Origin of the sequence: Methylophilus sp. 14 (assembly GCF_015354345.1) — a bacterium.
In the GTDB taxonomy this organism is placed as follows: Bacteria; Pseudomonadota; Gammaproteobacteria; order Burkholderiales; family Methylophilaceae; genus Methylophilus.
The window spans coordinates 915,966-973,636 of record NZ_JADKYS010000001.1; the positions used below are offsets into that span (position 1 = coordinate 915,966).

Below are 57,671 nucleotides of genomic sequence, written 5' to 3' on the forward strand. Positions count from 1 at the left end.
CAGTATCAAGCAGCGCCAGTTAGGTATGGATGTGCCGGTGTCATTGGGCATCCTGGCGGCCTTTATCATGAGCACGCTGGCGACCTTTGCGCCCGGTGGCTGGTGGGGCGAGGTGGTTTATTATGACTCGCTCACCATGTTTGTCAGTTTTCTGCTGATTGGTCGCTGGCTGGATGTCAAATTGCGCAACCGCACGGCCGGTGCTTTGGAAAACATGATGCGCCGTTTGCCACATGCGGTGCTGAAAAAAAACGACGCCGGTGAGTGGGTACAAATTGCCGCGACCAATATCAATGTGGGTGATGTGTTGTATGTGCGCCCGGGTGAAGTGTTTGCAGCAGATGGCCTGGTATTGGTTGGCAGCACTAGCGCCGACGAGTCTATGCTCACGGGTGAATCTGAGCCGGTGCTAAAGCCTACTGGCGCCAAAGTCATTGCCGGTGCCGGTAATTTAACCTCTGCCATTGAAATGCAGGTCGAGCAGGTCGGCGAGGGTACGCAATACCATGCGCTGGTTAACCTTATGGCTTCGGCCTCAACTGAAAAACCGGGCATCGCTTTGCTGGCAGATAAAGTCGCGCAACCTTTCTTGTGGGCAGTATTGCTGGCAGCTATCTACGCGGTTTTTTTCTGGTGGAGCACCGATCCTGCCAAAGCCATTATGTCGGCCGTCGCCGTGTTGGTAGTGACTTGCCCATGTGCGTTATCCCTGGCAACACCTGCCGCCATGCTGGCCAGCGCCGGTACGTTTGCCAAGGGCGGCGTGTTGATTCGTCGTTTGCAGGCGATTCAGGCGATGAGTGAAGTGGATACTATCGTGTTTGATAAAACCGGCACTTTGACCGAAAACTTGCAGCAAGTGACCTTGGCCGAAAGTCATGCGGAATGGGATAGGCAGTGGTTGCTGGACGTGATTGCCAGCATGAGTCGCGATTCTTTACATCCGGTGGCTCAGGCGTTACATGGCTTTGCTTTGCAGCATGATGCACAAGATCAATTGGTGGTGCAGGATTGGCAAGAGATTGTCGGCGGCGGTATGTCTGCTACATTTAATGCACCAAATGGAGCATTACTGCCAGTGAAGCTAGGCAATGCGGAATTTTGTGGCATAAGAGACGAAATCGAGAGTGAAGCACTGCGTCAGGTCTATGTCACAACAGGTGAAATCCTGCTGGCGAGACTGACTTTGTCCGAGCAGGTAAAACCACATGCCAAAGCGGCTATTTCACAATTAATTGCACATGGGCTTGATATTCAGCTGTTATCTGGTGATAGAATAGCGCCCGTTAAAAACCTTGCAGCGCAACTGGGAATAGCGCGCGCATTTGGGTTACAAAAAGCAGCAGATAAGCTGCAGCATGTAAAGTTGTTGCAACAACAGGGGCGGAAAGTATTAATGGTTGGTGATGGTTTGAATGACGGCCCTGTCATTGCAGCAGCGCATACTTCTATTGCAATGGGTTCCGGCGTCCCTTTGACGCAGGCACAGGCCGATATGGTGGTGTTGGGTAATGATATCGGTGTGCTGGTTTCGCTCATTTCGCATTGTCAAAAAACCATCCTCATCGTAAAACAGAATTTGTTGTGGGCTGCGTTGTATAACGCAGCTGGCGTACCATTAGCGATTATGGGCTTGTTGCCCGCCTGGCTGGCCGGGCTGGGGATGGCGGCCAGTTCGTTATTGGTGTTGCTCAATGCATTACGTTTGACCGACTGGGATAAGTCGGGCTGGCAGAAAGGTCAGGCATAGCGTTATGGAAATTGCATTTTTATTGATCCCGCTGGCAGTGTTGCTGGTGTTTGTGATTCTGGGTGGCCTATGGTGGGCAATCCAGACCGGGCAGTTTGAAGACCTGGAAGAAGAAGGTTCACGCATTCTTGAGCAGGACTAATGCTTTTGGGAATTTCTGAACGGGATTGATGTGTGTCAAATCAGATTTGTGACAATCTGAGATGATCGGGTTGAACAACTAAAATTTTTTAGAATTTTTTTAGTGTTGGGTGTTTGTTTTAATCATTGGGAGAAATCCATGCAAAATGCAACCGTGAAGGCTGCGACCTATAACGATACAGTGGTCCGCCAGTTCGCAATCATGGCAGTGGTTTGGGGAGTTGTGGGCACACTGATGGGCGTGATTATTGCGTCTCAGCTGGTGTGGCCGGAGCTTAACCTGGGCCTGCCGTTTACCTCTTTTGGCCGTTTACGACCACTGCATACCAATGCAGTGATTTTCGCATTTGGTGGCTGTGCTTTATTTGCTACCTCATACTATGTCGTGCAACGTACCTGCCAAACCCGTTTGTTTAGCGACAAACTGGCAAGTTTCACTTTCTGGGGCTGGCAAGCAGTGATTGTCGCCGCAGCCATCTCCTTGCCATTGGGTTATACCCAGGGTAAAGAGTACGGCGAACTGGAATGGCCAATTGATATCCTGATTGCGATCGTATGGATTTCTTATGCCATCGTGTTCTTCGGTACCATCGGTATCCGTAAGGTTAAGCATATCTATGTGGCTAACTGGTTTTACGGTGCGTTCATTCTGGCGGTGGCTTTGTTGCACATCGTTGAGAGTGCCGCGATTCCGGCTGGCTGGTTCAAGTCTTACTCTGCTTATGCGGGTGTGCAAGATGCGATGGTGCAGTGGTGGTATGGTCACAACGCGGTAGGTTTCTTCCTGACAGCGGGCTTCCTGGGCATGATGTACTACTTCGTGCCTAAACAAGCTGAGCGTCCAGTGTACTCTTACAGCCTGTCTATCGTGCACTTCTGGGCACTGATTTTCACTTACATGTGGGCGGGTCCGCACCACCTGCATTACACCGCTTTGCCTGACTGGACTCAGTCCCTGGGTATGGTGTTGTCCTTAATCCTGTTTGCACCAAGCTGGGGCGGTATGATCAACGGTATCATGACCTTGTCCGGCGCATGGCATAAACTGCGCACAGATCCTATCTTGCGCTTCCTGATTGTTTCATTGTCTTTCTACGGTATGAGTACCTTTGAAGGCCCGATGATGGCGATCAAGACTGTGAACGCTTTGTCTCACTACACTGACTGGACCGTGGGTCACGTGCACTCTGGTGCTCTGGGCTGGGTGGGTTTCATTTCCATTGGTTCCCTGTACTTCCTGATTCCACGCCTGTTTGGTCAAAAACAAATGTACAGCGTGAAAGCGATTGAAGTGCACTTCTGGATGGCCACCATAGGCGTGGTGTTATACATCGCTGCCTTGTGGATCTCTGGTGTGATGGAAGGCCTGATGTGGCGTGCCATGAACGCTGACGGTACATTGGCTTATACCTTCGTTGAGAGTGTGAAAGCCAAGTTCCCTTACTACTTCACACGTGCACTGGGTGGTTTCCTGTATATGAGTGGCTTAGTCATCATGTTGTGGAACACCTATAAAACAGCCACTAATGGCAAACCAGCAACGGTAGAAGTACCAGCTGTTGTTGCACACGCTTAAGGAGCTCACTATGGCAACGCATCAAAACAATAGTGGCAATCTGCACGAAAAGATTGAAACCAATAACTTCCTGCTGATCGTGCTGACCTTCATCACGATCTCCTTCGGCGGCCTGGTTGAAATCGTGCCTTTGTTTTTCCAGAAATCCCTGACTGAACCCATCCGTGGTTTGCAGCCATACACTGCATTGCAATTGGCTGGTCGTGACATTTATCTGCGTGAAGGTTGCTACAACTGCCACTCACAGATGATTCGTCCTTTCCATGCTGAAACCTTGCGTTATGGTCACTACTCTGTGGCAGGTGAGTATGTGTACGATCACCCGTTCCAATGGGGTAGTAAGCGCACAGGTCCTGACTTGCACCGTGTGGGCGGCAAATACAGTGACGACTGGCATCGTGTTCACTTGAACCAGCCACGTGACGTTGTGCCGGAATCCATCATGCCAGCATATCCATGGTTGAATGAAAACCTGGTGAATGACGAAACGATTGGTGACCATATGGTTGCGCTGCGTAAAGTAGGCGTGCCTTACACCGACGAGCAGATCAAGGCTGCTGGCGCAGAAATCAAGGGTAAAACCGAGATGGATGCACTGGTTTCATACCTGCAAGTGTTGGGTACACACCTCAAATAAGGAGACGCGCCATGGATATGATCAATGTATTACGCATCGTGTTTACAGTACTGAGTTTTGTGCTGTTTATCGCAATCCTGGTTTGGGCATGGCGCAATCGTCACTCCGCACAGTTCAAGGACGCGCAAAACCTGCCGTTCGATCAAGACTAATACTCTGTGCGGAAAGCTTAAGGAAAACATCATGAATGATTTTGTAAACGGATTTTGGCCGATCTGGATTTCGACCATTACCTTGGGTGGGATCGCTTTTTGTGTCGGTTTGCTGATTTTCGCAAGCCGCGTCAAAGTGCCGCTGGATAGCGACAATACCAATGGTCACGAGTGGGACGGCATTAAAGAAATGAACAATCCGCTGCCAATGTGGTGGGTGGGCTTGTTTATCATCACTGTAATTTTTGGCTTGGCTTATCTGTTTTTGTTCCCGGGTTTGGGCACTTACAACGGTAAATTTGGCTGGACAGAAGTGAAGCAGTACGAAGCCGAAGTGGCCAAGAACAACGAAAAAATTGCACCGCTGTATGCTAAATACGCTGCAATGCCAGTAGAAGAAGTCGCCAAGATTCCGGAAGCTCGCGATATTGGTAAGCGCATTTTCTTGAATAACTGTGCCGCTTGCCATGGTTCAGATGCCAAAGGTAGCCGTGGTTTCCCTAACCTGACAGACACTGACTGGTTATATGGTGGTGCGCCTGACACCATCAAATTGACCATCAACAATGGCCGTAACGGCATCATGCCTCCAATGGCTGCTGCAGTGGGTAATGAAGAAGATGTGAAAAACGTCGCTAACTACGTGTTGAGTCTGTCTGGCAGTATTCATGACTCAGGTCGTGCCAATGCCGGTAAGGACAAGTTTGTTGTCTGTGCCGCTTGCCACGGTGCAGAAGGCAAGGGTAACCAAATGATTGGTGCGCCTAATCTTTCTGACAATATCTGGTTGCATGGTCAGGGTGAAGCCGCGATTATCAAACGCATTCACGAAGGCAAAAATAATGTGATGCCTGCCTGGAAAGAAAAATTCACGCCTGAGCAAATTCACCTGCTGACAGCGTATGTTTGGGGTCTTTCCAACAAATAAGGTGTATGCAAAACACAATGAGCGATATTAAAGAAAGCGCTGTGAACAAAACCACCATTCCTGCACAGGAGGTGGTTTTTTCACTTTATAAATCTGAAGACAAAGTCTATGCCCGCAGCGTATCCGGTTTATATAACCGTTGGCGCTGGGTCATGGTTTGGGCGACGCAGTTGTTTTTCTACGGCGTGCCGTGGTTGCAGTGGGACGGCCGCCAGGCCATGCTGTTTGACCTTGAGGCCAAGCGCTTTTATATCTTCGGTCTGATTTTTCATCCGCAGGACCTGATTTATCTGTCTTTCCTGCTGATCGTTTCAGCCCTGGCGTTGTTCCTGTTTACAGCCGTGGCCGGGCGCTTATGGTGCGGCTATACCTGTCCGCAAACGGTGTACACCGAAATCTATATGTGGATGGAAACCAAGATCGAAGGTGACCGCATCGCCCGCATGCGCCTGGACGACAGTAAGTGGAATCTGAACAAAATCAGCCGTAAATCGCTCAAGCAGTTTGCCTGGATCACATTTGGTTTATGGACTGGTGTGACGTTTGTGGGCTACTTTTCACCCATCCGCGAGTTGGTGCCTGCCATTGTTGAGTGGCAATTAGGTGGTTGGGAAACCTTCTGGATCTGCTTCTATGGGTTTGCAACTTATGGTAACGCTGGCTATATGCGCGAGCAGGTGTGTAAATATATGTGCCCTTATGCGCGTTTTCAGAGCGCCATGTTTGACGGCGACACCATGACGGTGACTTACGATGAGGCACGCGGTGAACCACGTGGTTCACGCTCTAAAAAAGCGGGTGAAAACGCCAACGGTCTGGGTAGCTGCATAGACTGTAGTATTTGCGTGCAGGTCTGCCCGACTGGCATTGATATCCGTGATGGTTTGCAATATGAATGTATCGGCTGCGGTGCGTGTATTGATGCATGTGACGATGTCATGGACAAAATGGGCTATGCCAAGGGTCTGATCAAGTACACGACGCAAAATGGCCTGGAAAATCGCTGGAGCCGCCAGCAAATGTGGCGCCGCCTGTTGCGTCCGCGGGTGCTGGTTTACACCGCCATTTTGTCGGCTTTGACCATTGGCATGGTTGTCAGCCTGTATTTCAAACCTGACTTCAGGCTGGACGTGTTGCGTGATCGTGCGATGTTGGCACGCTATACCGATGCGGGCAAGATTGAGAACGTTTATAACCTCAAGCTTGAAAATGATACCGAATCCGCGCGCGATTACAGCTTGCAGGTGACGGGTCTGCCAGACTTGGATGTGCATATTTCAGACAACAATAACCAGCCATTCAAAGGGCTTAAACCTTTTGAAACGCGTAATGTCATTGTAGAACTGCAATTGCCGGACGGCGTCACCAGCGCCGGTTCGCACAAAATCTATTTTGAAATGACGGATGTTGAATCCAAAGACACGATAAAAGAGAAGTCAGTGTTTATCGTGCCCAGCAACTAAAACGTCAGTTATATGGAGTACATAGAATGAGTAATTCTCGAGCAGCGCTCAAGGTAGCGCCGTTGAAGGCGGAGCAAAAGTGGTACCAGAATGCCTATGTCTGGCTGATTATAGGCGGTCCTTCCCTGGTGGTTGTAGCGTCTTTTATCACCTTGTACCTGGCGATTACGCATCCGGATCCGGCCATTGACGACTATTACCGCAAGGGCATAGAAATCAATAAAACGCTGGATGCACAAGGCCATGATATGCAGGATGAGTCTATGGCGCCTGCCATTCAGGCACGCAATCACGCGCAAACTGGCCTCAAACCGGCTGAAGAGTAGTCCTTAAATCAAATCCATTTACATGAACATGCGCACGCGGAATCCATGCGTGCGCAATGTGGCAGCGTAGCTCTCCAATATTTTTTCTGAAGTCGCCTGGATACACCCTCGGCTATCTTGTTGGCTTGGCCTGGCAATCCCGTAAAGCAAGATACCGCTCATCTTTTGCTTCAAGGGCAGCAGTGCTTGCATATAACCAGGCAGTGTGGGGGTAGTCACGGTTTCCCCGTGTTGAGACCTGCTGAAAATGGCCGTTTGCACCCAGGTGGCGCACAGCGTGCAGCAAGTGTTCAGGCGTTGTATATGTAATACCAACGGCAAGTGCGTATCGTTGACCGCCAGCATTTCGTCATCATTGCCTGCATCCAGTTTAAACCACACTTCACCCTCAAGCGTGTGCAACTGCTTGAGCGCGTGCTGGATGTGCGCATGCTGCAGTTGGCTGCCATTGGTAATCAGCCGCAGCTTGGCCGGGCGGTCATCGGGTTTTCGCTGTTGTAGCAGGTGGGCAACCATGTCCAGGACTTCTGCAAACTGCGGTGACGTGGTTGGCTCGCCGTCACCGGCAAATGCAATATCCTGCACGTAATCGCGTAGCGTCAACGTGGTGTGGTGGATATGCAGGGTTAACCAATTGAGGCAGTCGGTGAGCTCCTGCTGCAGGCGGTGAGTGTCTATCGTTGGTGAGGGGCCGCGTTGCAGGCCGGGCACCTGGCAATATACGCAATGCCAGTTACAACAATGATTGGGGTGCAGGTTGATGCCGATAGAAAGGCCTTGCGCCCGGCGTGACCACACCGGGTAAATATATTGCCAGTGTCGCGTGGATGCATAAGCCGCCAGGGCGTCGAAAAGGGCAGAGCGCTCCATCAGACGTCAGTCCTTATGGCGACGAGGCCACTGTTTAACACGTGCTGGCGTTAAAGATGGCCTGCAGTTTTTCGTGATCCAGAATGCGGATGTTTTTCTGTTTGACTTCAATAATACCTTCGTCGCTAAACTTGGAGAAGGTGCGGCTCACGGTTTCCAGCTTCATGCCCAGATAACTGCCGATTTCTTCCCGTGTCATGCGTAAAATCAATTCGCTTTTCGAGTAGCCGCGGGCGTGCAAACGTTGCAGCAAGTTGAGCAGGAAAGCCGCCAGGCGTTCTTCGGCACGCATATTGGCCAGCAACATCATGACGCCATTCTCGCGCACAATCTCGCGACTCATGATTTTGTGCACATGGCGTTGCAGCATGGGGATTTCACGTGACAGGTCTTCAACGTGGTTAAACGGCATCACGCAGACTTCGGCATCTTCCAATGCAATCGCGTTGCAATTGTGCTTGTCACTGACAATACCATCCAGTCCCATGATCTCCCCGGCCATCTGGAAGCCGGTGACTTGTTCGCGGCCATCTTCAGACACCACACAGGTTTTAAAGAAGCCAGTGCGGATGGCATACAAAGTGGTAAACGGGTCGCCACTGCTGAACAGGTGACCACCTTGCTTCACTTTTTTGCGGGTGGCGACCATGCCATCCAATTTGCTCATTTCGTCCGTGCTTAAACCTATAGGCAGGCACAGCTCGCGCAGGTTGCAGTTAGAGCAGGCGACCTTGAAGCTGGATTCGGCTTGCATGGGGGAGGTCCTTGGCAGTCGTTGATCTTGCGACTGATTATACGCTTCATGCGCATTGATTTCATGTGTGGCGATTTCATCTGCTGCAATGGCATTTAACATGATGCTGTTTACTCTTCCCTATTATAGTGCGTTGCATTATGCACGCGTAGCGCATCGGACTATTTGATATGCATCAAGAAGTCATGGTTTGCTTTATGGCAAAGTGGCTGTCAATGACTTTGGGGACGCGATGTCTCACTTGTGCCGACAGGAAAGAATTTGCTAGATACCATGAAACAACCGTTGATGATTACTCAAGAGCACATCGAACGCTATGATGTTTCGGGGCCGCGTTACACCTCTTACCCCACGGCAGATCGCTTTGTCGAAGCGTTTGATGCAGCGGCCTATGTCAAGGCGGCAGAGCAGCGCAATATCAGCAACTGGACGCAACCGCTGTCTGTTTATGTGCATATCCCGTTTTGTGCCTCTCTGTGTTTTTATTGTGCCTGCAATAAAATTGTTACCAAGCGTTATGAGCAGGGCGCAATTTATCTCAATTACCTGCAACGCGAACTCAATCTGCACCTGCACAAATTTTCGCAGGCGCAGGCGGTGAACCAATTGCACCTGGGCGGCGGCACACCGACCTTTCTCAATGATGAAGAGTTAACCAGCCTGGTCGACATGCTGAAAAAGGCCTTTGTGTTTAACCAGGAGGGCGAATACTCCATCGAAATTGATCCTCGCACGGTCAACCAGCAGCGCTTGCAGCATTTGCGTACCCTGGGCTTTAACCGCCTGAGTTTTGGTGTGCAGGACTTTGACGCTGAGGTACAGCAGGCCGTGCATAGGGTGCAATCTTATGCACAAGTGGAAACGCTGATGCAACAGGCGCGCGAGATGGGATATCAGTCGATTAATGCTGATCTGATCTATGGCTTGCCCAAACAAACGCCAGCGACGTTTCGCGAGACGATTGCCAAAATCACCACCTTGCGCCCGGACCGCATTGCCCTCTATGGTTACGCACATTTGCCGTCACGGTTTAAACCGCAGCGTCGTATTCTGCAAGATGAGTTACCCAATGCGGTCGACAAGATTCAAATGCTGTCAGAAGCGATTCAGCAATTGATGCAGGCTGGCTATGTGTATATCGGTATGGATCACTTTGCCTTGCCTGAAGATTCTCTGGCGATTGCCAAGCAGCAGGGCAGGTTGCACCGTAACTTCCAGGGTTACAGCACCATGGCAGACCAGGACATCCTGGCGCTGGGCGTGTCTGCCATCGGCAAAATGGGCGCGACGTATAGCCAGAATGCCAAAACGCTGGAAGAGTATTACGACTTCCTCGACCAGGGCCAACTGCCGATTGTGCGTGGATTGGCACTCAGCCGTGATGACCTGATCCGGCGTGCGGTGATTATGGCCATCATGTGTCACGGTGAGCTCAGCTATGAGTCGATAGAGCTTTCCTATATGGTGAATTTCAGGGAATACTTTAAGTCAGAGATTCAACAATTGGTCGACAAACAGAAGCAAGGCCTGGTGGTGCTGGAAGACGACGGCCTGAAAGTGACTGAAATGGGCTGGTACTTTGTGCGCGCCATTGCCATGGTGTTTGACCGCTATTTGCAGCACGATGCCAACCGTGCAAGGTTCTCCAAAATCCTTTAAAATCCCGGCATGTTAGCCAGCTTACTCCTGACCGCCTTTGTCATGGGGCTGGCAGGCGGCCCGCATTGCATAGCCATGTGTGGTGCGGCTTGCGGCGCCATGCAGTCTTCAGTCACTACCACCAGCCAGTTTCGTTCGATTCCGTTACGCGTCATCAAAACCGTTCCCTGGAGTTTCTACCTGGGCCGCATGCTGGGTTACGGCATGCTGGGGGCGATCGCGGCAGAAACTTTGCGCGGCCTGGCCTGGTTATCTAATCAAAGCCATGTATTTCAACCATTGTGGACCTTCTCACACACCCTGATTTTTGCGTGGGGCGTGTTATTGCTGGTCACGGGGCAGCAACCGCAATGGGCCGTGCAGCGCGCGCAACAAGTCTGGGCATGGATTAAACAGCGTACCGAACACGCCAAACTAGGGTTTTTACTCACAGGCATGATCTGGGCCTTGTTGCCATGTGGATTACTCTATTCGGCCGTGATGCTTGCCTCATTGCAATCGCAATGGTTACAAGGCGCACTGGTGATGATGGCTTTTGCCTGTGGCTCTGCCACCGTGCTGGCACTTGCACCTTTGATCTGGCGCGCCAGCCAGCAATCCATGCCGAGCTGGTTTAAAGAGTCTACCGGCATGCGCCTGAGCGGCGTGTTGCTTATCGCCCTCAGCGTGGTCGCGTTGTGGATGGACGTCATGCATCACGACAAGTTGTGGTGCCAATTGCTTTAAGCGTTGCTTTTATTGCCTGTATTCTGTAACTTCCAATTGTTAAATTAATTTAACAGTTGGAGGCCTCATGCTCGTGGCAGCGCGGTACATACTGTGTATTTTTCTCTTGTTGCTGGTTGTGCATAGCCATGCGCAAGCCCCTGCCATTTTGCTGGCGCAGATTTACCATGATGATATCCAGGTGCAGGACTACCTGGTCAGTGAAAAGCTCGATGGTATTCGCGCGGTCTGGGATGGCCAGCAATTCACCAGTCGGCAAGGTCATCCCATCCATGCACCCGCCTGGTTTAGCCAGGACTTTCCCCAGCGGCCATTAGATGGCGAGTTATGGATAGGTCGTGGCCAATTTGAGCAACTATCCTCCACCGTCAGGCAAACGCAGCCAAATGACGCCGCCTGGCGACAAGTCGCTTATTATGTATTTGAGTTGCCTGATGCTGCTGGCGATTTCTTACAGCGAGCGCAGCAAATTGTGCAAATCGTCCAGCAAGCACACAGTCCTTATCTCAAAAGCCTGCCGCAGTTCCGTGTTAAAGATCGACAAGTGCTTAAAAGAACGCTGGATCATATTGTAGCTCAACGTGGCGAAGGCCTGATGCTGCATCGTGCCGATGCGCCATACCTCACCGGCCGCAGCCATGTCTTGCTCAAACTCAAGCCGCAACTGGATGCAGAGGCCACAGTGATTGCCCATGTGCCCGGCAAAGGCAAATACCAAGGTAAAATGGGCGCATTGCTGGTAGAAACCCCGGCAGGTATCCAATTTAAACTGGGCACCGGATTCAGCGACGCCGAGCGTGCGCATCCACCGCCCATCGGCTGCCAGGTGACTTATACTTACCGTGATGTGACCAAAACGGGTAAACCCAAATTTGCCAGTTTTTTGCGCATCCGCCCGCCGGAATAGATAAAGGAAAACATATGAAGTGGTTCGCAGGACTCTTAAGTTGCTGGATAGCAGCCAACGCCTACGCGCTGGATTTAAGCGGTGTGTACGCTTGTACGGGCGACGATGCGCACGAAGGCAAATATACCGGCACAGTGACTATGAAATTGCGTCCTGAGCATAGCAAAGGCGCAGATGCCAGCTACGACTTCCAGCTCGAAGTGCCTGATTATGGTGTCTACAAAGGCCACGCAGCAGCACATGGCATGCACGCCGCCATGCATTTTGCCTTGCCAGCAGAGGATGGCGAATATGGTGGCAAAACGCATGATTATGGCACTGGCATTGCTGAGTTCAAGAAAAATGCCAAAGGGCAATTAAGTTTCAGGAAGTTTTATTTTGAACCTGGGTTTAAGGGTGGGAATACTGGGGTGGAGGAGTGTGTTAGAAAGTAATTTTTTCACTGCGCGCATGCAATATTGCAAGTGGTTTGCAGCACCTCGATGTGGTTGCTATCCAGGCTGGTGAGAATGCAATAAAAGGTTGTTCTTTGATTGATTGTCGTAGAGTGGTGACGGATTCTTCGCCGGTGGTTTGCCTGTTTTGTGTGTTACGGCGACACTCGTCATTCCGGCGTAGGCCGGAATCCAGGCAGGATGGGATTTCTCGCAACTGATTATTTGTTGGACGGTTGCTTTTCGCTTTTTCAGCGAGTTACTTTTCTTTGCTTGCCCAAAGTAGTCGTAGGGTGGGCATGAATGCCCACGCGTTAGTGGTTGTTTGTCAGGTTGCTTTTCGCCTTTTTGGCGACCATTCTTTCTTATGCTTGTCCATAAGAAAGAAGGCAAAGAACAAGACACCCCAGCTTCCGCTTGTTCCCTGCGCTACTCAGATTGTCGGGCGGCCATCGAAACTCAACCTGGCAGCTCACACAAAGCGTGAGCTGCTGCGGGATTCGGACAGCCGATGGCCGAGTACTCCCGCCAACCCTGCGTTGCTCGGCGCGGCAGATGGGGACCCCGAACACCTACTGAGCGCAACGGTTGGTGATTTTAAGAAATGAATCTGGTTTTTTAACCGTTCCAACTTTCACGCTGCTACTTAAATGAGAAGAATCCCATTCCATCACGCTGAGTAGCGGAGACGAAGTGGGGGTAGTCGGCCATCGTCTGTTCGAGTTCCGCGGTGGCTTGCGTCTTTTGCAAGCCGCTAGGGCGAGTTTCGATGGACGCCCACTTTGTTGATAACTAAGACTTCGTAGAGGTCTGTTACGACGTAGGCTAACTCGCGCAGCGATGTTAAGCGTAGCGGCCGTAGCCAACAACGCAAGGGAGCCGAAGGCCGTGATGGCTGGGTGTCGTCCTCTTTGGTTACTTGTCTTAAGGACAAGCACCAGAAAGTGACTCGCCTAAAGGCGAAAAAGCAGCCTATCAAACAAGAGAAACTTAAGTTATATGTAAGCTCTGAGAATGCATGTCATTTCGCCTGCCATGTTAAAATCTCCACCCTATGACCGCCGTCTCTCCAATCCAACTCATCACCCAGCTCGAAAAACAACTTTCCCAGTGCATGCTGGCTGACCGCTTTCCGCTTAAGCGTCGCTTGCAGCAGCTTAAAGAGGCGTTAAAGCAGAACAAACCTGTCGATAAAACCCTGGTGGAGATTGCACATAAAGTGCAGGCTTCGCAGCAGCGTTTGCAAGCGCGGTTGGCGGCATTACCCAAGCCGGAATATCCGCAGGAATTGCCAGTGAGTGGCAAGAAAGACGAGATTGCCGCGGCGATTGCCAAGCATCAGGTGGTGATTGTGTGTGGTGAAACCGGCTCAGGTAAAACCACGCAGTTGCCTAAAATTTGCTTAGAACTCGGTCGCGGTGTGAGTGGCTTGATTGGTCATACGCAGCCGCGCCGGATTGCGGCGCGCTCAGTCGCTTCTCGTATTGCGCAGGAGTTGAATAGCCCGCTGGGTGAAGCGGTGGGTTACAAGGTGCGCTTTAATGATAAGTTGTCCGAGAGTAGCTATGTCAAGCTGATGACAGATGGCATTTTGCTGGCGGAGACGCAGAGCGATAAGTTTCTCAATGGCTATGACACTATCATTATCGATGAGGCGCATGAGCGCAGCCTGAATATCGACTTTTTGCTGGGCTATCTCAAACAGTTATTACCCAAGCGGCCGGATTTGAAAATCATCGTCACCTCTGCGACGATTGATGCGGATCGATTCTCTAACCATTTCAATGGTGCGCCGGTGATTGAAGTCTCTGGCCGCACATATCCTGTTGAAATTCGTTACCGACCGCTGGGCAATAAAACCACCATGGTGGCGGTGGAGGTGCCGGTGGATGACGGTCTGGACGATATAGACCGTTTTGCGCAGGACCTCATGGGCATCAAGCGCAAGCCGCCGCGTACCGAAACACGCTGGCTGGAAGAAGATGACGAAGAAGAGGTGATGGAAGACGCCATCCTCGACACGGCCGAGGATTTGTTGCGTTTAGGCGATGGCGATATTCTGGTGTTCTTGCCTGGTGAGCGTGAAATCCGTGATACGGCCGACCATTTACGTAAATATCAGGGCCGTTCGCCTAAGCTGAAGTCGATTGAGATTTTGCCGTTGTTTGCCCGGCTGAGCATTGAGGATCAGCAAAAGATTTTCCGCCCAGGCGGCCAGCGCCGCATTGTGTTGGCGACTAACGTGGCAGAGACGTCGCTGACGGTGCCAGGCATTAAGTATGTGATTGATGCAGGCTTGGCGCGTGTGAATCGCTACAGCCCGCGCGCCAAGGTCGAGCAGTTGCAGATTGAAAAAATCTCGCAAGCGGCTGCCAAGCAGCGGGCAGGGCGTTGTGGCCGGGTGTCTAACGGCATTTGCGTACGCTTGTACTCAGAAGAAGATTTTAACCAGCGTCCGGCGTTTACCGATCCTGAAATTTTGCGCAGCTCGCTGGCCAGTGTGATTTTGCGCATGGCCGATTTGCGACTGGGCGATGTGGCCGAGTTCCCGTTTATTGAGGCGCCTTCGTCACGCCTGATTAGCGATGGCTACCAGTTGCTGCAAGAGTTGGGCGCGGTGACCGAGCGCCGCGAAATCACCGAATTGGGTCGGCAAATGGCCCGTTTGCCGCTGGACCCACGCGTGGCGCGCATGATTATTGCGGCGAAAAAAGAAGGCTGTTTGCGCGAAATCCTTATTATCGCCAGTGTGCTCAGCATGCAGGACCCGCGCGAGCGGCCCATGGATAAACGCGAAGCGGCGGACAGCGCGCACGCCAAGTTCAAGGCGGATGACTCCGACTTTATGAGTTATCTCAAATTGTGGGAGTGGTACGAACAGGCGTTAAAAACCAAGAAATCCAACCGCGATTTGCTCAACCAGTGCCATCAAAACTTCCTGTCCTTTTTGCGCCTGAAGGAGTGGCGCGAGTTGCATGCGCAATTGCTGGATATGGTCGAGGAGATGGATTTTAAGCGCAGCGACAAAGAAGCCAGTTATGAGCAGGTGCATAGGGCTTTGCTGTCTGGTTTGCTGGGTAATATTGGCTTTAAAGACGGCGACAGCGAAACCTATGCTGGCGCGCGCGGCATTCGTTTTACTATCGCGCCGGGCTCAGCCCTGAAAAAAAATCGCCCTAAATGGGTGATGGCGGCCGAGCTGGTGGATACCACCAAGTTGTATGCGCGTGTCGTTGCAAGAATTGACCCAGACTGGATAGAGCCGATTGCCAATGAAGGTGGCAGCCGTGACCTGACGCAAAGCGACTATACCGACCCGCGCTGGGATAGAAAAACCGCGCAGGTGGTGGCCTGGGAGCGCGTGAGTTTGTATGGTCTGACCATTGTGCCCAAACGCCGTGTGCATTACGGGCCAATCAACCCGACCGAAGCACGCGAGATTTTTATCCGCGAAGCGCTGGCGAATATGGAGTTCGATACGCGCGCGCCATTTTTTGAAGCGAATCGCCGCTTGATCGCGGAAGTTGAGGCCTTGGAGCACAAGGCGCGTCGACAAGACGTGTTGGTGGATGAATACCAGTTATTTGTGTTTTACGACAAAGTGGTGCCGCCGATTGCCGAGCCTGGTCAGCAAACGCCTTACCGCATTTATAATGGCGCCGCGTTTGAAAAATGGCGCCAGGATGCAGAAAGAATCAATCCGAAAGTGCTGCATCTGACGCGCGAGTCGCTGATGCGTCACGGTGCCAGCGCCATTACCGAGGTACAGTTTCCTGAGCAAATGACCATCGATGGCGAGACAGTGCCGCTCAAATACCGTTTCGAGCCTGGTCATGTGCTGGATGGCGTGACGGCGACGATTCCGTTAGCTTTGCTGAACCAGTTGGATGCCACGGTAACCGAGTGGCTGGTGCCTGGCATGGTGCGTGACAAGGTGACCGCGCTGATTAAAGCCTTGCCTAAAACTTTGCGCCGCGTCTGTGTGCCAGTGCCGGAGTTTGTGACGGGTTTTCTTGAGTGGGCGGAACAACAACCTGGCTCGTCATTCCCGCGCAGGCGGGAATCCAGTCAAGGTGATCACGTGGATGCTGGCCTGGATTCCCGCCTGCGCGGGAATGACGGGATGATTTTGATGTTGGCTGAGTTTATTAAGCACAAAACCGGCCTGAAATTAAATCCAGAAGAATTCGACCTGGCAGGCCTGGACCCGCATCACCTCATGAATTTTAGTGTAGTCGATGAAAAAGGTCGCGAATTGGGCATGGGCCGTGACTGGCACCTGCTCAAGAAGCAACTTGGCTCGGCTGCCCAGTTGACCTTTAGAACCGGATCACCGGGCATTGAGAAGTCTGGCCTCAAACAATGGGATTTTGGCGATTTGCCAGAAACGCTGACGTTTAGCAAAGATGGCCGCCAACTCACAGGTTACCCGGGGCTTGAAGACAATGGTGATAGCGTCGCTATCAAACTGTTTGATACGGCAGAAGTTGCGGCCGCTTCGCACCGCAAAGGCGTGTGTCGATTAATGCGTTTTGAGCTCAAAGAGCAAATCAAGCAGCTCGAAAAAGGCTTGCCTGGCTTTAACCAGTATGCCTTGTTATTGCGCGCCATCATGAACCCGGATCAACTGCGCGAAGACATGCTGCAAGCCATTGCCGACCGTGCGTTTATTGCCGAGGATGAGTTGCCACGTACCAATGCGGCTTTTATGCAGCTCAAGGCACGCGCCCGCACGCGCTTGCCTGCCGTCACCGAGGCCTTGACGCGACAGGCACAACTGATTGCCAATGAGTATCAAACGCTGGCGACACAGTTGCAAAAAATGACACCGGTGACGCAAAAAATCAAACGGGAATGTGAGCAGCAATTGCAAGGCATGCTTTATCACGGTTTTTTCAGCCAGACGCCATGGGAGCAATTACCGCATCTGCCGCGATACCTCAAGGCGATTAAAATGCGCATCGATAAATATCCAACCAGCATAGAGCGTGATGGCCGCCATGCACAAGCGCTGGCGCAGCTCGAGCAGCGTTGGCAACAAAAGGTAGAGCAGTTGCGTAAGGCGCATCTACCTGTAACCAACCCGTTACAAGACTTTACGTGGCAGTTGCAAGAGTTGCGTGTATCATTATTTGCGCAGGAATTAAGAACCCCTTATCCTGTCTCAATCAAACGTCTTGAAAAACTCTGGCTAGAAATACAATCGTGATGCGTAACATCCGCTCATTTGTGATTAATTCTGTTGATGCAGCCTTCTCCTTTTGAACCCTTTAGTACGCCAAACTGGCTAAAGCCCAAGCAACGCGACCGCGTGTTGCATATCCCGGCACGCCTGATGTGGGCGGTACTGCTATCGCTACTGTTTCATGCGATTCTGTTCTGGGGATTTTTACTCGACTTGCTCAAGCCGCTCGAAGAGCCCGCGCAAGAGCCGTTGAATATTGTGCTGGATCTCGGCGTACCTGCGCCGAAAACGCCTAAAGTGTCTCCACCGCCAGAAATGCCGCCGGAGCCACCCCCTCAGCCGCAACCTAGGCCGAAGCCACAACCTAAAGCTGAGCCAAAACTACCGAAAAAGGTCATTCAATCGCAACGGCCAGATAGCCCGTTTAAATTGCCCGAGCCTAAGCCGCAAAACCGGCCTGAGCCAACACCGCCTATGCCACCGCCACCGGTGGAAGATTTTTCCAACTTTATCAAGCGTAGGCAGTCGGATCGTAACTCAGATGAAATGGCTGCCAAGCAGATCAACGATGCCGCCGCTGCCGCTGAGCGTGGCCCGTCAGAAGACGAGCGCCGCACCAAAAACATCATGAACAACCTTAAGTTTGGCACTAACGGTTTGTTCCAGATTCGGCGCATGGACCCGTTTACTGCCACCTTCAGCTTTAAAGGCTGGGTCAATGACTACACCTCGGCCAATACGCAGTATTTCGATGTTGAAGCACGTAATGGCGAGGATATTCGCCTGGTGATGATGCGCCGTATGATTGCGATTATCCGCGAGCATTACAACGGTGATTTTGACTGGATATCCAACCGCTTGGGGCGCACGGTATCACTGTCTGCACGGCCTGCAGACAATGCGTTCCTTGAAGACTTCTTAATGAAGGAATTCTTCGGGCCCAATTATAAAAACCTGGATGTGTACGGGCGCTAGCCAGCGCGCAACGATGATGCCAGGCGACTTCGATCATCCGCTGTTGACGAAACGGCCACCTTGGCAAAGTTATTTAGTCCTGATGGCTAGCCTGGCCTTGGTTTCAGGCATGGGCGTGCATTATTTTGCTGCACTGGGTGTGGCTGTCATTACGCTGCTTTACCTGTTGTGTGTGCTGTGGGCGGCTTATTTCCTGCGTTTCTCTCACGCCTTGCTGACAGCGATCGTCGCTGTTTTACTCATCAATTACTTTTTTATCGAGCCGCGTTATACCTTTTGGATCGCCAGCCTGCAATCCTGGCTGATGTTATCGGTGTTTGCTGCGCTGGCCTTGATGGTGAGCCGTGCCATGCAGCAACTCAAGCAGCAGCGGCAGCAGGCGCAACAATCAGCGTTACAGTCACGTTTTTTCCAGTCATTGGCCGAGTTGCTGGCCATGCAAGCCAGTGTGGAGGACTTGTTGCAGGCTGCCTGCCAGCATGTGCAGGACGTGTTCGGTTGGCAGGTGAGCGTAGTGCAACTGTCCGATACCGGTGCATTAAGCTGTTTGGCGGGGGTGCCGATACCCGCACTGGAAGCCTCCAGTGTGCAATGGGCGCTGGATTATCAGCGCGCCATCGGGGCGGGCACTGCAGACTGGCCTGAACTGGATATTTGCCTGCTGCCGTTTGGCTTTCCACAACGTGAAGTGCTGGTGGTTGCTCGCCATGCCACGCCTGACCTGCATTTTTTACGTCTGCTGACGCATCAAATTGCACAGGCGGCGATAAAGCTACGCCAACAAATCGCCCTGGCTGAGGCCGCACGCGATGCCAGTGAAGCCAATTTCAAAAAGACACTGCTCACCGCGTTATCACACGATATGCGTACACCGCTCACCGCCATCCTCGGCGCAGTCAATGTGCTGGCAGATACACAGATTGCGCTGGCGCCAGCGCAGTCCGCACAGTTATTGCAAAGCATACAAGCCGAAGCCAGCTATCTGACACAGGCCACAGAGAATATCCTGACCCTGGTGAAGCTGGAGGCGGGCGCCAGCAGTTTGCATCTGGACTGGGAGTCGCCACAAGAAATCATGCAGCATGTTGCACAGCGTTATTTACAACGTACACCTGCGGTGCCGTTGAAGATCACTTTTCCGGAGTTGGATGCAGCGCAAGAAGTCCTGTTTAAAGCCGATGCGGTATTGGTGGCGCATGCGCTGGCCAACCTGATTGATAACGCCTTGCAATGGCGTGAGCCGGGCACCGCCATTGAAATCGACATGCATATTGCATCCTCTTCGTTGGCATTGTCTGTGCGTAATCAGGGGCCTGGCTTCCCACCAGGTTTTGTGATCTCTGCGTTTGAGTCAGCCAAGCCTGCTGCTGCAGGCACGCGTGGTTTTGGGCTGGGGTTATCCATTGTGGATACTGTGATGCAACTACATGGCGGGCAAGTAGAGATAGGCACCAGTGCCGACCAGCGCACCGAGGTGCGCCTGCTGTTTCCCTTTGTTTATGCCGCAGACTTAATCAAGGCCGATACATGAGCGAGCAGGCGACCCTATTATTGGTAGAAGACGACCCCGGCGTATATCAGTTTTTATTACCCGCGTTGTCGGCGCACGGCTACCGCGTGCAACATGCGCGTGACCTGGCGCAGGCGCGCGAGGCCACTGGTTTTGCCATGGTGATTCTCGATTTAGGCTTGCCGGACGGGCAGGGCGAGCAGTTTATCCCGCATCTGCGCAGTTATTCCGATGTGCCTATCCTGGTATTGTCGGCGCGCCAGGATGAGCTGGATAAAGTGCATTGCCTGAATCTGGGCGCTGATGATTACCTGATGAAACCATTTGGTTTGCAGGAACTGCTGGCCAGGGTGCAGGTGGCTTTGCGGCGCACTGCCATTATGCAGATGCGCGACCACGTTTATCAACATCAGGCATTAGTCATTAACCGCGCCAGCGGCATGGTGACCAAACATGGCGAACCCTTGCATTTAAGCCCGATTGAGCACGCTTTGCTCATGTTGCTGGCCAGCAAGCCCGGCACTATTTTTACCCATAGCCAGTTGCTGGCGCAGGTGTGGGGGCCGGATTATATCGACGACACGCATTACCTGCGTATCCACATTGGCCGTTTACGCGCCAAGCTGGAAGATCAGCCCGCCACGCCGCAAACCTTGCTCACCGAGCTGGGTATCGGTTACCGCCTTGCCTAGTCCTTAAAACGTTGTTTATGCGATTGATATACCGTTAGTCGCACACTGCCTCCATCAATCAACCACAAGGGGATGTGATGGACAATCTTTCCATACGAAAAAGCAGTTTGGCAGCACTGGCGTTAGGGGCAATAGGCGTGGTGTACGGTGATATAGGCACCAGCCCGCTGTATACCATACAAGTGATTTTTAGCGAGAGCACGGGCGTGCCGCTTAACCAGGCCAATATCCTGGGCGCGATCTCGTGTATTTTCTGGCTGCTGATGTTTGTAGTGACATTTAAATATGTGCTGCTGGTGCTACGTGCGAACAACAAAGGCGAAGGCGGAGTCATGGCCTTGCTGGCGCTGGCGGTCTCCAGTTTGCGCCCGCAAGATAAGCGCGCCAGTGGGTTGCTACTATTAGGTGTGCTCGGCGCCGCTTTGTTTTATGGCGATAGTGTGCTTACGCCCGCCATTTCGGTGCTGTCTGCGGTAGAGGGCTTGCAAGTCGCTTCGCCCGCACTGGCGGCGCAAGTGTTGCCGATTACCATCGCTATCCTCATCGGCCTGTTCTGGTTTCAACGCCATGGCACGCATGCCGTCGGCCGTTTCTTTGGCCCTATCGTCATTGTCTGGTTCCTGGCGCTGGCGACCATCGGCGTGCATCAAATTGCGCAAGCGCCAGAAGTATTACAGGCGCTGCATCCGCAACATGCCTGGCAGTTTTTGCAAGCGCGTGGTGCCGGTGTGTTTATCGCCATTGGTGCCATCTTGCTGGCAGTGACAGGGGCTGAGGCTTTGTATGCTGACATGGGCCATTTTGGCCGCCCGGCCATACAACTCGCCTGGCTGGGACTGGTGTTTCCCTGTCTGGCTTTAAATTACCTGGGGCAGGGCGCCTTGTTGCTGCAACACCCTGAGGCGGTCAGCAATCCGTTCTACCTGTCTTTCCCGCAACCATTGCTGATTCCTGCCGTGATCCTTGCGACATTGGCCACCATTATTGCCTCGCAAGCGGTGATTTCCGGCGCCTTTTCCATGACGCGGCAGGCGATTCAATTAGGCTTTTTGCCACGCATGCGCATCATTCATACCTCGGCCAGTGAGTCCGGCCAGATTTACATCCCAGCAGTGAATTGGGCGCTGTTGCTGGCTGTGATTATCGTCTGTCTGGCTTTTCAAAGTTCGTCAGCGCTGGCCTCAGCGTATGGTATTGCCGTCACTGGCACCATGCTTATTACGACGATCTTGCTGTTTGTGGTGATGCGTCATCGCTGGCAGTTTCCGGCCTGGTTGGTCTGGGTGTTGACCGCTACTTTAGGCACGGTGGACGCCGTATTGCTGAGCTCGGCCTCCATGAAATTTATGCAAGGCGGCTGGTTTCCCATCGCGCTCAGTGTGTTGCTTATTGTGCTGATGACTACCTGGAAAAAGGGCCGTTATACCTTACTGAACGGCATTGCCGAGAACGACCCCAAGTTGGAACCATTGCTCGCTACGCTAGCCAGCAGCACATTGCCGCACGTGCAGAGAACGGCGGTGTATATGGTGTCTAATCTGGACACCGTACCGCAGGCCTTGATGCATAATCTCAAGCATAACCAGGTGCTGCATCAGCGTAACCTGTTTGTGAATGTGTCGTTTGAAGACGTGCCCTTTATGAATACCGCTGAGCGCGTGACTGCCAAACGCCTGGCCGATGGTTTCTGGCAAGTGCAGTTGCGTTATGGCTTTATGCAGCATGCCGATATTCCGCAAGCCTTGCTGCAACTCAATCTGGATGGCGAAAAACTGGATCCGTTTACCAACTCCTACTTTTTGAGTCGCGATATTATTGTGCCAGACGTCGGGGGTGCCATGCCGCGCTGGCGTGACCAGCTGTTTTCAGTCATGTCACGCAATGCCAGCAGCGCCGTGGAGTACTTTAATATCCCAGCCAATAGCGTTATTGAGTTAGGTAGCCGGGTACAGCTTTAATCAGTCTTTTGCAGCCACCTTTGCGTGGTGGCTGCAACTAAAAAAAGCCCCAGTGATGGGGCTTTTTGGTTGGTTTAAGTTTTGTGGCTACGGGTCGCAGGCTGTTCATGTAGCAATTTATACACCTGCTCAATTTCCTTTTGTTCTGCCGTATCCAGCACACCGTCCTGATTAGCATCCATGTGCTCAAAGGTTTTTTTCTGGTGCGTCGTATCCCCTTGCAAATACTCCTGCAACGAAATCACGCCATCTGAATTTTCATCCAAATAACTGATGCTGTAATTCGCTGGTATGTTGTGGCAATCCGGCATCGCCGTGTGCTCATCGGCATGTGATTGTTGATACAGCGAAGGCAGCAAAAAAATCATAAAAGTAAATACTGGTATTTTCATATTAAATCACCCCGTCATCTCATCCCAAGTACGTAGCTGATAAGATTATCGCGATAGCTAACAGGTTCCACGCGAAGCAGGCTCTTTGCAAGATTTAATCTCTGCTGAAGACAACAAAAAACCCGCACCAGGCGGGTTTTTGTCACAGCTTGAATCTGCTAATGGTCGCTGCTGCCGTGCCCGGCAATTTTGTCCATCCAGGCAAATAGCACGCCGGTGATGATAAAGGTCAGATGAATGCCCACCAGCCACGCCATTTGCTCGGTGGTGAAAGAAGCGGTGCCGGAGCTTTGGTGCACAAACGCTTTCAGCAGGTCGATGGCAGAAATCGCCACGATAGAACCAATCAGTTTGAGTTTCAGGCCAGAGTAATCGACTTTACCCATCCACTCCGGGCGGTCTTCGCTGTCGGCGGTATCAATACGCGACACAAAGTTTTCATAACCACTGAAAATCACCATAATCAGCAAGTTGCCCACCAGGGTGATGTCTACCAGCGCCAGCAATGAAAGCACGGTTTCCTGCTCAGAGAACGAGGCTAAGTGCGAGACGATGTGAAAAAACTCCTGGCCAAACTTCACCAGCAAAATAAACAAGCCACCCACCAGGCCGAGATACATCGGCGCCATCAACCAGCGGCTTCTAAAAATCCAACCTTCTAACAATTTTTCTAAATAATGGCCCATATCAATTCCTATTTAATACAACTTTTATTGCCTATACCGAACTCAAATAAATATTCGAGCGGGATGAAGTGCAAGGCGCCCGGAACACAGAAACCGGACAACTAACGCAGTGTTGCGACGAAGGCTAACTCGCGCAGCGATGTTAAACGTAGTGGCCGAAGTCAATGTACATTTAGTACATGAGGATTTCGAGTACCGCGCAACGCAACAATTCGCCCGCGCAGTATTTATTTTTTAAAACTGCGTCAGCATTGTGCGTACAGCTTCCTCATCAATCCCCTTGCCGATAATCACAATGCGGCTAATGGGCTCTTCTTCGTCCCAACCTTCGAGCAGCGTAGGCGGGTAGGGCGTAAAGTGCACCGCGTGTATCGCCAGCGGCGCAGGCGCATCTTCCACGTGCAAAATGCCTTTTAAACGCAGCAACTTTTCACCGTGGGTTTGGCATAGCTTGAGAATCACGCCTTTAAAGTCAGCCCACGCCATTGGCTTAGGCAAATACACCGTAAACGTATTCACATCGTCATGCGCAGGCGCTTTAGGCAAAGTGCCTTTTTTCGCAGCACTAAACCCACTCGCAGGCGCACGCAACCAGCGCTGCGGGTTGGCCTGCTTGTTAGCAAAGTCAAACAACCCAACGTCAATAATCTGCATCGGGTCTATCTCGCCATGCGACACAAACTCTTGCGTCGCATTCGGGTTAATCTCAGTCAGCTTCGCCTGCAAGGCTGCAATCTGCTCAGGTGTCGCGGTGTCACGCTTGGTAATCAGCAACACATCCGCCACTGCGGCTTGTTTGAGCGCTTCTTTCTGCTGCTCAATCTGCTGCAAACCATATGCCGCATCTATCGTCACCACCACGGCGTCTAAACGATAAACCGACTCAATCACCGGCTCATTCATCAGGTTAGCCAAAATCGGGCCAGGGTCAGCCATGCCTGTGGTTTCAATCACCAGACGGTTAAACTGCGGCACGGCTTGCAAACTGCGCTTAAAAAATAAATCGCGCATGGTGTCCGCCAGCTCGTTTTTGAGCGAGCAACACAAGCAGCCAGAACTCAACAATACTGTGTTGTCAGCAATATGCTCGCTCTCAATGGTTTGCGAAATTTGGCTATTGGCAAAAATCTGGTCCAGGCCTGCCTCACCGAGTTCGTTAATGATCACGGCGGTGTCTTTCATCGCCGGGTTATGCAGCAGTTTGTTAAGCAGGGTAGTTTTGCCGCTGCCCAAAAAACCAGTGAGCAGCGTGACGGGGATGCGGTTGTCCATAGTATTTCTGATTAAACGAGAGTGGAGGGTATTTTAACGCGGATGAATGTTGGTGATACTAAGTGTTTCAACTTATATGGTGATGTAGCCATAAATCACAAGAGGTTAGAAATTATTGTCTTCTATTGGATTGGTACTCTACGAATAGCGCGAGCTCTGGCTGTGACAGGTTGCAGCATTTTTAAATGCCATTCAGCATCTGCAAGAAGTGAAGATACCTTCTCATCCGTCAGTAATCTTCTATAGCTGTTTAATGTCGTTATCTTCGTCAGTTCTTTACGTATTGTTTTTAAATGTCTTATCCGAATTCCATGTGGGTCTTTTGCGAATGACTCCAATGCTTTCTCAATCAGGTCGGCAGGAATCTCTCGACAAGCAATAATTTCCGAAGCAACGTCAGCTAGTGGGTCAGGTGGAAACAATTTTTCACCTCCAGAAAACATCTCAAGAAAGTATTCACCGATATGTTTTTGATGATTAAATTGCATCATCTTGACATCTGTCCAGCCATCAAAAGCGTGGCAGAATGGGAGCTCAGTCACCCAGGCACACTGTTCGGTTGGTCTTGGCAAAGCTTGGGGACCTAGGGGGAAATAGTTATTAAGATTTATTGGGTTGACTCGATAGATGATTCCGGATCCTGAAGTCATTGGTTGCCAGCCGCTTTTGGTTTCGTAGCAAGTAGCAAAAAATGCGCTTACATTGAAATCATCTGTAAGATCGAGATATCCCGTGGGTATTCCATAGTGCTGTGCTAGTGCAATTCGATCAAGCTCTAGTTTTTGATTGGCAGCATGTGAGGTAATTGGATGGTGATCGAGTTCTTTGGAAAACCACCATGATTGAGCAAGTCTAAGTACAATTTTGGCTTGATCTGAAATAGCATACTTCCATAATTCACCTGTATTTTGAGAGGTCATTCCCCTAGCAATAGAAGGTAACATAGGCGTGTAGCGTTTATTTTGCCCACGATACAAACTTTCTACCGCAAATGGAATTGCTCCTCTCTGATCTTCTTCGGAGTACCAATACCAACTTTTTTCTCGTCTGTTCTGATGATCAATAAAGTCTTTTGAGATTTCAAGGAGTATTGATGCAGGTACTGTTTGCATATGTAGTCAATACAGTAAAAGTTGCATAGGCTCAGAGTAAAATAAAGCTTTCTAAGCCGCTTTTTGTTCTAAGGGTTTTATTTTAATCAGTGTCTCTGCCATCTGTTCCTTTTGAGTGGCTGTTTCATAATCCATTTGTAAGCCAGTCCAAAAGGCATCGTTTAATCCAAAGTACTTGGATAAACGTAAGCTTGTATCAACGGTAATCGCGCGTTTACCGGCAATAATTTCTGCAATACGCGCTTGTGAAACGCCAATCTCTTTTGCAAGGCGGTATTGTAAGGTTTTAACATATTTATGGTCAGATAAAAGTTAAAGCTCTCGATGTTTTGGGGTTAACAGAGACTTGATTGATTCTAAAAGGGTTGCCAGCCTATTTATCATGCGCCAACGCCGATAACGCCGCTCTTGCTAGAAAACCACTCCGTGTTTCGTGATTGCTGGCAACATAATGGTCAATACGATTAAGTACGAACTTAGGCAGGCTGATATTCACGCGCTCTGGTTTTGCATCCAATTCGGTTAAATCCACATCGACAAATCCCCAGGCCGCCTCTTTAAACGCTGGCTGAGTTTTCAGCGTTTCAATTTCGCTGACCTTAATATCAACTGATTCACCCAGTTCTAAAAGAGTTTCGATATGTCCGATAATGGCTTCTTTGGCGTTTCTTAAGGCTTCGTCTACGGTGTCTCCAAAAGAGAAGCAACCAGGGACGTCTGGCACTGTAACGCCATAACTGGAGTTGGGGTCTTTGTGAATGGCGATAGGGAATAACATGCTATTTCCTTTCGGTTACTTTAAGCCTGCTTGTTTCAAAATACTACGCACGGTGCCTAGCGGTAAGTCCTTTTTGGGGTGCGGTACTGTAACCAGGCCAGGTTTGCTTGGGTGCTTTAAATGGTGATGACTGCCTTTTGTTCTGACGATTTGCCAACCATCTTCGTGCAGCATTTGCAGTAACGATTTGGAGTCCATTAAAGTGCCCTTGTTAAGTGCATTTTTGTGTATTTTTACACAAAAATGTGAGTGTGGTCAATCTCTGCTGCTTTAAAGCAGTTATGTTGTTGGCACATCAATTGGCGCCTCCAGCACGGATAAAAACGTCACCAAATGTTCTTCTAATTGCTTGCGTGCCTCAGCCGGTAGTAAGTCGAGTATGGCTTGTTCATTGGCAATATGTGCTTCCACGGCCTGATTAATCAAGTTCAATCCTGCTTCTGTGAGTTGCACAGGCATACTACGCATATCTGCATCGCTTTTCACCCGTTCTACCAACCCAATTTTTTCCAGGCGTTGTAGTCGATGTGTCATGGTGCCTGAGGTGACCATGAGTGATGAATACAGTGCTGTGGGTGCCAGGCAGTAGGGGTGGCCTGCGCGTCTTAAGGTGGCAAGCACATCAAACTCCCAACTGCTCATGCCGAACTGCTCAAAGGTTTGGTCTAGCTTGCGCCTGATCAGCATTTCGCAGCGTGCTAGTCGGCCTATCAGCCCCATCGGGCTTGGGTCGAGGTCTGGCCGCTCGCGGCGCCATTGGTCCATGATGTCATCGACCGCGTCGTTTTTTCTTGTCATGTGTGCTCCTGATTTTGTCTTGACTTCAAGATAAATTAACCATACTCTGAAACTATCTTGAAGTTAAGATAACTCTTATATTAACCTAACTGGTGGAGACGTGTGTGATGAATGTAGGGCGCTTGTGGCTGACGGTGGCAATTCTGTTGGTGGCAATTAATTTGCGTCCAGCGATGGCTGCGCTTGGGCCGTTGCTGGATTTAATTGAGCAGGCAACTGGATTGGATGCAACCGGGGCTGGCTTGTTGACCACGTTGCCGGTTTTCTTGATGGGGGTGTTTGCTTTATTGGGGAGGTTTTTACGCAAGGCGCTGGGCGAGGTGCGCGGCGTTAACTTAGGCATTACGTTGATTATGCTGGCCTGTATCAGCCGTGCATGCTGGGGCTCGTCTATCGGTTTGCTGGCTAGTGCTGCGGTAGTTGGGCTGGGCATTGCTTTGGTGCAGGCACTGCTGCCGGGTTTTATAAAAGGGCAGTTTGGCGCAAACACTGGGCGGGTGATGGGATTTTATGCCACGGCGATTATGGGCGGTGCCGCAGTTGCTGCTGCGAGTGCCGCCAGACTTAATGAGTCACTGGGTTGGCAATACACACTGGCTGTATGGGCATTGCCTGCCTTGCTGGCTTTGATTGGCTGGAAAGGCGCAACAATGGCGCTTGTGCCTACAGATGCACCCGCTCGCCAGCAAGCGCCTATGCATTTCTGGCGCTATCGCAGGGCTTGGTCACTGATGTTGTTTTTTGGCCTAAGCACGGGCGTTTATACGCTGATTCTGGCCTGGTTGCCGCCGTTTTATATTGAATTGGGCCAGAGCCGACAGTTGGCGGGCGACTTGCTAGCCGGACTGACGCTGACAGAAGTGATTGCGGGGATGATGGTGGCCAGTGTGGTGGGCAAATATCCAGATCGCCGGCCTTTATTGTTAGTGGCGTTGGGTTGCACGCTATTGGGGTTAGCCATCATGATTATGTCACCCGTTAGTCTGGCATTGGCTGCGATAGTATTACTCGGCCTGGGCGTGGGGGCGTTGTTTCCGTTATCTTTAATTTTAGCGATGGATCATCTGGAACGGCCCGCATTTGCCGGTGACCTGGCGGCCTTTGTGCAAGGTGGTGGCTATATGATTGCGAGCCTGATGCCGTTTTTAGCAGGCTGGGTAAAACGGGAGTTTACGAGTTTGTCACTGGCTTGGGTAGGCGTGTTTGTCACGGTATTTGCCATCACTTTATTGGCATTCAAATTTTCACCTGCGAGCTATCGCAAGGCGTTCTCTGATAAATAGTGCCGATTAAGCTGGTGTGCATCAGCTGATTTGCATTAGTCGGTCAGATTTTCTAAAACAACATTGCAATCATGCGTGAGCTTCATTAAGATTGTATTACAAATGAATTACACGCGAGGTGCTTGATGAAAACTGCGACGATTCCAGCTTTGCGGGTGGAGCCACAATTGCGCGATGCCGTTGAAGGCGTGTTGGCTGAGGGTGAAACACTTTCAAGTTTTATGGAGGAGGCGCTCAAAGCCAATATCACGCGCAGGCAGCACCAGCAGGCGTTTATTGCACGTGGGTTAGAGTCTGCCGCCATTGCCAGGCAAAACCAGGAGTATTACAGTGCAGAAAGTGTCTTGGATGAGTTGCAGGCCATGCTGGATGCGGCAAAGCCCTGATGTACCGTATCCGCTTTACTAAAGAGGCGCGTGAAGATTTAAAGCGCTGGTATGCTTTTTTACTGAGTAAAGATCGGCGGGCCGCCAGTCAGGCATTAACCGCCATTCACCAGGCCATTGAGGCCATTAAATTTTTTCCTTATACCTGTCGCAAAGCCTTGGGCGATAACCCTTTTGTGCGTGAGTTGGTGATTCATTTTGGCGCGTATGGTTATGTGGCTTTGTTTGAGATTGAGGCCAATGACATAGTGACCATTATTGCCGTGCGGCATCAGCGAGAAGAGGATTTCTTTTAGCTGGTTTGTATAAACCTCGCAAAGTCTGCTGCTGGCAACGGCCTTGAGAATAAATAGCCTTGCACTTCATCACAGCCACAATCTCGCAAATGCTTGAGCATGGCTTCGTCCTCCACGCCTTCGGCAATCACATCCAGGTTGAGCGTATGTGCCATTTGCACAATGGCGCGGACGATGGCGGCATCGTTAGGGTCGGTATTGATGTCGCGCACAAATGACTGGTCGATTTTGAGGCGGTCGATATTGAATTTTTTGAGGTAAGCGAGGCTGGAATAACCGGTGCCAAAGTCGTCGATGGCGAGTTTAACGCCTAGCTTTTTGAGCGTGTCGAGCTGGGCGAGCAGGTGGTCTATATCTTCTAGCAGGATGGATTCAGTGAGTTCCAGCTCTAGCAATTGCGGGTTCAGGCCGGTTTTTTCCAGCGCTTTAATAATCACTTTAGCCAGGTTGCCGCGGCGGAATTGCACAGCCGAGACGTTGACAGCCATGCTGAGCGCGGGCAGGCCGTTTTTCTGCCATTCCATGGCCTGGCGACAGGCTTCTTCTATCACCCATTCACCTATTTCTACAATCAGGCCGGTTTGTTCGGCAATGCTGATAAATTGCGCAGGCGGTTGTAGGCCATTTTGCGGATGATGCCAGCGGATAAGCGCTTCAGCACCGATGACTTGCGCGCTATTAAGGCTGATTTGCGGCTGGTAGTGCAGCTCAAACTGGTGATGCGCCAGGGCTTCGCGCAGGCCGTAGGCGATATTCAAGTAGTGCAGACTGTCGGTATTGAGTTTTTCAGTGAAGAACCTGGCCGTGTTGCGGCCTTCTTCTTTTGCTTGCGACATGGCTTTGCGCGCGCGGCCGAACAGCTTTTCAAAGTCATTGCCATCGGTGGGGTACACGGCGACGCCGATTGAGCAAGAGGTTGAAATATTGCTGCCAGCGAAAGCAAAGGGCGAGGAGATTTCGTTGAGCAAGGTATCGACGATGTAGCTGATGGAATCGTCGTCTTGCATGTTATTGAGCAGGATAATGAATTCGTCACCGCCGTGGCGACAGATGCTGTCTGTCTCGCGCAAACAGGCTTTGAGGCGCTCGGCAAATAATCTCAGCAGTTTGTCACCTGAGGCATAGCCCAGTGAGTCATTGAGGAACTTGAAGTTATCCAGGTTGAGTGCCAGCAGGCCAATGTTGTGGTTCGCGGCGGCGGCAATAGAGATGGCGTTTTCCAATCTATCCCTGAACAGGGTGATGTCTGGCAAGCCGGTGAGTGCGTCGTGCGAGGACAGGTACTGGATCTCTTTTTGTGCCGATTTGAGGTCACTGATGTCGCTGAACGTGCCGACATAATGGCTGACTTCACCCGACGCATTTTTTACTTCGGAGATGGAAATCCATTCAGGGAATACCTCACCATTTTTGCGACGGTTCCAGATTTCACCGCGCCAGTGGCCAAAGTGGTCTACGCTTTCCCACAGGTTGCGGTAAAAGCCAGCGTCGTGCAGGCCTGAGGAGAGCACTTTTGGGGTTTTGCCTTTGACATCATCCAGCGTAAAGCCCAGCATTTTGGTGAATGCTGGGTTGACCGACAAAATCACATGGCGCGCATCTGTGACCATAATGCCTTGCTCACTGCCTTCGAACACTTTTTCAAACTGGCGCAGGCTTTCCTGGTATTTGTTGCGGTTGAGCACTATGCCTATGATGGAGGAGCCGATTTCTAGCAGCATGCGGTGAAACAGACTGGGCTCACGGTGCTCGAAGCTGGAGAGGGCAAAGGTGCCTATGACTTTGTTCTCGGCAGAAAAAATCGGGATAGACCAGCAGGCTTTGACGTCAAACTCATGGGCCAGATGGCGGATATCCTCCCAGCGCTCGTCTGTTAAGGTGTTGCTGACATATTGGACTTTTTGCTGGTAGATGACGTTGCCGCAGGAGCCGCCGCCAGGGCTGGGGCGCAAGCCGTTGATTTTGCCGATTTGTTCTGGACTCAGGCTGGGCGCAGCATAGACATTGAGCTGTTGATTGTGCTCGTCCAATAGCATGACGGAGCTGAAGGCATTGCTCAGCAGGCTTTCTTCCAGGCGGCAGATTTGGTTGATCACTTCCATGTGATCAGCGCCGCGCGCGACTGATTCCAGAATGGCGCGTTGTAATTTGAGCAGCTGATTTTGTTCTTCGATAGATAGCTGGCCGCTATCCAGATGGTTAAGATGTGGAACCGATGACGCTGAAATGGTGGGTTGTACGCTCAAAGCAGTGTCCAGTCATGGATAGAGTGGTTCGTTTGCTAATCAGTGTTGCTCTTTTGTGAATTGATGTCAATAGGTCTCAAAGATTAGCGCGTTGTTTGAGCGAGTTGCGGCATAACCCATTTACGGAACATGAGCGGGGTGATCATGGTTGTGATCACGCCCATCAGTACGAGCACGGAGAACAGGTCCTGGCCAATAAAACCACGGTCATAAGCGATGCTGGCAATCACCAGCTCCATGACGCCACGGCCGTTGAGGATAAAGCCTATGCCCAGCGCATCACTTTTGGATAAGCCGATGAGGCGGCCACCCAGCCAGCCAGCGAGGATTTTTGTCACGATAGACACGATGAGCACGACCGCGACAAACCAGAATGAATCGATGACTTGCATTTTGAATTCCAGGCCAAGGTAGGCAAAAAATACCGGTGCCAGAAACCCTCCTGTGATTGAGCTCAGGGTTAACTCGAGCTCTTTATAGCGGGCGGGCAGGAAGAACTTGCGGTCTATGAGCAAGGCCCCAAAAAAAGCGCCAATCACAAAGTGGAAGCCAAGCGCTGCACTGACCGAGCCAAATATCAGCACCAGCAGCAATAGCAGGCCAAATAATGCTTCATTGCCTATCAAGTCCACCAGTTTCTCTGACCATTGATCTATGCTGATGCCTTTTTCAATGACTTTTTTAATCAGCAGGCTGACGCTGACAATGAGTACAATCAGCAGGATTAGCTTCCAGCTGGCATGGAAAATAGCGGCGCCTACTGCCTGGTAGGATTTTTGTTCTGGCAGGTTAAGAATCACGCCCAACACCAGTAGCGCGGCAATATCGTTAAAAATAGCGGTAGCGACTGAATAGCGCGCGATGTTGGAGTCCAGCAGTTTAAAGCTCTGCAAAATGCTGACGGTGACCGGCAGGGCAGTAATCGAGACACACAAGCCGAGGAAAATCGTGCGGCTGACATCGAGGCCAAAGCCTATGCCGACCAAAATGCCGCCGGTGAGCGGTAATAGAAATCCTAGCAGGGCAATGACCACGCCTTTGCCGCGCATGGAGTCGATCACTTCCTTGAAGTTCATCTCCAGGCCTGCCGAGAGCACGATCAGGAACACGGCGAACTCAGAGATGCCGGACAACGCCGGGGTTGGTGCGATCAGGTTGAGAATGCTGGGGCCCAGAATCACCCCGGCCAGCATTTCGCCAATAATCGCTGGCTGGTTAAAGCGGCTGAATACTTGTCCTAACAAGCGGGCGGTGACGATGAGGATAAGCAGGGTAGTCAATAAAGGCATGATTCTCTCTTTGTTTTGTTACCAGACAGCCGCCAGCGTTGGATGGTTCTGCATGTGGGGACGCGCAATAAAAATACATTCATGAATGTATAATTATTTAGAGTGTAAAGCATTTATGCAGGCAATGGCACGCCTCGCTTGTAAAAAAGAGCAGGTGATTGAACGCGTAGGAAGGTAAAACTGAGTGGTGCTGCCAGCGCTTAGTTGGCAAACACTTGTATCATTTCTTTGCGGTTTTTGCGCGTACGTTTGTTGGCGTACATGCGTTTGTCGGCAATGCGCATCAGCTCTTCGGTATTGCTGGCTTCATGGGCAAAGACCACGCCCATGCTGGCGCCAGCGCTGACAAACCCTTCTTTTTGCATTTGCAGATGTGTGTATTCAAGCTGATGCTGGCACCACTCTACATCATCCTCATGACAGACAATGGCAAATTCATCGCCACCCAGACGATATAACTGGCCGTGGATATCCAGTTTTTTGGATAGGATCTGGCTGAAGCTTTTTAATAAATGATCGCCAGCATCGTGGCCGAAATGGTCGTTCACATATTTAAGGTTATCCATGTCCAGAAACATCAAGCAACCATGTTCTGGAAACTGTAGCATTTGGTTTTCAAGCGCATGCCGGTTCGGCATCTCCGTGAGCCTGTCTGTCATGGCTAATGAGCGTGTGCTTTGCAGTTCTGCCAGCATGTGCTCTTTTTCTTTATGCAAGCGGTTAATCTGGAAGGCGACCAGTAGCGAGAGCATGATGGCTTCCACCGCAACGGCGATCAGGCCGAGTTGTTCTATGGTCCAGGCGTTGGAGGTCAGGCGTTCTGCCGTGATGGATAATCCGCCCAGTACACCAAAGACGGTGATGGCAATCAGGTAGAGTTGGGCAATGCGGTGTTTTTTCAAGCTAAGCCTGATGCCGCAGATCAGGCCAAATGTCAGGAAAATGGCAACGCCAAATCTATCCATTTCCAGCATCCAGTTAGGGAAGATCATGGCTGTGACCAGTAGGGCCAGCAGTGCGATACGGGCTAGCAGGGACAGATGATAAAGCTTGGGGTGGTGCAACGGGTTGATGCCTAGCAAGTGGCAAACAAAGCTGACATAAGCCAGGTTGGAGAACAGGATAGGCAAGCTGGTGAGGTAGAACCAATGCCATTCAAACAACTGCTTAAAGGCACCCAGCGCCGCACTTTGGAAAACCAGGTTGCCGAGGATAAACAGGGCGTACATACGCTCGGTCGCATGGCCGGGGGCGGCGCCTATCGCTGCATAATAGGAGAAGATGCCTAATAGCACACCGAGCAGCAACAGGCTGGTCGCGCTGGTGAAGTTGACCTGCTGCTGATAGCTGGCCAGTTCAGAGACAAACACTTCAGGTTGTGCCAGGTAATAAGGTGATTGCAGCCAGGTGATCAACCGGTAGGTACCAGGCGTCAGGTGAATAATACGGCCATGCCTGAGCATGAAAGGATCGCTTTCAGGACTGCTTAAACCGCCTTTGATAATGCTGGTCTGTTGATTACTGTCGGTGATTTCATGTTGGAAATGCGCGATAGTCGAGGTGTTTTTGAAGTCAATCACATACTGGTCTGCATGCGAAATCTTCAACACGCTTTGGCAGACGAATTTACCGCCTTGCAGCGGAATGCTGGCAACAATCACCCCTTTGCTGTTCATGCAGGTCGTGCCGAGCAGGGTCGGCGCGGCTGCTGAGGCCTGCGGCATCAGGGAAACCCATAACGCAATCAGCATCCAGAATAAGAAACGTTGCAAGCCCATTGTCCAGTAAAGTATCAAATCTCGAGGCAGTGTACATGAAACATTCCGTAGGGCGGACGTGAGCAAGCATTAAATAAGGCAAAGAATTACTAACTAACGTGTGGCAAATGGCCAATAAAAAACCCGCATAAATGCGGGTTGCAGACAGGCTGAGAATGCTTATTTGTCTTCGACAGCGGCTTTCGCTGCGTCTGCCGTTTCTGCGGCTTGCTGCTCAGCGGCAGCCGCAGCTTCTTTTGCTGCCTGAACTGCATCTGCGGCGGCATCTTTGGCTTCGCTGGCCGCTGTGTCAGCATGTTCTTGTGCAGATTCAATGGCTTGTTCAATCTGTGGCTCTTTGTCACCGCAAGCCACCAACAGTGTGCTGCTCAAGGTAGCAATCAGTAATAAACGAATAAATGATGACATGGTCGTGTCCTTTTATAAGATGAGGGGTTGGCTATTGTGATGTGCGACGATTAATCTGGGATACGCAAGACCTGGCCCGGATAGATTTTGTCCGGGTGGTTGAGCATAGGACGATTTGCCTCAAAGATTTTCATATAGCTATTGGCATTGCCATACATTTCTTTGGCGACCTTAGACAAAGTATCCCCTTTCACCACCGTGTAAAACCTGGCTTCAGGGGCTGGGCTGGGGACGTGCAACTGGTCTTGCACCGCTTCTACACCTGCGACATTGCCGCAGCAAAGCAGGATTTTTTCTTTATTTTCTTGCGTATCAATATTGCCTTGTACGATGACAGTGCCACTAGCGCCATCAAATTTCACATCATAGCCGGTGGTCGGTAAATTGTTTTTGGCAATATAGCTTTGAATGGCTTGGGCCGCGGCCGCGTTAGCCGCGTCAACGTTTACCGGGGTAGGCGCCTTGCTGGCTGTTTCCTGCGTAGCTTTGGCTTCTCCGGCGCCAAACAGTTTTTCACCTGCTTCTTTGATAAAAGAAAATAATCCCATCACTTGCTCCTGACTTGTTATTTTATGAAAAGAAATTTCATCATAGCAAATTGGCGCCGCGGTCACTACCCGTTGCGCTTAAAAATGTCGCTGCTAGGGCAAAGTTTGTAACTGGCTGGCAATCTGCTCACTCAGCAGGTCCAGGTCCTGGCCCAAGGCACGTACCAAGGCTGGATAACCGTTTTCAGCCAACGGTGTGCTGAACTTGAATGCCCGGCTGGGGCCTGGCACCTGATTGGCGCTGATAAGTTGCCATTGCCCGCTGAGGACGGCATAACCGCGCATTTGCCCGTGAAACTGCTCTATGGTCAGGTGCAGGGTGTTGGTGGCGGGCAAGCCAGGTTGCGGATCAACCACAAGGGTGTTTCCTAATCGGCTGGCGAGGCGTGCGCGCAGGCCGCGTCGTAACTCCTGCGACAGGTTGTCTACCCAAAGATGGTCACGTGCTGGCTGCATAGTGATATCGTCGGTCTGGATGATGATGCGGTCTGTATCCAGGTAATCTGCCAACTGGAGACGGCCAAGTGCGAGGGTGCGCGTCAGTGTGGGCGTTTGCGTGGTGGCAGCCTGCGGCGTTGTTACTTCCGGCAGGCTGTAACGTTCAGTTTTCACCGGCGGGTTGGATTTGAAACAGCCGCTCAAGCTGAGCCCCAGCAATACCGCCAGCCCAAATCGTAATTGTGTTTTTTTTGTCATCAGTCGCTTTCCTTACGGGGCTGCCGGTGCCATTGGCACAGGGTCGTTAGCTGGTTTGCGGTCAAACAGGATGGCATTAGGCTGCTCATTCAGGGTGCGTGCCAGCGGCTGGATATCACGCAATGCTTTATCCAGGCGTTGCAGGGTGGTGGTCAGCTCCTGGTAGGCCGGGGATTCTGGCGACAAGCCTTTCAATGTCGTGCGCAGTTCCTGCATGGTCTGGTTGATATTGGCTGGCATCTGCTGCAAGTCCGGTTGGCTGAGCAGTTGATTCACTTGCTGGCTTAGGGCACGGATTTCCTGCATGGTTTTCTCAGACTGCTGCAGGTTTTTATCCAGGCCGGACAAGACTGGTTCGACTTTCAAACCATTAAGTTTATCCAGCAGGTCAGACAGCTTCTGTTCAATCTGGGCCAGGTTAGTCGAGGTGGTGGGCATCACTGGCAAGCCTTCAAAGCGCTCGCGCTTGTAAGCTTTAGGGCCGTGTCCATTCATATTGAGGTCAACAAATACCGAGCCCGTGATCAGGTTGCCGGATTTAAGGGTGGCATGCAGGCCACGCTGCAACATCTGCGCGATGCGGGTTTTCCATTCTTCGAGGTCCGCCTTGTCATTATCGGCCAGGCGGCCAGGTTCCAGGTGGATTAACACCGGGATGGCGTAACGGAAGTCTTTTTTACGTTCTGGCGAGTTAAATTTCCACGGCACATTCATCACCGTGCCCACGCGCAAGCCGCGAAACTCTACCGGCGCACCTTTGGATAGACCGCGTACGGTGTCATCTACCAGCAGCACATATTCCAGGTATTGGTCGTAGGTTTGCTGGCGTGCCGCCTCTTCATTGGCGAACAGTTCAAAGGTGGCCTCGGAGCGCACCGGTTGGCCCATCGGCCTGTCATCGACATGGCCGAAGCTGACGCCACCTGCGATGAGGGACTCCACGGTAGGAATATTGGCCTTAAAGCCTTCGGAGTCCAGTTTGACATCAATGCCCACGGTGGTCCAGAAGCGTGTGTTGTCGGTGACGAGCACATCGTAAGGATGTTCGACAAAGAGTTCATGTTGCATCTGGCGTTGCTTGGGATCAAAGGTAGCACTGACCACGCGGCCTACGCGCAAGCCCTGGTAACTCACCGGATCACCCACGCGCAAAGAATTGCCGACTTTGCCGATCAGGTTGACGTGCACGCCTTTGGCACCATTGAGTGAAATTGGCGGTTGATCCAGTACGGTGAACTGGTCGGTTTCTTCCTGGCTTTTGCCCGGTTGCAATTGAATATAAGACCCGGAAATCACCGTATTCAGGCCGCTGATGCCTTCTAGCCCGATGCGTGGTTTGACCACCCACAATTGGGTGTCTTTGACCAGCATGGGTTGCGCTTTAGGCGTGATGCGCGCCAGTACTTCAATATGGGTGAGGTCTTCTGACAGCGTGACTTGTTCCACCAGGCCGATATCTACGCTATGCACCTTGATTTTGGTTTTGCCTGCTTCTATGCCCTCTGCGTTAGTGAGCGAGAGGGTGATTTGTTTGCCCGCCTTGGTGTAGTTATCGTAAATGAGCCACAAGCCGATGAGCAGGGCGACGATAGGGACGATCCAGATAGGCGACAGCCTGGCCTGTTTGCTGACTTTGGCCAGCAACTGGGTATTTTCTTGGTTACTTTCTGTCATGCGTATTTCCTTGGATATCCCAGAGCAGGCGCGGGTCAAACGCCATGGCAGCTAGCATGGTGGTAATTACCACCGCGCAAAACGCCAGTGCTGCCGGGCCGGGCAACACTGACATCAGATTGCCAGATTGTATCAAGGCCACCATGATGGCGACGACAAATACATCGACCATGGACCAGCGGCCTATGAGTTCTGTCAGGCGGTAAAGCCTGGTTTTTTGCTGCGCACTCAGTGGGCCTGGGTGTTGTGCCAGGCAGGTGAGTAACACTAGTATCAGCATTTTAATAATCGGCACCAGTACGCTGGCAACAAAAATGACCACGGCAATCGGCTCTGAGCCATGTTGCCATAGCTCCAGCATGCCGCCAATAATGGTGGACGAGTGTGTCTGTCCCAATGAGGTGGTGATCATCATTGGGTAAGCATTGGCGGGGATGTAGAGCACGGCCGCGGTGATTAATAATGCCCAGGTAAACTCCAGGCTGTTGGGTTTGCGCATATGCAGGGTGCTGCCACAGCGGCTACATGCATAAATCGTTGCTGTCGTAGAAGCAGGGAGAGTGTTGATCAGGCCGCAAGTGGTGCAACCCGTGGCATGTTGCTCAGCCGCATTCATCCCGCAATGAATGCTGGTATCTGGCGGCGGCTCACCAGCCAGGCGATACCATAACCAGTCGATATCGACTGAGCGTGTGGTCATCAGCAACAGCAGCGCAAACACGCAATAGGCCCAGAACGAAGCGCCTAGCTGCACCTCGCCAATGTCGGTCAACTTCACCAGGCTGACCAGCGCGGCCACCATAAACACATCGGCCATCATCCACGGGTGCAGGCGCGAAAACAGGCGCGCAATGACATCGCTGTAAGCGCGCGGTACCCTGCGCAATACATTGGCCTGCATCAGCATCACGCCAATTAAATATAAGGCGGGCAAGATAAACGCAGTGCAACTGACAATAAGTGCCACCAGCGGTTGATGCACATCGACCAGGGTGACGGCGGTCTGCGGCAGTTCAATCTGCGTATCCAGCCCATTGGTATCCATGCTGATAAACGGAAATGCCACGGCGATCAGTAAGGTCAGTAATGCGCTCATGGCCAGCGCAATGCTACGCTGCACCGGATGCAAATGGCGCCTGGCCAACACATGCCCACAGCGTGGGCAACTGGCGTGCTCACCCGGGCGTAGCACGGGAATCGCACTCACCATGTCGCAGGCGCGACAGGCGCGTAATCGTCGCCATTTTGTCGTTTGCTGGGTCGTCATGCTGATGGATAAAAGTGGATGGTTTAACTGGCTAGTCACTGTCATGGTAAACGGATTGGATTTGAACAGGCAAGAAAAATTGCAGCTGTTCTCTTGCTCATGGCTGACTGATCTTATTGTTAGGCCTCATTCTTTGGCCGTACGCCTGTCAGGCATGAAAGCCCGCCATATACATCAATGCCTTAATCAACAGGCTGGCCAGGGCCAAGGCGATGATGCTGACCAGCCAGATCCCGAAAAACCAGCCCAGGCGTTTAAGCGCATGTTTTTGAGCGTGCGTCATTAATGGTAAGCCTCGCCTTTATGCACTTTGCCACGAAACACATAATAGCCCCAGGCGGTGTAGGCCAGGATAATCGGGATAATGATCACGGCGCCAATAAGCGCAAATTGCTGGCTTTGTGGCGGTGCAGCGGCCGCATATATGCTCATTTGTGGCGGGATAATATTGGGCCAAATGCTAATGCCCAAGCCTGCATAACCGAGTAATACCAAGCCCAGCGTATACAAAAACGGACTGGTTTCTGCTTTGTTTTTAAGGGCGCGTTGCAGGTTGTAAAAGCAAACAATCACCAGTAGCGGCACCGGTGACAGCCACAGCAGATTGGGCATCGTAAACCAGCGCTCAGCAATACGGCTATCCATCCATGGTGTCCATAGGCTAATCACTGCAATAATCAATAGCAATGCCACAGAAATGCGCTGTGACAAACGCATGCACACTGCTTGCAGCTCGCCTGTGGTTTTAAAAATCAGCCAGGTGCTGCCGAGCAGGGCATACGTGACCAACAAACCTAGCCCGGTAAAAATAGAGAACGGTGAGATCCAGTCCAGCGGCCCGCCAGCATAGGCCTGGTTCACCACGTGAATGCCTTGCAGATAGGCGCCCAGCGTCATGCCCTGAAAGAAAGTCGCTGAGATAGAGCCGCACAAAAAGGCTTTGTCCCAAAAGTGACGTTCCGCATCATGCGCCTTGAACCTGAACTCAAAGGCAACACCGCGAAAAATCAAAGCCATCAACATAAACAACAACGGCAAGGAGAGGGCACTTAAAATCACCGAGTAAGCCAGCGGAAATGCTGCCAGCAAGCCTGCGCCGCCTAACACTAGCCAGGTTTCATTGCCGTCCCATACCGGGGCAACCGTGTTCATCATCAGGTCTCTGTCATCTTTGTCTTTAAAAAACGGGTACAAAATGCCGATGCCGAGGTCAAAGCCGTCCATGATGATGTACATCATGATGCCAAACAGGATAATGGTCGCCCACACCAGTGATAAGTCCATTGCCTTGTCCTTTATTGATCTTTAGTCGTTGGTGCCGATTTCGCGTCAGGATGAAACTCCGGCGCCAGTGCAAAAGCATTCACCTCATCTTGGTTGCCTGCAATGGCGTCGCCATGTAAGTTTCCCTCTGTGTGTGGCCCACTATGCACCAGCCGTAAGACATACAGCGTGCCGACGCCAAATACCGCCAGGTAAATAACCACAAATAAAGCTAACGTTAAGCCGACTTCCGTGGCGGTGTGCGGCGTCACAGCATCTGCGGTGCGCAATACGCCGTAGACCACCCAAGGTTGGCGGCCAATTTCAGTGGTAAACCAGCCCGCTAAAATGGCCACGATGCCGGCCGGACCCATGGCCGTGGCAAATGTGAGGAAAGGCTTATGTTGGTATAGCTGTTTTTTATAACGCAACCAGACGGAGGTCAGGGCTAACAAAATCATCAGCATGCCCAGCCCGGCCATGATTCTAAACGTCCAGAAAATAATCGTGGCATTGGGGCGGTCTTGTGGCGCAAACTCCTTCAATGCTGGAATCTGCTCGGTGAGCGAGTGGCGTAAAATCAAACTGCCCAACACCGGGATTTCTAGCGCAAAATGATTTTTTTCCTGCGCCATGTCCGGCCAAGCCATCAGTACCAAAGGCGTCGCTTCATTCCCTTTATTCTCCCAATGCGCCTCAATCGCGGCGATTTTGGCTGGCTGGTGTTTTAAGGTATTTAAACCATGCATATCGCCCACTACGACTTGTAAAGGTGCCAGCAACAATATCAGCCATAGGCCCATAGAGAGCATCTTGCGCACGCAGGCATTGTCTTTGCCACGTAGTAATTGCCAGGCACCTGAGGCGACCACAAACAAGGCCGTTGCCAGGTAAGCGCCAATCACCATATGCACCAGCCGGTATGGAAATGACGGATTAAAGATGATTTTGAACCAATCGACCGGAATCACTTTGCCATTTATCAGCTCAAATCCCTGCGGGGTTTGCATCCAGCTGTTTGAGGCCAATATCCAGGTAGCCGAGACCAGCGTACCGACGGCGACCATGACTGTGGCAGTGAAGTGTAACCTAGGCCCGACCTTGTTCCAGCCAAATAGCATCACGCCTAAAAAACCTGCTTCGAGAAAAAAGGCCGTCAGCACTTCATAAGCCAGCAATGGCCCGGTGACGCTGCCCGCCACGCTGGAAAACCCTGACCAGTTAGTGCCGAACTGATAGGCCATAACCAGGCCTGAGACCACGCCCATGCCAAAACAGAGCGAAAATAGCTTGACCCAAAAATGATACAAGTCGAGATAAACCGTATTTTTGGTTTTTAACCAGCTCGCCTCCAGCACCGCCAGGTAGCTGGCCAGGCCGATGGTGATCGCCGGAAACACAATATGAAACGAAATGGTGAACCCAAACTGGATTCTGGCCAAGGTCAATGCCAACTCAGACATACATATCCTTTTACATCACTGGCAATATTCGCATAGGCGTGACGTCACGTGCTTGCGCTCACTTGTGTGGAAATGACTCGCCAGGAAATATTAACTCGCCGAGAAATATTATCAGCGTTGACTCGTATTGCTGGCAATAAGTTTTACGTGCGAGCGAGCTATTCCTGTGAATGATTCAAAATGCGGCCTAATCACGCTGCTTAAAAATGAATTGATTTCGTATAAAAACGCAATATAATGAACTTTAAGTCTATTAAATATTAATTTATTGATGTCTAAAAAAACAAATTCACTAGCGAGTGCTAACCCGGATGTGCTCAAGGCATTAGAAACGCTAGGCCTGCGCCTGCGTGCTAACCGCGTGGCTTTGGGCTGGACTGTGAAGGAGATGTCAACCCGCTTACTCTGTTCACAGAATACTTACCGGGCGATTGAGGCTGGCAAGCCTAGTGCGAGTGTGGGCATTATTGCCAATGCACTGTGGCTGTTTGGCCAATTAGACAGTCTGGAGGCTGTTGCGCCTGTGCCCGTAAATGCGAGTGCATTTATTCGCGCCAGAAAAAAATCTGGCGTAACCGATGCCGCATACATCTCAGAGGACGAGCGTGATTTCTAATCGCACCATTTATATCGGTCTGGCTGCCAGCTTCGATACCGATGTCAGGCCCGCGGCGATTTTGAAACTTGCGCGCAGAGGCGTGATTGAGTCCAGCCAATTGGCTTATGGCACCGGATTTTTGGCGGCGCCTGATGCTTTTGCACTAAACCCGCTACATCTACCGCTTACAAATGAAATCGTCAGCGTGGCGGAGCGTCGCATGCGTGATGGCGGCGCGTTACCGCTGACGCTGTGTGACGCATTGCCGGATACCTGGGGCCGCAAGGTGCTCGAGTCGCAGCAGGGCCGCACACTCGATGATATTGATGTGCTGCTACTGACAAACGCCAACCGCGTCGGCGCCATGACCTTTGCTGAGACCTTGCCGATACCACTGCAAGCGGCGGACAATGCACTGTTCTCGCTTGATGACATGGCGGATGCAGTCAAGCGACTTGAGGTCGCCATGGAGATTCCCTTACCCTTGCGTCAGCTGCTTAATAAAGGAGGCAGTCTGGGCGGAGCCAGGCCCAAAGCAGACTTCGTTCATGACCATAAAAGATGGATTGCAAAATTCCCGGCCAGCAGCGATGACCACGATGTGGAGTTGCTGGAAGCCGCGGTGCTCATACTGGCCGCACGCTGTGGCATAGACGTCCCCCCACACAAGCTGGAGCGGATACATCGCGGACATGCTTTATTGGTGCAACGTTTTGACCGCACTGGCGACGTGGATGCTGAAACCCGCATCCATTATCTCTCAGCCTCTGCATTGCTGGATGTGCCATATCGCTCGAATGACGGTAGCTATATTGAGTTCGCGCAAGTGATCAGGCAGATTTCAGCCAACCCTGAGCACGATTTAAATCAGCTCTACCGCAGAATGGTTTTCAACCTCATCATCGACAATACGGATGATCACGTCAAAAATCATGGCATGCTGCATGTCAAAGGCAATCAGTATCAACTGTCACCCGCGTTTGATATGGTGATGCAACTGAGCAATGTCCATTACCAGGCCCTGGCTATTTTTCCTGGCAACAATCTTGCCAAACTGAGTTTAGCCATGCGTGCGGCACCACATTTCGGTATTAACGAACAGGCTGTCAAAGCCGTCATAGAAGACATTGAAGAGAAAGCACGTCTACAGTTATTGCCGATAGTAGAAAAGTTGGGTGGTGGTGATGTGTTGATGAAAAGAGTGCAACAGTGCCTGGATAGGCAGCTCGCATTTATTCGAGAAGAGTAAGTAGGGCGCGCGTGCACAAGCCGAGGGCCATGCGGTTGGCAAAGATGTGATGCTTTTGTGAGATGTTGTGAGCGACGAATAAAGCAAAAGGCCTTGCATTTCTGCAAGGCCTTTTTTATTTGGCTCCTCAACCTGGGCTCGAACCAGGGACCTACGGATTAACAGAATTTCATTTATAAAGTAAACGTATATTAATCAATTACTTGCAATGCCCGCTTATTATTTGAATTAGTTCCACTAAGTGTTGAAACAATGATTTATAAGTTAACTTAAGTACGATTTAGCTACAGTCTTAAATTGAATGGACAATTAAACTCTTAAATATTTTTTCGGTATTTTTTTGTCGCATAGTGAGTAAAAACAATCTAAGTTTTGTTGTAATTCTGTACCAATTTTTACTGTAGATGTATTTTTGATGAATATATCTAAATGGTATCTAGGATGGATATCACCATTATGATTTTCTTCGTCATCGTCATATCGGAAGTAACCATGATCTTCATTAATTAAAGCAATAAATGCATCTAAGTATTTCGTTGCCTCATAATCCTCTAAACCAAAACTGTCCATTAGGGAAACAAGAATAGCTTCAATTGAAAAGTCTGCCTCTTGACATGTACTAATAGCATTTCGAAATATTGAAATCAAATAACCATCAACTTCTTGTTTTATTGAATCTGAGTTAAAAAATATTCTGTATCCATCATCCACGATTTGAAATGGGACAGACATGGAAAAATAGCCGCTATCTCTTCTAACCACTACACGTCGATAATCTCCAGAATAAATAACAAAGTTATATTCTGGATCGTAAGTATCAGTTTTCTTATCGTTAAAATGATTAATTATTTCAGCAATAATAAGGATGTTATAGAGGTTATCAAAGATGTCCCTGACAGCTACAAACTTATTCAAATAGTAGTCAGGTATTGATTTGAAAAAAAAGGCACTCATAGCTTTTTATTCACTTCATATTCAAATTTTAAATAGTTGTTAATGATGTCTTCATCCAGATCTTCAGTGTCATTTAAGATTGAATTCATCCTGCTTATCAGCTTTGCAACAAGTCGAGGGCTTGCAGGTGGGGTTTTTTCTGCACAAAAATCCTTTACAAGTTTCTCTACAGAAAATTGATTTTCTAAAATAATATAGTCTTTCTGATTTTTAATTTCTTCTGCAGATGGGATACGAATATCAATACGATTGTTTTTTGTCAGATAATCTAGTCCGTTTTTGATCTCTTTGAGTATTCCTTGATTTGCATATTTGCTTAAAACTAAATGGCTTTCAAGAAATGATCTCGCCATCATTGTATAGAGGCCATTTCTAAAGGCAGATTGTCTATAAAGATCACTTGCATAACAGATGACAAATGGAAACTCTAAGCCCTTTGCATTGTTGATATTTGAAATAAAGAACTTATCAGGACTTCTTGATTTAGTTTCATATGAGACATTTACTGGCCATTTAAATGCATCTTTAACTTTTCCTTCAAGTTCGGATATAGAGTTATAAACGTAATTATCTTTATCAAGATATATAACAGCAATATCTCCTGGCTGAATGCTAGGAAATCTATGTCGAAGGTCACTTACAATAGAGATTATTTGGTCGGCAACGCTGTTTTGTTCAAGCTGATGAATGTAGGTGCTTGGTGTCTCTACAGGAATATCTTCAAACCTCCTTAGCGGTTCTCTGCTCAAGATTGCTCGGCCGTTTCCAGCTTCATGGTAGGTGTAACCACAGGTATTCCACTCCTCATCTTTCAACCATCTTAGTACGGGCTTTTCATAGAGCCCCATACCTAATGCATGTGAAAACATTAAGTTTTTAGGATCTGTTCTATAACATTTCTTCAAAACTATGTCAGCCTTATTCACGCTGTCATCAATAGCTCTAAAAATGTTTTGGAAGACGTCGCCGGCAACAAAGATTTTTTTTCTTGTAACTAACTCACACAACTCTATAAAACTTGGCGCAAAGTCTTGACTTTCATCTATAAATACATAATCGAAAACATATGTAGATTCAAGCTTAGATGCTTTAATCTCCTCTAGGGCTAACTTACATATAGCATCAAAATTTCCCGCCATGAGAGAGCGAAACGGAATTCCAAGGGAGTGACAAATATGCCTGTACATTCCTGAGTTGGGGTCTTTACCACTTCCCCAAGAGTGAAAACAAAAGAGTTTATTATTCCAGTCAATTTGTCTTTCAACTCTCATAAAATCGAAGAAATCAGGTATTCTAATTCTCATTGTCGAAGCAAGGATTTTATTAAAACATGTGAAGGCAATCTTGGCTTCGATATCTTTCGAATAAATTTCTTTCAATTTGTGAAGTAATAGTTCAGTTTTACCTGAACCAGCCAAGCCTTGGATTACAAGCTTTTTAGGCGTATGGTTTTTAAAAACAAAGCTAGTCTGATCAGTGTCAAAGAGTATGATTTTTGATTTAATCGCGTCAAGCGAGTCAACAGTTTCGAGGTTAATTTTTTTAGTATCGTTAATACTCCCCACAACTAACGAAATTATTAAGTCGATTGTTCGTATATCACGTATGTTTTCTATCTTTAGCTGATTAAAGTCAATTTGTTTTTTTTGTAAGCTTATAAAGCAGTTTTCCCAATTTTTTCTTCTACCAATTTTTTCTCGATATTTGTATTTTTCTGATAAAAATGAAATGTCATCAATAAATTCTTCGGTGTATTCGTTAAAGCTATCATCTGTACCAGCCTCTCCAAGATTAAGGAAGAACGGGCGCATGCCAGATACGAAAACAACAACAGCGTTGTCGTAATCGTATGTTGTATCTTCGATAGTTAAAGGTTTGGATAATACATATGTTTGCTTTTTAGCCTGTTCTGAAAGCTCCTCTAAGCTTTGGGTTAGACCGGCTCTGTCAGTTAGTTCGCGTGCGTTTTGTTCAAAAAAGCAATAACCACTCATAGGTTATATCTCCGAGATCTTTTGTATTTGTACATCCTAAAGTATAAATCATGATTTTTTTTTATGTTACCTATGCCCCCCATCTTGTTTCAAGAGAGCTGTAGTTATATGATTTGCTCGTCACAGCAACTTGTCAGCAAGACAAGGCGCCCTAGTATGTGATGTGCGCTGATAGATAAATGGTGCGGGCAAATCAAATCCTAGGCCCTTCAGGGGAGAGGTAAAGCCAAGTCCCGATAAGCCTGTCTACTCAGATAAGCCTCCATCAGGGATAAGCAGGATGCTCTAGTACCTGTGACTTCATTGTCTTTTAACCGACGATGGGGTCATGTGTTTTCCGAAATTATTACGTTGGCCCCTTCGTCACAGATACGAATGGAGTCATCGTGAATCACAATAAATTATCTTTTCAAAATTTCTCGTCAGATTCAGATTTGTCAGCGCAAAGTGGCATGTTGCGACGGCAACATGCGCTTGGCGGTGACACCTCAGAAGCTCCCGGTGTAGTAATACCGGGGGAAAGTTTGAATCACCAACCATGCGGTGATGGCTCTGAAAGTTTAGAGCTAACTGTATATGGTAAAAGAGCCGCTATTATTGCTCACCCTTTGCCTTCTGAATTCACTCCTGGATATGCGGCAATTACCGATTACCTAAATTGCTCTTTCCGTTTACCTGAAAACTTCAACCCTAATCGATTCTTTGAAATCTTTGCTAGTGTCGCTGGTGAGAGATTCTCAAAAGTGCGCAATCGCGGCAAAGGAATGAATGGGTACGAGCGTTCATTTGATATGGGCGATGAAGGTGCCAAGTTTTGCTTTGGAGGCCAGAGCAATACAGGGTTAATCATGTTGCCTGGTCAGGCCTGCCATACCATTAAGGACTGGTCTGTGTTGGTTTCTTTTCTTAGAGACAATTTAGACGCACGTATAACGCGCTGGGATGGTGCTGTAGACGATTTTGACGGCATGCATTCTGTTGATTGGGCAGTTGAACAATATCTACTTGGTAACTTCACCAATGGCGGCAATAAACCTTCATGCAAACAGAACGGCAACTGGATAGACCCTGACGGCAGCGGGCGCACATTTTATGTGGGTAAACGTGAAAACGGAAAAATGATGCGCGTTTACGAAAAAGGGATGCAATGCGGCATGCCTTTTCATCCTTGGGTAAGGTGGGAGCTTGAGCTGCATAATGTGGATAGGGTTATTCCCTGGGAAGTGCTTTCTGATCCTGGAAAGTACGTTGCAGGGGCATTCCCAAAGGTGCTTGGTTGGATTCACGATGAAATGTCTCGAATCCGTACTATCAGAACTGAGACAACCCTGTCATATGAAACCCTGGTTAAGTACGCTGCAACTGCTTATGGTCGGCTGATTAACACCATGTTAGAAGTGGAAGCGTCGCCGGATGATGTGATTAATCGTCTGCGATTAGAGGGCGTCCCAAAGCGCCTTGGTTTAATGAAACTCTTGGAGGGTAAACAGTAAATGAACACACTCACCCTGCAAGAGGCTGCGAAGTTTCTCAAGATTCACCCTGTTACATTATCCATTAAAGCCGCTGCTGGTGAAGTGCAAGGGGCAAAGGTGGGTAAGAGATGGGTTTTTGTAGATGTTGACCTGGTTGAATACATCAGGTCACAATACAAAGCGCGGGCGTTGCAGGGTGAACGAAAGGAAACAATATGTCACTCTTCAAACGCAAAGATTCGTCCTTCTGGTGGCTCAAAATTACTGTCAGTGGACGAACAATACAACGTAGTACTGGGACTGACGACAAAATCAAAGCCCAGGAATACCACGACACGCTAAAAGCGCAGTTGTGGCAGCAAGAGCGGTTAGGTGTAAAACCTGATCGAACTTGGCGAGAAGCGGTTGTACGTTGGACAAACGAAACCTCTGATAAAGCTACGCACAAAGAGGACATTCGAAAGCTGGCCTGGATGCATCAGTTTTTAGGCGATTTAACGCTTGATGCGGTAAACCAGGAAGTGATTGAGCGTGTTCGGGCGGCTAAACTCAAAGAGGCTACTAAGTCTACGACCAATCGTTATTTGGCATTGCTTCGAGCGATTCTCATTCGTGCACGAGATGAATGGGAATGGATTGAAAAAGCGCCAAAAATACGGCTCTTTAAAGAATCTAATATACGAGAACGGTCTTTGACTGCTGAACAAGTCAATCTGTTGTTAAGTGAGTTGCCGTTGCATCAACGTGAAACAGTGTTGTTTGCTTTGTGTACAGGGCTTAGGCAGCAGAATGTATTGCAGCTTGAATGGGCACAGGTCAATTTTGAATTGAAGCATGCCTGGGTAAGAGCAACACATTCTAAAAATCGAAGGCCGATTGCAGTACCGTTAAATGAAACCGCAATCAATGTTTTAAAGCGCCAAGTAGGTAAACATGAAACTCGAGTGTTTACTTATGCAGGCAAGCCACTATGCACGGCAAATACCCGTGCTTGGCGTGCAGCATTGAAAAGGGCGGGAATCACAGATTTTCGCTGGCACGATCTGCGGCATACATGGGCAACCTGGCAACGGCAGGCTGGCACACCTACACATGAGTTACAGCGGTTAGGTGGTTGGCGTTCTGGTGTAATGGTTGAACGATATGCGCATCTCGCACCAGATCATTTGGCGAATGCTGCAAACCGATTAGATTCTAAATTCGAAGGTTACGATTTAGCTACGATGGGCTAGAAAGCAAAAAGCCTTGTATTTCTACAAGGCTTTTTTTATTTGGCTCCTCAACCTGGGCTCGAACCAGGGACCTACGGATTAACAGTCCGGCGCTCTACCGACTGAGCTATTGAGGAATCGGTACGTCGTTTGAAGGCGCTATATTACTGAGACCACGCCCCTTGGTCAACCACTTTTTGCGAAATATTTTATATTTTTTGTCATTGACAAATCGGCAGCTGGAAATGGCTTGCACACGCCCTGTTTTAAGCAAATTTTTGTAATATTCATGGCCTCATGCCTTGACAGCAGCGGGTTTGTCAGGGTGCTGACTTATAATATTCGCCAGGAGAGTACGATGCGAACCATGGTTGGAAAAATTGCAAGTGTGGATGGCGTGGCAGAAGTGATTGATGCCCGCGGTCAGCATCATCGTCTGGCAGCAGGCGACTGGTTGCGTGAGGGTGATCGTTTGGTCACCAGCCACGGTGCCGCGGTGACGGTTGAAACGACTGTGGGTGGCCTGGTGCAGGTGAGTGAGTCGCAGACCATCACCTTGAATGCGCAGTTAAGTGCTGACTTTATGGCCGATAGCAGTGACGATGCGGTGAACCCGTGGTTATTGCAGCAGGTGCTGTCTGCGATTCAGTCTCAAGACGATGTGCTGGATTTGTCTGCTTTGCTGGGGACGATGCCAGCAGGCGATGGTTTTAGCGCATTTGCGGCTGAGGTGCCGGTTGCTTTGCATATTGAGGATTTGATTCAGGATCATGCGTCAGTAAGTGCGCAGGCTGTGAGCGGGGTGGTAGATCTGATGGCAAGTGCCGGACTACCCAGCGACGTGGCTTTGCAGCAAAGCTTGCTCAAAGACTTCATTAAGGATTAATTTTTAAAGCATCCAAATAAAAAGCGCCCTGGGGCGCTTTTTTATTGTCAGTCATTATTGCTTAGTTTAATGCTTTTTCAATACGATCCAATGCTTCGCGCAGGTTTTCCATGCTGGTCGCAAACGAGATGCGGAAGTAACCTTCAGCGCCGAAAGCGGAACCTGGCACGACGGCAACGTTATGCTCTTCCAGCAGGTATTCCGCTAATGCCATGTCTGTGGCTGCGTTGATTTTGCCTGCCTGATGGAGGTTGGCAATCGCCTGGCGTGCATCCGGGAAGGCGTAAAACGCGCCGCCAGCCATCAGGCAGCTCAGGCCTGGCATGGCGTTAAAGCGGTCTACCACATATTTATGACGCTCACGGAAGGCTGCCACCATTGGCTTGATACAGTCTTGTGAGCCGCTCAGTGCTGCTTCGGCTGCATATTGTGAAATTGAAGCCGGGTTGCTGGTGGACTGGCTTTGCAGGATTTCCATGGCTTTAATGATGTAAGCCGGGCCTGCCGCATAACCAATACGCCAGCCGGTCATGGAGTAGGCTTTTGAAACACCGTTCAACACGATACAACGGTCTTTGAGGCCTGGCGTTGCATTGAGGATGTTATGGAATTTGTCGCCGGTCAGGTTGACGTGCTCATACATGTCATCGGTGGCAATTAATACGTGTGGATGTTTGAGCAATACCTCACCCAGGGCTTTTAATTCATCCAGGGTATAGACGGCACCGGTGGGGTTAGAAGGTGAGTTAAACATGACCAACTTGGTTTTAGCGTTAATGGCCGCTTCGAGTTGTGCTGGCAGCAGTTTAAAACCTTGCTCAATGCCGCATTCCAGAATCACCGGTTTGGCTTCGGCCACCATGGCGATATCCGCATAGCTGACCCAGTAAGGCGCTGGCACAATGACTTCATCGCCAGCATTCAATACCGCCAGGCACAGGTTGAAAATGGTTTGCTTGCCGCCCACGCCGACAATCACTTCGTTCAAGGTGTAGTCAAAACCGTTTTCATTTTTAAATTTGTTAACAATGGCTTTTTTAAGTGCTGGAATGCCGCTGACAGGCGTGTATTTGGTGTAACCGGCATCAATCGCTGCCTTGGCTGCATCTTTAATATGTTGTGGCGTATCAAAGTCTGGCTCACCAGCAGCCAGGGCAATAATCGGGCGACCTTCGGCTTTGTATTTCGCAGCTTTGGCAGTAATAGCCAAAGTTGGGGATTCTTTAATGGATAACACGCGTGCAGACAGCACGTTGGCGGCAGCTTGGCTCAAGATTGCTTCCTTGTTGGTCGACTATGCTCAAACAGACCGCTAAATGCGACCTGCAAAAAATTGAAAAACGCAATATTTTACGCAAAAAAACACCGCTGTGGAAGCTGGCACAGGGTGTTTCTTTAAAATAATCAAACCGTTATTTTGAGCAGTTTTGGTTGCAACCGACGTAAGCCTGGTAAACAGGCACCAGTAAGGGGTCGATTTGCTGTAGTCGGGTTTCAATCTGACGTACCGTTTGCTGGTCGCCAAGCTGTTGCGCGACCTCCCCACGTTTAAACCAGGCTTCGACAAATTGCGGATCCAGGCTGACTGCCTGGTCAAAAGCGCTGGCCGCCGAGGTGAGTTGTTTTAAGGATAATTGTGCCAGGCCGAGGCTAAACCAGGCATCTGCGCTGGTGGGTTCTTGCTGCGTCCACAAGGTGCTCACTTTTTGCAAGGCTGCCCAGTCTTGCCGCGACTCAGGCACTGCGGCACGCATGTAAAAAGGTTTTTTGTCTTCATCTTCTTCCCACAGCGCTTTGCCGTGCACCGGGAACTCTGTGCTGGCGGGCATTTTTTCCAGGGTTTCCAGCCATTCAACAGGCAGTGCAAAGTGGATGCTGCCGCCATTGCCTGCGGTTTTGAAGGTATTGATACCGACCAGCCTGCCTTCCATGTCAAACAGGCCGCTGCCACTGGCGCCCATGAGAAACTTGGCGCTGCTGCGTATCATATTGCCGGGTTGTGTGGGGTAGAGGCCCTGAATTTCACCGATGGAGGTGATCGGTGCCGGGACACCATTGGAGTGGCCGATGGCGGTGATTTCCTGTCCGCGCGTAAGGCTCAGGCTGTTGCCGCGCAGCACGGGTTTAAATGGCATGTTGTGGGTGGAGACCAGGCAGAGGTCGTGCCAGGCGTCGGCGCGCACGTCTGTAATCGGGTAACTGTCTTCGCCGCGCGAAATCCACGGCTGTTTGGTGGCACGCAATACATGGCAGTTGGTCACCACCTGATTGTCTGCCACCACCACGCCAGAACCATAGGCCATGCCGCCATCCGGGTTGTAGCCGCGGATCATGACGACGCCAAAATAGGCCTCCATCAGGGCCTGTTGGTTATAGGCGTTGGCAAGCGATGTGCCGAGTAACATACATGCTAAGAACAAGTGTTTCACGTGATTCCCCAGGTGCCTGTTTTGATGTTTTTGAAATGACTGATTCTTGCGATAAAAGTTCTGGCGACAAGTATCTGCGAAAATTGTAAATCATGCGCCTGTGGCTGCAAAAACAGTTAAAATATGATTTATACCATTCTTGTCTCCAAATTGTTCTTGTGATCGTCACTTTTCCGGGCAGTAAATACGAATTGCACCAGCCGTTTCCCCCTGCTGGCGATCAGCCACAGGCGATTGAAAAGCTCACGCAAGGCATTGAAGCGGGCCTGCAATTTCAAACCCTGCTCGGCGTGACGGGTTCAGGCAAAACCTACACCATGGCTAACGTGATTGCACGCACGGGTAAACCGGCGATTGTCATGGCCCCCAACAAGACACTGGCGGCACAGCTTTATAGTGAGTTCAGGGAGTTTTTCCCCAATAATGCGGTGGAGTATTTCGTCAGTTATTACGATTACTACCAGCCTGAGGCTTATGTGCCTTCGCGCGACCTGTTTATTGAAAAAGACTCCAGTATTAATGACCATATAGAACAGATGCGTTTGTCGGCGACCAAAGCCATCCTGGAGCGTGAAGATACGGTGATCGTGGCGACGGTGTCGGCGATTTACGGTATTGGCGACCCGGGTGAGTATCATGGCATGGTGCTGCATATCCACCAGGGTAAAAAGGTCGCGCAAAAAGACATCGTGACACAGCTGATCAACATGCAGTATGACCGCAATGATTTTGATTTCAGCCGCGGTTGTTTCAGGGTGCGTGGCGATATTATTGATGTGTTCCCGTCAGAGAACAGTGAAACGGCGGTGCGCATCAGCCTGTTTGATGATGAAATCGACAGTATCCAGTTGTTCGACCCGCTCACCGGTCAGGTGTTTAACAAAATCCACAATTTCCGTATTTTCCCCTCCAGCCATTATGTAACGGCGCGTGAAGCCACGGTGCGGGCGATGGATACGATTAAAGAAGAACTGCGCCAGCGCGTGAGTTTTTTCCTCAGTGAAAACAAGCTGGTAGAAGCGCAGCGTATTGAACAGCGCACACGCTTTGACCTGGAAATGCTCAATGAAATCGGCTTCTGTAAGGGCATTGAGAACTATAGCCGTCATTTAACGGGCCGTCCTCCAGGCAATCCACCGCCCACATTGATTGATTATCTGCCTGCAGATGCGTTGATGATCATTGATGAAAGCCACGTCACCGTGCCGCAAGTGGGTGGCATGTATTTAGGCGACCGCTCGCGTAAATCCAACCTGGTCGATTATGGCTGGCGCTTGCCTTCGGCCATGGATAACCGTCCGCTCAAGTTTGAAGAGTTTGAGCACATTATGCGCCAGTGCGTGTTTGTGTCGGCAACGCCCGCAGATTATGAAAAAAACCACCAGCAGCAAGTGGTAGAGATGATCGCGCGCCCGACTGGCCTGGTCGACCCTGAAGTCACGGTGAAACCAGCTGATACGCAAGTGGATGATTTGCTGGGCGAAATTAAATTGCGTGTAGAGGTGGGTGAGCGCGTGCTGGCGACCACACTCACCAAGCGCATGGCCGAAGACTTGACTGATTACTTAAGCGAGCATGGCGTCAAAGTGCGCTATCTGCATAGTGATATTGATACGGTAGAGCGCGTGGAGATTATCCGTGACTTGCGCCTGGGTGAGTTTGATGTGCTGGTGGGCATTAACCTGCTGCGCGAAGGCCTGGATATTCCAGAAGTGTCGTTAGTTGCCGTACTGGATGCTGATAAAGAAGGCTTCTTGCGTTCTGAACGCTCACTGATCCAAACCGCAGGCCGCGCGGCGCGTAACCTTAACGGCAAGGTGATTTTTTACGGCAACAAAATTACCCGCAGCATGAAGCTGGCGATGGATGAAGCCGATCGCAGACGCAAGATCCAACTGGCTTTTAACGCTGAGCATGGCATCACGCCTAAAGGCGTGACTAAACGCATCAAGGATATTATTGATGGCGTTTACGATAAGGACGAAGCCCAGCGTGAACGCAAGGCCGCACAGGAGCAGGCCAGCTACGAAAATATGAGCGAAAAAACCTTGACCAAAGAGCTCAAGCGCATTGAAAAAGTCATGCACGACGCAGCCAAGAACCTGGAATTCGAAAAAGCGGCACAATACCGTGACCAGCTAAAAAAACTCAAGTTGCAGGCATTCGGTGCCGAAGTAGAAGATTTGAAATGACCACCTTACATCTCTGTATTGGCTCGATTGCTGCCGTGTGCACTACGCTAGCATTTGTGCCACAGGTCGTGCAATCCTGGCGTACCAGAGACCTAAGTGGTATTTCACTGCCTATGTATACGATTTTTACCATCGGCGTGTTGCTTTGGCTGATTTATGGCATCCTCATCCAGGATTGGCCGGTCATTATTGCTAATGCGATCACGGCGATGTTGGCCAGTGTGGTTCTGTTGTTAAAATTGAAATCATGCTTGGCTCGCTGAATCAGATTTTTTATTAATGATGTTTATAACTATTTTATTTTAGGATACGACCATGAAGAAAATTACAAAAGCAGTGTTCCCGGTAGCGGGGCTAGGTACCCGTTTCTTGCCGGCGACCAAAGCCAGTCCCAAGGAAATGCTGCCGGTGGTCGATAAGCCGTTGATTCAATATGCGGCGGAAGAGGCCATTGCCGCTGGTGCCACAGAGCTGATTTTTATCACCGGCCGCAACAAGCGTTCGATTGCTGACCATTTTGACAAAGCCTACGAACTAGAAGCCGAGCTGGAAGCCGCAGGCAAGCAAAAACTGCTTGATATTGTGCACAGCATCCTGCCAAAAGGCGTGAGCTGCGTCTTTATCCGTCAATCACAAGCGTTGGGCCTGGGCCATGCGGTGTTATGCGCCAAACCAGTGGTGGGCAACGAGCCATTTGCGGTATTGCTGGCTGATGATTTGCTGGTGGGTGATGTGTCCATCACCAAGCAAATGGTGGATATGTATACCGAGCAGCAATGTTCTATTTTGGGCATTGAAACCGTGGCGCCAGAAGAAACCAGCAGCTATGGCGTGGTGGATGCTGTGGCTAAAACGGACGACTTGCTTGAAGTGAAAGGCATGGTAGAAAAACCAAAGCCAGAAGAGGCACCTTCTAACCTGGCCGTGGTTGGCCGTTATGTGTTGAGCCCACGTATTTTTGATTGCCTGGAGCATGTGAAGCCAGGCAAGGGTGGCGAAATCCAGCTGACTGACGGTATTTCTGCCTTGATGGAATTTGAAAAAGTCATGGCTTATCGCTACAAAGGCAAACGTTATGACTGCGGCAGCAAACTGGGCTTTATGCAGGCCAACGTTGAGCTGGGATTGAAGCATCCTGAAATTGCAGATAGTTTCAAAAGCTACCTGAAAACATTGTCCATCTAAGCAACCATGCAGGCAGCACAACAGCAATCGCCAGCCTTTTGGCTGGCACACTCGGACGTGGTGTTTACTGCGGAAGAGGTCAGCCGCGCGATAGACCGCATGGCGGCGCAATTGCGCGAGCGCTTATCCAGCGGCCAGCCGGTGGTGCTGTTGTGTGTGATGCGTGGTGGTTTATACCTGGCCGGGCAGTTAATGAGCCGCTTGCCAGTGCCAGCGAGGTTGGATTACCTGCAGGCCAACCGTTATCACGGCACAGCCGGGCAAGAGATTGTCTGGAGCAAACGCCCGGAACTGGATCTGGCCGGGCAAACCGTTGTTGTACTCGATGATATTCTGGATGAAGGCGTGACGCTGGCAGCAGTCGTTGCACACTGCCGTGAAGCTGGTGCCGCACAGGTGCTGACCGCCGTGCTTACCGAAAAAGACAATGGCTTGCAAAAACCGTTGCTGGCCGATGTGGTTGGCCTCACCGTACCTAACCGCTATGTGTTTGGTTGCGGCATGGATGTGTATGGCTGGTGGCGCAATCTGCCAGAAATTCGCGCCTTGCAAGCCTGAGCCATTAAAAGTTATACCTTCAATTCAGATTGCCTGAATGCTGGCGGAGAAGGAGGGATTCCTGAAAGTCGGCAGAGATTTATTAATAATCAATTACTTAGATTGCATCTGGTGAGGCTGTGTGGCTCACTATTGTGTACCACTTTCATATGGTAACTATTCAAATCGCCCATTGCAATACCTCAGCGGGGTTCGCGTACCCACGGGGATTCGAACTGCGGTATAAGGGATGTACTTAACTCAATGACAGCCGTTGTGTAATATATCTTCCAACCTCCGAGAGGTCCTCCGAATGCAAGGCGTAACGTGTGTTATTCGAAGCCTCCCAGCAAGATGGAGAGTAGAGTGGATTGTGTTCTTTTTAACTACTGATAATAATTCGAGGGGAGATTTTTTGTACAAGGTTCTGATTGTTATGGGTCTAGCATTACTAAGCGCGTGTTCTGCAACAGGCCCAAAGTTTAATGCTGTGTCGCACCCAACAAATGACTCACTGATTTATGTCTATCGACCAGACCTTTTTCAGAATGGGGCAATTTCTCCAGGGATAGTAGTAGACAATGAAGAGAGGTTGTTACTGCAAAACAATGGCTACACATACTTCTACTTACCTCCTGGGCAACATCAATTCTCTATTTTGCTGAGTGACCGCTATACACCGG

General features: G+C 50.2%; 54 protein-coding genes, 1 tRNA gene and 2 pseudogenes (2 of these 57 cut by a window edge). 31 read left to right on the plus strand and 26 right to left on the minus strand.

The window, feature by feature from the left end:
- The 8 genes from INP78_RS04625 to INP78_RS04660 form a co-directional block, all read left to right on the plus strand.
- Positions 1 to 1,750, plus strand: the 3' portion of a protein-coding gene (locus INP78_RS04625; protein ID WP_194740975.1) for a cation-translocating P-type ATPase. Its footprint begins 545 nt before the window's first position; the window shows 1,750 of its 2,295 coding nt (coding positions 546-2,295); its start codon lies off the left edge, out of view; its stop codon occupies positions 1,748 to 1,750.
- A 4-nt stretch (positions 1,751 to 1,754) separates the two neighbouring features.
- Positions 1,755 to 1,892: a cbb3-type cytochrome oxidase assembly protein CcoS gene (gene ccoS, locus INP78_RS04630; protein ID WP_019881964.1), complete on the plus strand. Its 138-nt coding sequence runs from the start codon at positions 1,755 to 1,757 to the stop codon at positions 1,890 to 1,892.
- A gap of 138 nt (positions 1,893 to 2,030) precedes the next feature.
- Positions 2,031 to 3,467, plus strand: a complete 1,437-nt coding sequence (gene ccoN, locus INP78_RS04635) for a cytochrome-c oxidase, cbb3-type subunit I (protein ID WP_194740976.1) — start codon at positions 2,031 to 2,033, stop codon at positions 3,465 to 3,467.
- A gap of 10 nt (positions 3,468 to 3,477) precedes the next feature.
- Entirely contained in the window at positions 3,478 to 4,104 is a 627-nt protein-coding gene (ccoO, locus tag INP78_RS04640; protein ID WP_194740977.1) for a cytochrome-c oxidase, cbb3-type subunit II, read from the plus strand.
- An 11-nt stretch (positions 4,105 to 4,115) separates the two neighbouring features.
- Complete coding sequence (locus tag INP78_RS04645) at positions 4,116 to 4,256, plus strand: cbb3-type cytochrome c oxidase subunit 3 (RefSeq protein ID WP_194740978.1); 141 nt, start codon at positions 4,116 to 4,118, stop codon at positions 4,254 to 4,256.
- A 31-nt stretch (positions 4,257 to 4,287) separates the two neighbouring features.
- Positions 4,288 to 5,184 (plus strand): cytochrome-c oxidase, cbb3-type subunit III, encoded by an 897-nt coding sequence (ccoP, locus tag INP78_RS04650; RefSeq protein WP_194740979.1) that lies wholly within the window; start codon positions 4,288 to 4,290, stop codon positions 5,182 to 5,184.
- Positions 5,185 to 5,201: 17 nt separating this feature from the next.
- Positions 5,202 to 6,647 (plus strand): cytochrome c oxidase accessory protein CcoG, encoded by a 1,446-nt coding sequence (gene ccoG / locus INP78_RS04655; protein ID WP_194740980.1) that lies wholly within the window; start codon positions 5,202 to 5,204, stop codon positions 6,645 to 6,647.
- A gap of 26 nt (positions 6,648 to 6,673) precedes the next feature.
- Positions 6,674 to 6,973 (plus strand): FixH family protein, encoded by a 300-nt coding sequence (locus INP78_RS04660; protein WP_194740981.1) that lies wholly within the window; start codon positions 6,674 to 6,676, stop codon positions 6,971 to 6,973.
- Between the two features lie 18 nt (positions 6,974 to 6,991).
- Here INP78_RS04660 and INP78_RS04665 read toward each other — a convergent pair whose 3' ends face one another.
- Both INP78_RS04665 and fnr read right to left on the minus strand, forming a co-directional pair.
- Positions 6,992 to 7,843, minus strand: coding sequence for a hypothetical protein (locus tag INP78_RS04665; RefSeq protein WP_194740982.1), 852 nt, complete (start codon positions 7,841 to 7,843; stop codon positions 6,992 to 6,994).
- Between the two features lie 34 nt (positions 7,844 to 7,877).
- Complete coding sequence (fnr, locus tag INP78_RS04670; RefSeq protein WP_194741138.1) at positions 7,878 to 8,597, minus strand: fumarate/nitrate reduction transcriptional regulator Fnr; 720 nt, start codon at positions 8,595 to 8,597, stop codon at positions 7,878 to 7,880.
- Positions 8,598 to 8,870: 273 nt separating this feature from the next.
- Here fnr and hemN point away from each other — a divergent pair, with 273 nt between their 5' ends.
- From hemN to INP78_RS04715, 9 genes are all read left to right on the plus strand, one after another.
- Positions 8,871 to 10,256, plus strand: coding sequence for an oxygen-independent coproporphyrinogen III oxidase (gene hemN, locus INP78_RS04675; RefSeq protein WP_194740983.1), 1,386 nt, complete (start codon positions 8,871 to 8,873; stop codon positions 10,254 to 10,256).
- A gap of 9 nt (positions 10,257 to 10,265) precedes the next feature.
- Complete coding sequence (locus INP78_RS04680) at positions 10,266 to 10,982, plus strand: sulfite exporter TauE/SafE family protein (RefSeq protein WP_194740984.1); 717 nt, start codon at positions 10,266 to 10,268, stop codon at positions 10,980 to 10,982.
- Between the two features lie 67 nt (positions 10,983 to 11,049).
- Complete coding sequence (locus INP78_RS04685; RefSeq protein WP_194740985.1) at positions 11,050 to 11,889, plus strand: DNA ligase; 840 nt, start codon at positions 11,050 to 11,052, stop codon at positions 11,887 to 11,889.
- Between the two features lie 14 nt (positions 11,890 to 11,903).
- Positions 11,904 to 12,323, plus strand: coding sequence for a hypothetical protein (locus tag INP78_RS04690; RefSeq protein ID WP_194740986.1), 420 nt, complete (start codon positions 11,904 to 11,906; stop codon positions 12,321 to 12,323).
- A gap of 1,114 nt (positions 12,324 to 13,437) precedes the next feature.
- Entirely contained in the window at positions 13,438 to 17,532 is a 4,095-nt protein-coding gene (gene hrpA, locus INP78_RS04695; protein WP_194741139.1) for an ATP-dependent RNA helicase HrpA, read from the plus strand.
- Positions 17,533 to 17,568: 36 nt separating this feature from the next.
- Positions 17,569 to 18,483 (plus strand): hypothetical protein, encoded by a 915-nt coding sequence (locus tag INP78_RS04700; RefSeq protein WP_194740987.1) that lies wholly within the window; start codon positions 17,569 to 17,571, stop codon positions 18,481 to 18,483.
- A gap of 13 nt (positions 18,484 to 18,496) precedes the next feature.
- Positions 18,497 to 20,014 (plus strand): DUF4118 domain-containing protein, encoded by a 1,518-nt coding sequence (locus tag INP78_RS04705; RefSeq protein ID WP_228522636.1) that lies wholly within the window; start codon positions 18,497 to 18,499, stop codon positions 20,012 to 20,014.
- On the plus strand, positions 20,011 to 20,685 hold the full coding sequence (locus INP78_RS04710; RefSeq protein ID WP_194740988.1) for a winged helix-turn-helix domain-containing protein: 675 nt from the start codon (positions 20,011 to 20,013) through the stop codon (positions 20,683 to 20,685). Before INP78_RS04705 ends, INP78_RS04710 begins: the two co-directional genes overlap by 4 nt.
- A gap of 77 nt (positions 20,686 to 20,762) precedes the next feature.
- A complete protein-coding gene (locus INP78_RS04715) occupies positions 20,763 to 22,643 on the plus strand; it encodes a potassium transporter Kup (protein ID WP_194740989.1) in 1,881 nt (626 codons plus the stop codon).
- A gap of 74 nt (positions 22,644 to 22,717) precedes the next feature.
- On the opposite strand, the gene INP78_RS04720 is transcribed toward INP78_RS04715, so the two are convergent.
- From INP78_RS04720 to INP78_RS04755, 8 genes and pseudogenes are all read right to left on the minus strand, one after another.
- Positions 22,718 to 23,035 (minus strand): hypothetical protein, encoded by a 318-nt coding sequence (locus INP78_RS04720; protein WP_194740990.1) that lies wholly within the window; start codon positions 23,033 to 23,035, stop codon positions 22,718 to 22,720.
- A gap of 158 nt (positions 23,036 to 23,193) precedes the next feature.
- Complete coding sequence (locus INP78_RS04725) at positions 23,194 to 23,721, minus strand: TIGR00645 family protein (RefSeq protein ID WP_194740991.1); 528 nt, start codon at positions 23,719 to 23,721, stop codon at positions 23,194 to 23,196.
- A 234-nt stretch (positions 23,722 to 23,955) separates the two neighbouring features.
- A complete protein-coding gene (locus tag INP78_RS04730; RefSeq protein WP_194740992.1) occupies positions 23,956 to 24,993 on the minus strand; it encodes a GTP-binding protein in 1,038 nt (345 codons plus the stop codon).
- 122 nt (positions 24,994 to 25,115) lie between these two features.
- Complete coding sequence (locus INP78_RS04735; protein WP_194740993.1) at positions 25,116 to 26,105, minus strand: FRG domain-containing protein; 990 nt, start codon at positions 26,103 to 26,105, stop codon at positions 25,116 to 25,118.
- A 51-nt stretch (positions 26,106 to 26,156) separates the two neighbouring features.
- A pseudogene (locus INP78_RS04740) lies at positions 26,157 to 26,372 on the minus strand (HigA family addiction module antitoxin); the annotation flags it as partial.
- Positions 26,373 to 26,478: 106 nt separating this feature from the next.
- Positions 26,479 to 26,883, minus strand: coding sequence for a type II toxin-antitoxin system HicB family antitoxin (locus INP78_RS04745; protein ID WP_194740994.1), 405 nt, complete (start codon positions 26,881 to 26,883; stop codon positions 26,479 to 26,481).
- Between the two features lie 15 nt (positions 26,884 to 26,898).
- Complete coding sequence (locus tag INP78_RS04750) at positions 26,899 to 27,081, minus strand: type II toxin-antitoxin system HicA family toxin (protein ID WP_194740995.1); 183 nt, start codon at positions 27,079 to 27,081, stop codon at positions 26,899 to 26,901.
- 81 nt (positions 27,082 to 27,162) lie between these two features.
- Positions 27,163 to 27,681, minus strand: a complete 519-nt coding sequence (locus tag INP78_RS04755; RefSeq protein ID WP_194740996.1) for a MarR family winged helix-turn-helix transcriptional regulator — start codon at positions 27,679 to 27,681, stop codon at positions 27,163 to 27,165.
- Positions 27,682 to 27,788: 107 nt separating this feature from the next.
- Between INP78_RS04755 and INP78_RS04760 the strand changes: the two genes are divergently transcribed.
- The 3 genes from INP78_RS04760 to INP78_RS04770 all read left to right on the plus strand — a co-directional run bounded on the left by INP78_RS04760 (position 27,789) and on the right by INP78_RS04770 (position 29,646).
- Entirely contained in the window at positions 27,789 to 28,964 is a 1,176-nt protein-coding gene (locus INP78_RS04760; protein WP_194741141.1) for an MFS transporter, read from the plus strand.
- 125 nt (positions 28,965 to 29,089) lie between these two features.
- Positions 29,090 to 29,350, plus strand: a complete 261-nt coding sequence (locus INP78_RS04765) for a YlcI/YnfO family protein (protein ID WP_194740997.1) — start codon at positions 29,090 to 29,092, stop codon at positions 29,348 to 29,350.
- The gene (locus INP78_RS04770) at positions 29,350 to 29,646 is read left to right on the plus strand and encodes a type II toxin-antitoxin system RelE/ParE family toxin (protein WP_228522637.1); all 297 of its coding nucleotides are present in this window, start codon (positions 29,350 to 29,352) and stop codon (positions 29,644 to 29,646) included. The genes INP78_RS04765 and INP78_RS04770 overlap by 1 nt, the downstream gene beginning before the upstream one ends.
- On the opposite strand, the gene INP78_RS04775 is transcribed toward INP78_RS04770, so the two are convergent.
- The 11 genes from INP78_RS04775 to INP78_RS04825 all read right to left on the minus strand — a co-directional run bounded on the left by INP78_RS04775 (position 29,643) and on the right by INP78_RS04825 (position 42,278).
- Positions 29,643 to 31,892: an EAL domain-containing protein gene (locus INP78_RS04775; RefSeq protein WP_228522638.1), complete on the minus strand. Its 2,250-nt coding sequence runs from the start codon at positions 31,890 to 31,892 to the stop codon at positions 29,643 to 29,645. The two genes, INP78_RS04770 and INP78_RS04775, sit on opposite strands and share 4 nt — an antisense overlap.
- An 83-nt stretch (positions 31,893 to 31,975) precedes the next feature.
- Positions 31,976 to 33,181, minus strand: a complete 1,206-nt coding sequence (locus tag INP78_RS04780) for a cation:proton antiporter (RefSeq protein WP_194740998.1) — start codon at positions 33,179 to 33,181, stop codon at positions 31,976 to 31,978.
- Between the two features lie 200 nt (positions 33,182 to 33,381).
- Positions 33,382 to 34,953, minus strand: coding sequence for a diguanylate cyclase (locus tag INP78_RS04785; RefSeq protein ID WP_228522639.1), 1,572 nt, complete (start codon positions 34,951 to 34,953; stop codon positions 33,382 to 33,384).
- 165 nt (positions 34,954 to 35,118) lie between these two features.
- Positions 35,119 to 35,367: a hypothetical protein gene (locus INP78_RS04790; RefSeq protein ID WP_194740999.1), complete on the minus strand. Its 249-nt coding sequence runs from the start codon at positions 35,365 to 35,367 to the stop codon at positions 35,119 to 35,121.
- 50 nt (positions 35,368 to 35,417) lie between these two features.
- The gene (gene lysM / locus INP78_RS04795; protein ID WP_194741000.1) at positions 35,418 to 35,915 is read right to left on the minus strand and encodes a peptidoglycan-binding protein LysM; all 498 of its coding nucleotides are present in this window, start codon (positions 35,913 to 35,915) and stop codon (positions 35,418 to 35,420) included.
- A gap of 93 nt (positions 35,916 to 36,008) precedes the next feature.
- The gene (locus INP78_RS04800) at positions 36,009 to 36,611 is read right to left on the minus strand and encodes a membrane integrity-associated transporter subunit PqiC (protein WP_228522640.1); all 603 of its coding nucleotides are present in this window, start codon (positions 36,609 to 36,611) and stop codon (positions 36,009 to 36,011) included.
- Positions 36,612 to 36,623: 12 nt separating this feature from the next.
- Complete coding sequence (gene pqiB / locus INP78_RS04805) at positions 36,624 to 38,285, minus strand: intermembrane transport protein PqiB (protein WP_194741001.1); 1,662 nt, start codon at positions 38,283 to 38,285, stop codon at positions 36,624 to 36,626.
- On the minus strand, positions 38,272 to 39,597 hold the full coding sequence (locus INP78_RS04810) for a paraquat-inducible protein A (protein ID WP_228522641.1): 1,326 nt from the start codon (positions 39,595 to 39,597) through the stop codon (positions 38,272 to 38,274). Before INP78_RS04810 ends, pqiB begins: the two co-directional genes overlap by 14 nt.
- Positions 39,598 to 39,700: 103 nt before the next feature.
- On the minus strand, positions 39,701 to 39,835 hold the full coding sequence (locus INP78_RS04815; protein ID WP_194741002.1) for a DUF2474 family protein: 135 nt from the start codon (positions 39,833 to 39,835) through the stop codon (positions 39,701 to 39,703).
- A complete protein-coding gene (cydB, locus tag INP78_RS04820) occupies positions 39,835 to 40,836 on the minus strand; it encodes a cytochrome d ubiquinol oxidase subunit II (protein WP_194741003.1) in 1,002 nt (333 codons plus the stop codon). The genes INP78_RS04815 and cydB overlap by 1 nt, the downstream gene beginning before the upstream one ends.
- Before the next feature lie 11 nt (positions 40,837 to 40,847).
- On the minus strand, positions 40,848 to 42,278 hold the full coding sequence (locus tag INP78_RS04825) for a cytochrome ubiquinol oxidase subunit I (protein WP_194741004.1): 1,431 nt from the start codon (positions 42,276 to 42,278) through the stop codon (positions 40,848 to 40,850).
- A 271-nt stretch (positions 42,279 to 42,549) separates the two neighbouring features.
- Between INP78_RS04825 and INP78_RS04830 the strand changes: the two genes are divergently transcribed.
- Together INP78_RS04830 and INP78_RS04835 are read left to right on the plus strand one after the other, a co-directional pair.
- Positions 42,550 to 42,894, plus strand: coding sequence for a helix-turn-helix domain-containing protein (locus INP78_RS04830; RefSeq protein ID WP_194741005.1), 345 nt, complete (start codon positions 42,550 to 42,552; stop codon positions 42,892 to 42,894).
- Positions 42,884 to 44,125, plus strand: a complete 1,242-nt coding sequence (locus INP78_RS04835; RefSeq protein ID WP_194741006.1) for a HipA domain-containing protein — start codon at positions 42,884 to 42,886, stop codon at positions 44,123 to 44,125. Before INP78_RS04830 ends, INP78_RS04835 begins: the two co-directional genes overlap by 11 nt.
- Positions 44,126 to 44,434: 309 nt before the next feature.
- Here INP78_RS04835 and INP78_RS04840 read toward each other — a convergent pair whose 3' ends face one another.
- Both INP78_RS04840 and INP78_RS04845 read right to left on the minus strand, forming a co-directional pair.
- Positions 44,435 to 45,079 (minus strand): hypothetical protein, encoded by a 645-nt coding sequence (locus INP78_RS04840; RefSeq protein WP_194741007.1) that lies wholly within the window; start codon positions 45,077 to 45,079, stop codon positions 44,435 to 44,437.
- Positions 45,076 to 47,073 (minus strand): DEAD/DEAH box helicase, encoded by a 1,998-nt coding sequence (locus INP78_RS04845; RefSeq protein ID WP_194741008.1) that lies wholly within the window; start codon positions 47,071 to 47,073, stop codon positions 45,076 to 45,078. The genes INP78_RS04840 and INP78_RS04845 overlap by 4 nt, the downstream gene beginning before the upstream one ends.
- 386 nt (positions 47,074 to 47,459) lie before the next feature.
- Here INP78_RS04845 and INP78_RS14680 point away from each other — a divergent pair, with 386 nt between their 5' ends.
- From INP78_RS14680 to INP78_RS04855, 3 genes and pseudogenes are all read left to right on the plus strand, one after another.
- Positions 47,460 to 48,566: a replication initiation factor domain-containing protein gene (locus INP78_RS14680; RefSeq protein ID WP_194741009.1), complete on the plus strand. Its 1,107-nt coding sequence runs from the start codon at positions 47,460 to 47,462 to the stop codon at positions 48,564 to 48,566.
- Positions 48,567 to 48,710: pseudogene (locus INP78_RS14685) on the plus strand (helix-turn-helix domain-containing protein); the annotation flags it as partial.
- Between the two features lie 53 nt (positions 48,711 to 48,763).
- Positions 48,764 to 49,780, plus strand: coding sequence for a site-specific integrase (locus INP78_RS04855; protein WP_194741010.1), 1,017 nt, complete (start codon positions 48,764 to 48,766; stop codon positions 49,778 to 49,780).
- A gap of 40 nt (positions 49,781 to 49,820) precedes the next feature.
- Here the strand turns inward: INP78_RS04855 and INP78_RS04860 are convergent.
- Positions 49,821 to 49,896, minus strand: a tRNA-Asn gene (locus INP78_RS04860).
- Between the two features lie 221 nt (positions 49,897 to 50,117).
- Here INP78_RS04860 and INP78_RS04865 point away from each other — a divergent pair.
- Positions 50,118 to 50,645 (plus strand): hypothetical protein, encoded by a 528-nt coding sequence (locus tag INP78_RS04865; protein ID WP_228522643.1) that lies wholly within the window; start codon positions 50,118 to 50,120, stop codon positions 50,643 to 50,645.
- Positions 50,646 to 50,706: 61 nt separating this feature from the next.
- Here the strand turns inward: INP78_RS04865 and INP78_RS04870 are convergent, their stop codons facing one another.
- The gene (locus INP78_RS04870; protein ID WP_194741012.1) at positions 50,707 to 51,918 is read right to left on the minus strand and encodes a pyridoxal phosphate-dependent aminotransferase; all 1,212 of its coding nucleotides are present in this window, start codon (positions 51,916 to 51,918) and stop codon (positions 50,707 to 50,709) included.
- Positions 51,919 to 52,057: 139 nt separating this feature from the next.
- A complete protein-coding gene (locus INP78_RS04875; RefSeq protein ID WP_228522644.1) occupies positions 52,058 to 53,050 on the minus strand; it encodes a trypsin-like peptidase domain-containing protein in 993 nt (330 codons plus the stop codon).
- 182 nt (positions 53,051 to 53,232) lie between these two features.
- Between INP78_RS04875 and uvrB the strand changes: the two genes are divergently transcribed.
- The 5 genes from uvrB to INP78_RS04900 all read left to right on the plus strand — a co-directional run.
- Complete coding sequence (uvrB, locus tag INP78_RS04880; RefSeq protein ID WP_194741014.1) at positions 53,233 to 55,266, plus strand: excinuclease ABC subunit UvrB; 2,034 nt, start codon at positions 53,233 to 53,235, stop codon at positions 55,264 to 55,266.
- Positions 55,263 to 55,529 carry a SemiSWEET transporter gene (locus INP78_RS04885; protein ID WP_194741015.1) on the plus strand — a complete coding sequence of 89 codons (267 nt, stop codon included), beginning with the start codon at positions 55,263 to 55,265 and terminating at the stop codon, positions 55,527 to 55,529. The genes uvrB and INP78_RS04885 overlap by 4 nt, the downstream gene beginning before the upstream one ends.
- A gap of 52 nt (positions 55,530 to 55,581) precedes the next feature.
- Positions 55,582 to 56,451: a UTP--glucose-1-phosphate uridylyltransferase GalU gene (galU, locus tag INP78_RS04890; RefSeq protein WP_194741016.1), complete on the plus strand. Its 870-nt coding sequence runs from the start codon at positions 55,582 to 55,584 to the stop codon at positions 56,449 to 56,451.
- Positions 56,452 to 56,457: 6 nt separating this feature from the next.
- Positions 56,458 to 57,009 carry a hypoxanthine-guanine phosphoribosyltransferase gene (locus tag INP78_RS04895; RefSeq protein WP_194741017.1) on the plus strand — a complete coding sequence of 184 codons (552 nt, stop codon included), beginning with the start codon at positions 56,458 to 56,460 and terminating at the stop codon, positions 57,007 to 57,009.
- Between the two features lie 415 nt (positions 57,010 to 57,424).
- Positions 57,425 to 57,671, plus strand: partial view of a DUF2846 domain-containing protein gene (locus INP78_RS04900; RefSeq protein ID WP_194741018.1) — the 5' portion only. Its footprint extends 227 nt past the window's final position; only the first 247 of its 474 coding nucleotides appear in the window; it begins with the start codon at positions 57,425 to 57,427; its stop codon lies off the right edge, out of view.

Bases quoted from the DNA above. Each gene is read 5' to 3' on its own strand.
- ccoS (WP_019881964.1), top strand. From the start codon at position 1,755: ATGGAAATTGCATTTTTATTGATCCCGCTGGCAGTGTTGCTGGTGTTT.
- ccoN (WP_194740976.1), top strand. From the start codon at position 2,031: ATGCAAAATGCAACCGTGAAGGCTGCGACCTATAACGATACAGTGGTC.
- ccoO (WP_194740977.1), top strand. From the start codon at position 3,478: ATGGCAACGCATCAAAACAATAGTGGCAATCTGCACGAAAAGATTGAA.
- INP78_RS04645 (WP_194740978.1), top strand. From the start codon at position 4,116: ATGGATATGATCAATGTATTACGCATCGTGTTTACAGTACTGAGTTTT.
- ccoP (WP_194740979.1), top strand. From the start codon at position 4,288: ATGAATGATTTTGTAAACGGATTTTGGCCGATCTGGATTTCGACCATT.
- ccoG (WP_194740980.1), top strand. From the start codon at position 5,202: ATGAGCGATATTAAAGAAAGCGCTGTGAACAAAACCACCATTCCTGCA.
- INP78_RS04660 (WP_194740981.1), top strand. From the start codon at position 6,674: ATGAGTAATTCTCGAGCAGCGCTCAAGGTAGCGCCGTTGAAGGCGGAG.
- INP78_RS04665 (WP_194740982.1), bottom strand. From the start codon at position 7,843: ATGGAGCGCTCTGCCCTTTTCGACGCCCTGGCGGCTTATGCATCCACG.
- fnr (WP_194741138.1), bottom strand. From the start codon at position 8,597: ATGCAAGCCGAATCCAGCTTCAAGGTCGCCTGCTCTAACTGCAACCTG.
- hemN (WP_194740983.1), top strand. From the start codon at position 8,871: ATGAAACAACCGTTGATGATTACTCAAGAGCACATCGAACGCTATGAT.
- INP78_RS04680 (WP_194740984.1), top strand. From the start codon at position 10,266: ATGTTAGCCAGCTTACTCCTGACCGCCTTTGTCATGGGGCTGGCAGGC.
- INP78_RS04685 (WP_194740985.1), top strand. From the start codon at position 11,050: ATGCTCGTGGCAGCGCGGTACATACTGTGTATTTTTCTCTTGTTGCTG.
- INP78_RS04690 (WP_194740986.1), top strand. From the start codon at position 11,904: ATGAAGTGGTTCGCAGGACTCTTAAGTTGCTGGATAGCAGCCAACGCC.
- hrpA (WP_194741139.1), top strand. From the start codon at position 13,438: ATGCTGGCTGACCGCTTTCCGCTTAAGCGTCGCTTGCAGCAGCTTAAA.
- INP78_RS04700 (WP_194740987.1), top strand. From the start codon at position 17,569: ATGCAGCCTTCTCCTTTTGAACCCTTTAGTACGCCAAACTGGCTAAAG.
- INP78_RS04705 (WP_228522636.1), top strand. From the start codon at position 18,497: ATGATGCCAGGCGACTTCGATCATCCGCTGTTGACGAAACGGCCACCT.
- INP78_RS04710 (WP_194740988.1), top strand. From the start codon at position 20,011: ATGAGCGAGCAGGCGACCCTATTATTGGTAGAAGACGACCCCGGCGTA.
- INP78_RS04715 (WP_194740989.1), top strand. From the start codon at position 20,763: ATGGACAATCTTTCCATACGAAAAAGCAGTTTGGCAGCACTGGCGTTA.
- INP78_RS04720 (WP_194740990.1), bottom strand. From the start codon at position 23,035: ATGAAAATACCAGTATTTACTTTTATGATTTTTTTGCTGCCTTCGCTG.
- INP78_RS04725 (WP_194740991.1), bottom strand. From the start codon at position 23,721: ATGGGCCATTATTTAGAAAAATTGTTAGAAGGTTGGATTTTTAGAAGC.
- INP78_RS04730 (WP_194740992.1), bottom strand. From the start codon at position 24,993: ATGGACAACCGCATCCCCGTCACGCTGCTCACTGGTTTTTTGGGCAGC.
- INP78_RS04735 (WP_194740993.1), bottom strand. From the start codon at position 26,105: ATGCAAACAGTACCTGCATCAATACTCCTTGAAATCTCAAAAGACTTT.
- INP78_RS04745 (WP_194740994.1), bottom strand. From the start codon at position 26,883: ATGTTATTCCCTATCGCCATTCACAAAGACCCCAACTCCAGTTATGGC.
- INP78_RS04750 (WP_194740995.1), bottom strand. From the start codon at position 27,081: ATGGACTCCAAATCGTTACTGCAAATGCTGCACGAAGATGGTTGGCAA.
- INP78_RS04755 (WP_194740996.1), bottom strand. From the start codon at position 27,681: ATGACAAGAAAAAACGACGCGGTCGATGACATCATGGACCAATGGCGC.
- INP78_RS04760 (WP_194741141.1), top strand. From the start codon at position 27,789: ATGAATGTAGGGCGCTTGTGGCTGACGGTGGCAATTCTGTTGGTGGCA.
- INP78_RS04765 (WP_194740997.1), top strand. From the start codon at position 29,090: ATGAAAACTGCGACGATTCCAGCTTTGCGGGTGGAGCCACAATTGCGC.
- INP78_RS04770 (WP_228522637.1), top strand. From the start codon at position 29,350: ATGTACCGTATCCGCTTTACTAAAGAGGCGCGTGAAGATTTAAAGCGC.
- INP78_RS04780 (WP_194740998.1), bottom strand. From the start codon at position 33,181: ATGCCTTTATTGACTACCCTGCTTATCCTCATCGTCACCGCCCGCTTG.
- INP78_RS04790 (WP_194740999.1), bottom strand. From the start codon at position 35,367: ATGTCATCATTTATTCGTTTATTACTGATTGCTACCTTGAGCAGCACA.
- lysM (WP_194741000.1), bottom strand. From the start codon at position 35,915: ATGGGATTATTTTCTTTTATCAAAGAAGCAGGTGAAAAACTGTTTGGC.
- INP78_RS04800 (WP_228522640.1), bottom strand. From the start codon at position 36,611: ATGACAAAAAAAACACAATTACGATTTGGGCTGGCGGTATTGCTGGGG.
- pqiB (WP_194741001.1), bottom strand. From the start codon at position 38,285: ATGACAGAAAGTAACCAAGAAAATACCCAGTTGCTGGCCAAAGTCAGC.
- INP78_RS04810 (WP_228522641.1), bottom strand. From the start codon at position 39,597: ATGACAGTGACTAGCCAGTTAAACCATCCACTTTTATCCATCAGCATG.
- INP78_RS04815 (WP_194741002.1), bottom strand. From the start codon at position 39,835: ATGACGCACGCTCAAAAACATGCGCTTAAACGCCTGGGCTGGTTTTTC.
- cydB (WP_194741003.1), bottom strand. From the start codon at position 40,836: ATGGACTTATCACTGGTGTGGGCGACCATTATCCTGTTTGGCATCATG.
- INP78_RS04825 (WP_194741004.1), bottom strand. From the start codon at position 42,278: ATGTCTGAGTTGGCATTGACCTTGGCCAGAATCCAGTTTGGGTTCACC.
- INP78_RS04830 (WP_194741005.1), top strand. From the start codon at position 42,550: ATGTCTAAAAAAACAAATTCACTAGCGAGTGCTAACCCGGATGTGCTC.
- INP78_RS04840 (WP_194741007.1), bottom strand. From the start codon at position 45,079: ATGAGTGCCTTTTTTTTCAAATCAATACCTGACTACTATTTGAATAAG.
- INP78_RS04845 (WP_194741008.1), bottom strand. From the start codon at position 47,073: ATGAGTGGTTATTGCTTTTTTGAACAAAACGCACGCGAACTAACTGAC.
- INP78_RS04855 (WP_194741010.1), top strand. From the start codon at position 48,764: ATGTCACTCTTCAAACGCAAAGATTCGTCCTTCTGGTGGCTCAAAATT.
- INP78_RS04865 (WP_228522643.1), top strand. From the start codon at position 50,118: ATGCGAACCATGGTTGGAAAAATTGCAAGTGTGGATGGCGTGGCAGAA.
- INP78_RS04875 (WP_228522644.1), bottom strand. From the start codon at position 53,050: ATGTTACTCGGCACATCGCTTGCCAACGCCTATAACCAACAGGCCCTG.
- INP78_RS04885 (WP_194741015.1), top strand. From the start codon at position 55,263: ATGACCACCTTACATCTCTGTATTGGCTCGATTGCTGCCGTGTGCACT.
- galU (WP_194741016.1), top strand. From the start codon at position 55,582: ATGAAGAAAATTACAAAAGCAGTGTTCCCGGTAGCGGGGCTAGGTACC.
- INP78_RS04895 (WP_194741017.1), top strand. From the start codon at position 56,458: ATGCAGGCAGCACAACAGCAATCGCCAGCCTTTTGGCTGGCACACTCG.